The 46,369-nt window shown below is 29.3% G+C and carries 44 protein-coding genes and 1 other annotated feature; of the genes, 10 read left to right on the top strand and 34 right to left on the bottom strand.

What is annotated here, in order from left to right:
* Positions 1-406 precede the first annotated feature (406 nt).
* Together rplK and rplA are read left to right on the top strand one after the other, a co-directional pair.
* Entirely contained in the window at positions 407-832 is a 426-nt protein-coding gene (gene rplK, locus RYK99_RS04090) for a 50S ribosomal protein L11 (protein ID WP_003145837.1), read from the top strand.
* A gap of 13 nt (positions 833-845) precedes the next feature.
* Positions 846-1,538, top strand: a complete 693-nt coding sequence (rplA, locus tag RYK99_RS04085) for a 50S ribosomal protein L1 (protein WP_003145836.1) — start codon at positions 846-848, stop codon at positions 1,536-1,538.
* 144 nt (positions 1,539-1,682) lie between these two features.
* Here the strand turns inward: rplA and RYK99_RS04080 are convergent, their stop codons facing one another.
* The 4 genes from RYK99_RS04080 to RYK99_RS04065 form a co-directional block, all read right to left on the bottom strand.
* Complete coding sequence (locus RYK99_RS04080) at positions 1,683-2,495, bottom strand: hypothetical protein (protein ID WP_314990366.1); 813 nt, start codon at positions 2,493-2,495, stop codon at positions 1,683-1,685.
* Complete coding sequence (locus tag RYK99_RS04075; RefSeq protein WP_314990364.1) at positions 2,488-2,709, bottom strand: hypothetical protein; 222 nt, start codon at positions 2,707-2,709, stop codon at positions 2,488-2,490. The genes RYK99_RS04080 and RYK99_RS04075 overlap by 8 nt, the downstream gene beginning before the upstream one ends.
* Before the next feature lie 171 nt (positions 2,710-2,880).
* Positions 2,881-3,201 (bottom strand): ATP-binding cassette domain-containing protein, encoded by a 321-nt coding sequence (locus tag RYK99_RS04070; RefSeq protein WP_314990363.1) that lies wholly within the window; start codon positions 3,199-3,201, stop codon positions 2,881-2,883.
* The gene (locus tag RYK99_RS04065; RefSeq protein WP_314990361.1) at positions 3,185-3,577 is read right to left on the bottom strand and encodes a GntR family transcriptional regulator; all 393 of its coding nucleotides are present in this window, start codon (positions 3,575-3,577) and stop codon (positions 3,185-3,187) included. The genes RYK99_RS04070 and RYK99_RS04065 overlap by 17 nt, the downstream gene beginning before the upstream one ends.
* Before the next feature lie 237 nt (positions 3,578-3,814).
* On the opposite strand from RYK99_RS04065, the gene RYK99_RS04060 reads away from it, so the two are divergent.
* From RYK99_RS04060 to arsS, 3 genes are all read left to right on the top strand, one after another.
* Positions 3,815-4,498, top strand: coding sequence for a TIGR04283 family arsenosugar biosynthesis glycosyltransferase (locus tag RYK99_RS04060; protein ID WP_314990359.1), 684 nt, complete (start codon positions 3,815-3,817; stop codon positions 4,496-4,498).
* Between the two features lie 297 nt (positions 4,499-4,795).
* On the top strand, positions 4,796-5,134 hold the full coding sequence (locus tag RYK99_RS04055; protein WP_003145829.1) for an arsenosugar biosynthesis-associated peroxidase-like protein: 339 nt from the start codon (positions 4,796-4,798) through the stop codon (positions 5,132-5,134).
* A 7-nt stretch (positions 5,135-5,141) separates the two neighbouring features.
* Positions 5,142-6,086 (top strand): arsenosugar biosynthesis radical SAM (seleno)protein ArsS, encoded by a 945-nt coding sequence (gene arsS, locus RYK99_RS04050; RefSeq protein ID WP_314990356.1) that lies wholly within the window; start codon positions 5,142-5,144, stop codon positions 6,084-6,086.
* An 81-nt stretch (positions 6,087-6,167) separates the two neighbouring features.
* On the opposite strand, the gene RYK99_RS04045 is transcribed toward arsS, so the two are convergent.
* From RYK99_RS04045 to RYK99_RS04020, 6 genes are all read right to left on the bottom strand, one after another.
* The gene (locus RYK99_RS04045) at positions 6,168-6,485 is read right to left on the bottom strand and encodes an acetyl-CoA carboxylase (protein WP_314990354.1); all 318 of its coding nucleotides are present in this window, start codon (positions 6,483-6,485) and stop codon (positions 6,168-6,170) included.
* Between the two features lie 151 nt (positions 6,486-6,636).
* Complete coding sequence (gene secD, locus RYK99_RS04040; RefSeq protein WP_314990352.1) at positions 6,637-8,931, bottom strand: protein translocase subunit SecD; 2,295 nt, start codon at positions 8,929-8,931, stop codon at positions 6,637-6,639.
* A gap of 137 nt (positions 8,932-9,068) precedes the next feature.
* The gene (locus RYK99_RS04035; protein ID WP_314990350.1) at positions 9,069-9,902 is read right to left on the bottom strand and encodes a Cof-type HAD-IIB family hydrolase; all 834 of its coding nucleotides are present in this window, start codon (positions 9,900-9,902) and stop codon (positions 9,069-9,071) included.
* The gene (locus tag RYK99_RS04030) at positions 9,902-10,336 is read right to left on the bottom strand and encodes a GtrA family protein (protein ID WP_314990349.1); all 435 of its coding nucleotides are present in this window, start codon (positions 10,334-10,336) and stop codon (positions 9,902-9,904) included. The genes RYK99_RS04035 and RYK99_RS04030 overlap by 1 nt, the downstream gene beginning before the upstream one ends.
* Positions 10,337-10,670: 334 nt before the next feature.
* Entirely contained in the window at positions 10,671-12,236 is a 1,566-nt protein-coding gene (locus RYK99_RS04025) for a peptide chain release factor 3 (protein ID WP_314990347.1), read from the bottom strand.
* Between the two features lie 20 nt (positions 12,237-12,256).
* The gene (locus RYK99_RS04020) at positions 12,257-13,753 is read right to left on the bottom strand and encodes a UDP-N-acetylmuramoyl-L-alanyl-D-glutamate--2,6-diaminopimelate ligase (RefSeq protein ID WP_314990345.1); all 1,497 of its coding nucleotides are present in this window, start codon (positions 13,751-13,753) and stop codon (positions 12,257-12,259) included.
* 236 nt (positions 13,754-13,989) lie between these two features.
* Between RYK99_RS04020 and RYK99_RS04015 the strand changes: the two genes are divergently transcribed.
* Positions 13,990-15,153, top strand: a complete 1,164-nt coding sequence (locus tag RYK99_RS04015; protein WP_314990344.1) for an SAM-dependent methyltransferase — start codon at positions 13,990-13,992, stop codon at positions 15,151-15,153.
* 52 nt (positions 15,154-15,205) lie between these two features.
* Here the strand turns inward: RYK99_RS04015 and brnQ are convergent, their stop codons facing one another.
* The 12 genes from brnQ to RYK99_RS03955 all read right to left on the bottom strand — a co-directional run bounded on the left by brnQ (position 15,206) and on the right by RYK99_RS03955 (position 28,562).
* A complete protein-coding gene (gene brnQ, locus RYK99_RS04010; protein ID WP_314990342.1) occupies positions 15,206-16,537 on the bottom strand; it encodes a branched-chain amino acid transport system II carrier protein in 1,332 nt (443 codons plus the stop codon).
* 161 nt (positions 16,538-16,698) lie between these two features.
* Positions 16,699-18,000 (bottom strand): NCS2 family permease, encoded by a 1,302-nt coding sequence (locus RYK99_RS04005; protein WP_003145806.1) that lies wholly within the window; start codon positions 17,998-18,000, stop codon positions 16,699-16,701.
* 306 nt (positions 18,001-18,306) lie between these two features.
* Positions 18,307-18,576: a hypothetical protein gene (locus tag RYK99_RS04000; protein ID WP_314990339.1), complete on the bottom strand. Its 270-nt coding sequence runs from the start codon at positions 18,574-18,576 to the stop codon at positions 18,307-18,309.
* A gap of 180 nt (positions 18,577-18,756) precedes the next feature.
* Positions 18,757-19,476, bottom strand: coding sequence for an amino acid ABC transporter ATP-binding protein (locus tag RYK99_RS03995; protein WP_314990337.1), 720 nt, complete (start codon positions 19,474-19,476; stop codon positions 18,757-18,759).
* 9 nt (positions 19,477-19,485) lie between these two features.
* A complete protein-coding gene (locus tag RYK99_RS03990) occupies positions 19,486-20,127 on the bottom strand; it encodes an amino acid ABC transporter permease (RefSeq protein WP_314990335.1) in 642 nt (213 codons plus the stop codon).
* 19 nt (positions 20,128-20,146) lie between these two features.
* Positions 20,147-20,968, bottom strand: coding sequence for a transporter substrate-binding domain-containing protein (locus RYK99_RS03985; protein WP_314990333.1), 822 nt, complete (start codon positions 20,966-20,968; stop codon positions 20,147-20,149).
* A 216-nt stretch (positions 20,969-21,184) separates the two neighbouring features.
* Positions 21,185-21,380: a binding site (T-box leader), on the bottom strand.
* A gap of 158 nt (positions 21,381-21,538) precedes the next feature.
* Positions 21,539-22,963 carry a leucyl aminopeptidase gene (locus RYK99_RS03980; protein ID WP_314990331.1) on the bottom strand — a complete coding sequence of 475 codons (1,425 nt, stop codon included), beginning with the start codon at positions 22,961-22,963 and terminating at the stop codon, positions 21,539-21,541.
* 33 nt (positions 22,964-22,996) lie between these two features.
* On the bottom strand, positions 22,997-24,394 hold the full coding sequence (locus RYK99_RS03975; protein WP_314990327.1) for an FAD-dependent oxidoreductase: 1,398 nt from the start codon (positions 24,392-24,394) through the stop codon (positions 22,997-22,999).
* An 11-nt stretch (positions 24,395-24,405) separates the two neighbouring features.
* On the bottom strand, positions 24,406-25,644 hold the full coding sequence (locus tag RYK99_RS03970) for an ABC transporter permease (protein WP_314990325.1): 1,239 nt from the start codon (positions 25,642-25,644) through the stop codon (positions 24,406-24,408).
* Positions 25,637-26,380 (bottom strand): ABC transporter ATP-binding protein, encoded by a 744-nt coding sequence (locus RYK99_RS03965; protein WP_314990324.1) that lies wholly within the window; start codon positions 26,378-26,380, stop codon positions 25,637-25,639. Before RYK99_RS03965 ends, RYK99_RS03970 begins: the two co-directional genes overlap by 8 nt.
* Positions 26,358-26,969 (bottom strand): dephospho-CoA kinase, encoded by a 612-nt coding sequence (gene coaE, locus RYK99_RS03960; RefSeq protein WP_314990322.1) that lies wholly within the window; start codon positions 26,967-26,969, stop codon positions 26,358-26,360. Before coaE ends, RYK99_RS03965 begins: the two co-directional genes overlap by 23 nt.
* A 150-nt stretch (positions 26,970-27,119) precedes the next feature.
* Positions 27,120-28,562, bottom strand: coding sequence for an amino acid permease (locus RYK99_RS03955; RefSeq protein ID WP_314990320.1), 1,443 nt, complete (start codon positions 28,560-28,562; stop codon positions 27,120-27,122).
* A 373-nt stretch (positions 28,563-28,935) separates the two neighbouring features.
* Between RYK99_RS03955 and RYK99_RS03950 the strand changes: the two genes are divergently transcribed.
* The 4 genes from RYK99_RS03950 (at position 28,936) to RYK99_RS03935 (ending at position 32,764) form a co-directional block, all read left to right on the top strand.
* Positions 28,936-30,063 (top strand): acyl-CoA dehydrogenase family protein, encoded by a 1,128-nt coding sequence (locus RYK99_RS03950; protein WP_314990318.1) that lies wholly within the window; start codon positions 28,936-28,938, stop codon positions 30,061-30,063.
* 241 nt (positions 30,064-30,304) lie between these two features.
* On the top strand, positions 30,305-31,129 hold the full coding sequence (locus RYK99_RS03945) for a PhnD/SsuA/transferrin family substrate-binding protein (RefSeq protein WP_314990315.1): 825 nt from the start codon (positions 30,305-30,307) through the stop codon (positions 31,127-31,129).
* Between the two features lie 2 nt (positions 31,130-31,131).
* Positions 31,132-32,307 carry a cobalamin-independent methionine synthase II family protein gene (locus RYK99_RS03940; protein WP_314990313.1) on the top strand — a complete coding sequence of 392 codons (1,176 nt, stop codon included), beginning with the start codon at positions 31,132-31,134 and terminating at the stop codon, positions 32,305-32,307.
* Positions 32,300-32,764 carry an OsmC family protein gene (locus RYK99_RS03935; RefSeq protein WP_314990311.1) on the top strand — a complete coding sequence of 155 codons (465 nt, stop codon included), beginning with the start codon at positions 32,300-32,302 and terminating at the stop codon, positions 32,762-32,764. The genes RYK99_RS03940 and RYK99_RS03935 overlap by 8 nt, the downstream gene beginning before the upstream one ends.
* A 127-nt stretch (positions 32,765-32,891) precedes the next feature.
* Here the strand turns inward: RYK99_RS03935 and ftsZ are convergent, their stop codons facing one another.
* The 12 genes from ftsZ to RYK99_RS03875 all read right to left on the bottom strand — a co-directional run bounded on the left by ftsZ (position 32,892) and on the right by RYK99_RS03875 (position 46,234).
* Complete coding sequence (gene ftsZ / locus RYK99_RS03930; RefSeq protein ID WP_314990309.1) at positions 32,892-33,983, bottom strand: cell division protein FtsZ; 1,092 nt, start codon at positions 33,981-33,983, stop codon at positions 32,892-32,894.
* 20 nt (positions 33,984-34,003) lie between these two features.
* Complete coding sequence (gene ftsA / locus RYK99_RS03925) at positions 34,004-35,377, bottom strand: cell division protein FtsA (RefSeq protein ID WP_314990307.1); 1,374 nt, start codon at positions 35,375-35,377, stop codon at positions 34,004-34,006.
* Positions 35,378-35,608: 231 nt separating this feature from the next.
* Positions 35,609-36,574 carry an FtsQ-type POTRA domain-containing protein gene (locus RYK99_RS03920; protein WP_314990305.1) on the bottom strand — a complete coding sequence of 322 codons (966 nt, stop codon included), beginning with the start codon at positions 36,572-36,574 and terminating at the stop codon, positions 35,609-35,611.
* 6 nt (positions 36,575-36,580) lie between these two features.
* Positions 36,581-37,921 carry a UDP-N-acetylmuramoyl-L-alanine--D-glutamate ligase gene (murD, locus tag RYK99_RS03915; protein ID WP_314990304.1) on the bottom strand — a complete coding sequence of 447 codons (1,341 nt, stop codon included), beginning with the start codon at positions 37,919-37,921 and terminating at the stop codon, positions 36,581-36,583.
* A gap of 1 nt (position 37,922) precedes the next feature.
* Complete coding sequence (gene mraY / locus RYK99_RS03910) at positions 37,923-38,906, bottom strand: phospho-N-acetylmuramoyl-pentapeptide-transferase (RefSeq protein ID WP_314990302.1); 984 nt, start codon at positions 38,904-38,906, stop codon at positions 37,923-37,925.
* A gap of 9 nt (positions 38,907-38,915) precedes the next feature.
* Entirely contained in the window at positions 38,916-41,075 is a 2,160-nt protein-coding gene (locus tag RYK99_RS03905) for a penicillin-binding transpeptidase domain-containing protein (protein ID WP_314990300.1), read from the bottom strand.
* A gap of 39 nt (positions 41,076-41,114) precedes the next feature.
* Positions 41,115-41,441 carry a cell division protein FtsL gene (locus tag RYK99_RS03900; protein WP_003145776.1) on the bottom strand — a complete coding sequence of 109 codons (327 nt, stop codon included), beginning with the start codon at positions 41,439-41,441 and terminating at the stop codon, positions 41,115-41,117.
* 16 nt (positions 41,442-41,457) lie between these two features.
* Positions 41,458-42,393 (bottom strand): 16S rRNA (cytosine(1402)-N(4))-methyltransferase RsmH, encoded by a 936-nt coding sequence (rsmH, locus tag RYK99_RS03895; RefSeq protein WP_314990298.1) that lies wholly within the window; start codon positions 42,391-42,393, stop codon positions 41,458-41,460.
* 11 nt (positions 42,394-42,404) lie between these two features.
* Positions 42,405-42,836: a division/cell wall cluster transcriptional repressor MraZ gene (gene mraZ / locus RYK99_RS03890; protein ID WP_003145774.1), complete on the bottom strand. Its 432-nt coding sequence runs from the start codon at positions 42,834-42,836 to the stop codon at positions 42,405-42,407.
* Positions 42,837-42,985: 149 nt separating this feature from the next.
* A complete protein-coding gene (gene dnaI / locus RYK99_RS03885) occupies positions 42,986-43,870 on the bottom strand; it encodes a primosomal protein DnaI (protein ID WP_314990295.1) in 885 nt (294 codons plus the stop codon).
* On the bottom strand, positions 43,870-45,246 hold the full coding sequence (locus RYK99_RS03880) for a DnaD domain protein (RefSeq protein WP_314990293.1): 1,377 nt from the start codon (positions 45,244-45,246) through the stop codon (positions 43,870-43,872). Before RYK99_RS03880 ends, dnaI begins: the two co-directional genes overlap by 1 nt.
* On the bottom strand, positions 45,239-46,234 hold the full coding sequence (locus tag RYK99_RS03875) for a hypothetical protein (RefSeq protein ID WP_314990291.1): 996 nt from the start codon (positions 46,232-46,234) through the stop codon (positions 45,239-45,241). Before RYK99_RS03875 ends, RYK99_RS03880 begins: the two co-directional genes overlap by 8 nt.
* Between the last annotated feature and the right edge of the window lie 135 nt (positions 46,235-46,369).

Below are 46,369 nucleotides of genomic sequence, written 5' to 3'. Positions count from 1 at the left end.
ATATCAGGTATTTATTTTTAACTTTTTTTGTCTCACATCATTTACAAATGTACATCACTCAGGGAAAATCTAGTTACTATAATCTTTTTCTTCTATATTATAACTTAATTACCTACTTAATTTGTTACGAATTTTCTTTAATTATTTTATAGAAATTACTTGATAAAATTTTGACTTAGTTGTATTATTTTACTATCTACTCAATAACTAAGTAGAAATATTTTTGCTCTAGATTATAAAAATTGAATTTTTTTTAAAAAAAACTCAATAAAATACTTGCAATTCCATATTTGCTATGGTATTATAATCAAGTATGTAAAAATACAAAACTTGATTGAGTGGGAGAACGAAAAATTTCAAGTCGTTCAAATGACCACATCACGAAAAATATATAGGAGGTTTTATCGTGGCTAAAAAAGTTATAAAAGTTGTTAAATTACAAGTACCAGCAGGTAAAGCTAACCCAGCTCCACCAGTTGGTCCAGCGTTAGGTCAAGCTGGTGTAAATATCATGGGATTCTGTAAAGAATTCAATGCTCGTACACAAGACCAAGCAGGATTAATCATTCCAGTAGTAATCTCAGTATATGAAGACCGTTCATTTACTTTCATTACTAAAACACCACCTGCACCAGTATTACTTAAAAAAGCAGCTAAAATTGAAAAAGCATCTTCTGTACCTAACCGTGACAAAGTTGCTACAGTTTCAAAAGCTCAAGTTCAAGAAATCGCTGAACTTAAAATGGCTGACTTAAACGCAGCTTCTGTAGAAGCAGCTATGCGTATGATCGAAGGTACTGCAAGAAGTATGGGTATCTTAGTAGGAGAATAGGAGGATAATTATAATGGCAAAAAAAGGTAAAAAATATCTTGAAGCAGCTAAATTAGTAGATTCTTCTAGTCTATACTCTGTAGTAGAAGCAATCGAATTAGCTAAAAAAACAAGTACAGTAAAATTTGACGCAACTGTAGAAGTTGCATTCCGTTTAGGAGTTGACACTCGTAAAAACGATCAACAAGTTCGTGGTGCAGTAGTTCTTCCTAAAGGAACTGGTAAAACTGCAAAAGTTTTAGTTTTTGCTAAAGGTGATAAAGCAGCAGAAGCTGAAGCAGCAGGAGCTGACTACGTAGGACAAGGTGAATACATCACTAAAATCCAACAAGGTTGGTTTGATTTTGACGTAATCGTAGCTACTCCAGACATGATGGGAGAAGTTGGTAAAATCGGTCGTGTATTAGGACCTAAAGGATTAATGCCAAACCCTAAAACTGGTACTGTAACTATGGACGTTACTAAAGCAGTTAATGAAATCAAAGCTGGTAAAGTTGAATACCGTGCTGAAAAAGCTGGTGTTGTTCACACTCCAATCGGTAAAGTTTCATTCTCAACTGAAGACTTAGTTGAAAACTTCAACGCTGTTCAAGACGCTTTAGCTAAAGCTAAACCAGCTGCTGCTAAAGGAACTTACTTCAAATCTGTAGCTGTAACTACAACTATGGGTCCTGGAGTTCGCGTTAACACTGCAGAATTCAAATAAGAATTATTAATACAAAGAAGATTTGGTTAGCCAAGTCTTCTTTTTTTATCCCCTCTTCTCTTCAGAACAAAAGACAGAGCCTCTATAACTTATTTAAAAAGGCACTGTCTATTTTAGTATTCTGTTTTCTTATTTTACGTTCTTTTACTTTTTCATTGAATTATCGTATATTGTTACTATACCAGTTTTTGATGCTTCTTTTACTCCTTCTACAAAACCTTTACTAGCATCTTTATAAAATTTATATCCACTTGAACTTAACAACAACAAAATTAATATAAGTTTTATTCTATCCTTTTTACTTACTTTAGTATCCCTTTTACTGTTGCTTATAATATTTACACTCACAAAGTGATAAACTATTGTAATTACTATTAACAATAATAATTTTATAATATTAAATTGTGCAATATCATATTTTGGTCCTGTAAATCCACTATAAACTCCAAGTAATGAAAATCTAAATATGCTTACTATTAATTGGTAAATTAAAATATCTCCTAAAATAAAGTATATAAATGATTTTTTAGTATATATCATCTGTATTATCGCTAAATTAGATAAAGCTATAACTACAACTATAGCATAACTGTACTCAATCGAATTGACTCTACGATACAGAAAATCAAGCACAAATGCAACCAGTCCTCCTACAAATAGACTTATATATGTAATATAATAAATGTATCTTGCTTTATTATTAAATGAAATAGGAAGATATTCAATAAACTGTTGCTCAGGATCATCATATTTTCTTCCATTTATGACTATGATTAATGAGCTAATCAGAGCTAATATTATACATGTTTTATCAAATAATAATTCTAGTATAGTAGTTATTGTAACAAAGTAATATAATATATATAATCCTTTGTAAAATAATGGCATACTATAGTTTCTACTTGATATTAAATTCCAAATTGCTCCAAATTTTGTTTCATATTGTTGTTTAATCATTTTCATTCTCTCCCTTCAATAGTGAAAGTAATATTCTCTCTATATCATTAGTCTCAAATCGTTCTTGTAATTCTACCACATCTTCCTTACTAGTAACTTGACCATTTTCAAATACAATAATATAGTCGGCCAGGTTTTGTATTACATATGGTTCTTCGGTTACTATAATGATTGTTTTATCTTCATCCATATATTCTCTAAGAAGTGCTATCATTTCTTTTCTAGCTATTAAACCAACACCAGAAAATGGATTATCTAAAACTAATAGTTTAGATTTTGTATAAAATCCTATAGAAAATAATAGTATTTTCCTCTCTCCTTGAGATAGTTCATAAATTTTCTTATGACGATATACTTTATGTTTACTCAGAAATTCGAAACATTTCTATAAATTAAATCTTTCATCTAATTTATATATTTTATATAGCACCTCAGCTACTCGTAAAGAATCTGAAAACAAAGGTTTATCAGCTACATATGAGTAAAGATATTTAATGTCTACTTCATTTTCATGAAAATTTAGATTATCGTAAGTAATCATATTTTTCTCTGAAGATAAACCTCCTAAAAGTGTTTGAAGAAATAATGTTTTACCACTTCCACTGTTACCTGTAATTGCATAGACATACCCTTCTTCTAACTCCAAATCAATTGGACCAAGTTGAAATGTTCTTTTATTAATCAATAATTTATTCACTTTTATCATTACTCTTCTCCTCCAATACTTTATCAACTATATCCTTAATATCTTCTATATTAAGTCCATCATTAATAGCCTTATCAATTATACTCTTAAGTTCGTCTAAGTACTCTTCTTTTTTTATCGTTAAGACAGTATCTAAATCAATGTCATTTACGAAATATCCAACAGCCCCTTTTGAATAAATTAGGTCTTCTTGTAGCAATACCTCATATGATTTTTTTACGGTTATTATACCTACTTCTAACTCCTTAGCTAAACTCCTAATAGAAGGTAATTGATCATTATTTTTTAAGCTACCATTTAGAATGTTACTTTTAATTTGTGTCGCCACCTGCTGATATATCGGAACAGATGACAAATTAGAAATTTTTATTTCCATCATACTCCTCCTAATTAATCTGTTTTAATATAATTTAAATGGTTCAATTAGATAATAAAACGTTTTTGTATCTACTGTGATTATACAATAGATACAGTTTATTTGTCAATATATATTTTATTGAATTATATTTTTTATAAAACGTTAGTTAAACTAAGTAATTTAAACATATATTTTATTTGGAAAAAATTTTTTACATGGTATAATTGTATTAACTATTATTTTAGGAGTGTATTTATGATAACTATTATTGTGCCAATTTATAACGAAGAAAGAACAATACGTGATTTCGTTTATAATCTATATTGTTTGCATAATATTAAAGAACACGAAGTACTTTTCATTGATGGTGGTTCTACAGATAAAACAAAAGAAATATTAGATGAACTCTCTTATTTCGGTTTTTCATACCACTTATCAGATAAAAAAGGACGAGCAAATCAGATGAATTATGGGGCTAAAATCGCAAAAGGAGACATATTATGGTTTGTACATTGCGATAGTGTTCTTCAGAAAGATGTTATTGAAAAAGTACTTGCTTGCCCTACTGAGGTTGGTTGTCTGAAGATTAGATTTTATCCAAATAGTTTTCCTATGTGGGTTAATTCATTAGTTTCTAATATGCGAGCAAGTATTACTAACCTAGCATTTGGAGATCAAGCAATATTCATAAAAAAACAAGTATTTGAAGAAATTGGTGGGTATAAAGATATGCCTTTAATGGAAGACTACAAACTTTCTGAAGATTTAAGTGCACGAAGTTACAAAATTACAGTAATAGACTCCCCTATCACATCATCAACAAGAAGATATAAAAATCATACAGTAAAAACTATGTGGCAAATGCAAAAATTCCAAAAAATGTATCGACGTGGCGTTCCTGTCGAAAAACTAGCTAAAATGTATAAAGATGTGAGATGATTTATATAGTTCTAAGAAAAATATTCTAAATAATATAAAAGCTTATATGAAAACCAATAGGAATATAATTTATTTATATCTAAATTCGCTTTATATAAGCTTTTTAGATATCTAATAAACTTTGAGAGCTGACTCGACAAATTCAAATTCTTCGAAATTCCGATTTTTAAGTAGCTCTTGTTTTTAGTTTAAAATTATGTATTTATTTACACATTATATATAGTTCAATTTCATTGATTATTTATGGAAACTAACTTATAATTAATTTATATACAAATTTTAGAGGAGAGAATAAATATGGCAGAATATTTTAAAAAGAAACATTTAATAGAATTTGGTGAAGGAAAATTTGGTGAAGATGCACCTGAGTATTGGAAAAATTTCATGAATTACTACGGTAATGTAATGGCTGAAGGTGAATTAACAACACGTGAGAAAGCTCTTATTGCACTTGCTGTAGCTCACGCTGAAGCATGCCCTTATTGTATCGATGCATACACTAGTACATGTCTTGAAGAAGGCTGCGATCAAGATCAAATCGCAGAAGCTATTCATGTTGCTGCTGCAATGAAAGCTGGTATTACCCTAGTGCACGGTCTTCAAAGTAAAGAACTATCTGATAAATTAACAAACTAAATTTATTATGACTGAATTAAATATACCCAAATTTTTTGAGCAAGTAGAGGAAAAACAATATTTACTAACCGAAGAATTTCCAGAAGTTATGCAAATTAACGTAGGTAGTTTATGTAATATTACATGTAGTCATTGTCACGTTGATGGTGGACCTACAAGAAAAAATAACATGATCCGAGAAACTTTTGAACAAATAATCGAAGCATTTAAGGTTGGTAAATATAAAACTATGGATATTACAGGCGGCGCTCCTGAGATGAACCCAAACTTTAGATGGTTTTTAAAAGAAATCTCACAGTATGCCAAAACTGTAATCGTAAGAACAAATCTTATTATCCTAGACGTTCCTGCTTATAGAGACATACCAGAACTATATCGTAATTTGAAAGTTCAAGTAGTAGCCTCATTACCCTACTATAACGAAAAAGTCGTAGCTAAGCAACGTGGTAAAGGTGTTTTTCCTAAGTCAATAGAGGTACTGAGAAGACTTAATGAACTAGGTTATGGTAAAGAAGAAGATTTAGTATTAAACCTAGTTTATAATCCAAATGGAGCGTTTTTACCTCCTAAACAAGAAGCACTAGAAAAAACTTATAAGAAAAAACTATATGACAATTTCGAAATTGTCTTTAATAACTTATTCGCAATAACAAATAATCCAATCGGTAGATTCTCTGAATTTCTCCATAGAGAAGATCTTTACGAAGGTTATATGAATAAACTATATAAAGCATATAATCCTGCAACACTACCAGGCCTAATGTGTAGAAATATGATTTCTGTTGGTCCGGATGGATCTTTATATGATTGCGACTTTAATTATATTGAAAAACTAAAAATCTCAGGAGAAATCAACCATGTGAGTCAGCTTGTAGATAATCATACAGGTGTACGTAGAATTGTTACAGGTATGCATTGTTACGGGTGTACAGCAGGAGCTGGTTCATCTTGAGGTGGAGAAACTTGCTAGCATAGGTTATGCTAATAATATACAAAAAGAAGCCATAAATTTTGGCTTCTTATTTTTTATATACTATTTTTTTATTAATGTATTTATAATATTCCCGGCAATATTGCTAATTCCGTCGTTACTTGTAAGTTTAAATAATTCATTCATATCATTACTTAATGAATTATCCATAGAATATGATTCTAATACTTTATTAATCATTGGTGCCACAAGCGCTGAGCCTGCACCTTGATTCAGTTGTTCTAATGCCTTATTTAAAATTTCAGTAACAAATGATGGTGCTTGATTTCCACCGATAATATTATTAATTAATTCTTTAATTTTGTCACCAGATTCATTACTTCCTGAAGATAAAACATTATCTAATATATTTTTTAACATATTACACCTCTCAAATTTAATAGTATTATTCTATCAAATGAAACATAAATGTACTATAGATATGTTCAAATTTCTAAAATTAAAATCCAGGGTTGGAATTTTTCCATACCCCGGATTTATTATACACCCCTTAATTTTTAGGCTATAATTTCTATACTAAAACTTTATCGTTTTCTTTTCTCTCTCTAGGAGATTGACGAACACTTACTTCGATTTTTCCTTTTTTGTTTAATTCTCGTACTTTTAATACTGCCCATAGTTGAGCTGCGATAAATAGTGATGAATATAAACCAAAGACTAAACCGATAAGTAATGCCACGTTGAATGAGTAGATTGAACTACTTCCTAGTAATAACATAACTACTACTGTGATTATTACTGTTAATACCGTATTGATAGAACGAGTTAAAGTTTGTCTTAATGATACGTCTACAAGTTTGTAAATTTGTTCTTTTGATTTCAATACTTTTTCATGACGCATATGTTCACGAATACGGTCGAATGTAACGATAGTATCGTTGATTGAGTAACCTACAATCGTTAATACCGCTGCGATGAATGTAATATCTACTTCTAGTCTTAATAAACTTGTTATGAAGATAATTATACATACGTCGTGTAGTAAGGCGATAACACTTGTAAGTCCCATACGCCATTCGAATCTGAATGCTACATAGATAATGATACCTATTGATGCATACATTAATGCGAATAATGCATTCTTAGCTAATTCTTTACCTATTACTGGAGATACAACACTTAAGTTTGCATCTTTTTCATATTTTTTAGCAAAGTATTCTTTTATTTCTATTGATTTTTCTTGTCCAAAACTCTCTTTAGAGTGAACTGTCGCTTGTTTTCTATCTGGTGATAAAACTATTTTTTCATCTTTTACTTTTAGATTGTTTAAATCTTCTTGAACTTTATCTACTGATAGCTCAGTATTTGCTGCTACGTCAATACGAGTACCACTAGAGAAGTCAATTCCTAGGTTAAGTTTATTCATTCCTAGAGAAATAGATCCTGCAATCATAATTGCAATACTTAAAGCGAAGAATTTCTTCATGTGCTTAGTAAAGCTTAACCATTCAAATTTCGTACTTAAATTAAGTGAGTTAATACCAAACTTAGTTTCATGGATACTCTTCTTACTTACACCAAAATATCCTGGTCGACTGTTAAAGATATTAGAATTTACTAATAAACTTAATAATAATCTAGTACCAAATACCGCAGTTATAAAGCTGACAAGAATTGATAGTAATAACATTGTCGCAAAACCTTTAACACTACTTGTACCAAAAATGAATAGTACTACTGCAGCGATAACTGTTGTGAATTGTGAGTCAAAGATTGTCCATAATGATTGTTTAGCACCGTCTAAGTATGCTTTTTTCAGCGGATATCCAGCACGTACTTCTTCTTTAATTCTTTCGTACATGATGATATTGGCATCGACCGCCATACCAACCCCAAGAATTAAGGCTGCGATACCAGGAAGTGTTAGCACTCCTGAAATCATGTTGAAGAATACTACTGTGATATATACGTATGCAACCATCATCACACTCGCTACAAATCCAGGTACACGATAAACAACTAACATGAATAAACAGATAATAGCTAATGCGATAGCACCTGCATATACTGTTTGATTTAACGCATCGGCACCGAATTGAGCACCTACTGAGTTAGAGTAAATTTCTGTTAATTTAACTGGTAAAGCACCTGAGTTTAATAAAGCTGCCATTTCTTTAGCTTCTTTTACAGTAAAGTTACCAGTGATTTGAACATCTTTAGAGTTAATAGTTTGTGCTACTTGTGGTGCAGAAACATATTTAGGTTTCTCTTTAGCAGCTTCAGCTTTGAATGAGTCCCCTTCATTGAAATCCATCCAAATAACCATTAAGTTTTGACCTTGACCACGTTTACTGATTTCTGAAGTTATATTACCGAATTTATCAGCATCTTTTAACTTCAAGTTAACATCTGGCTTGTTGTTTTGATCAAATCCTTGAGAAGCACCATTTTCTTGTAAATCAGAACCATCTAAAAGTACCTTATCTTCAATATCACGAATAGTAAGGTTCGCTTGTGTTGATAATACTTTACGAGCTGATTCTTGATCTTTTACACCTGCAAGCTCAACACGAATTCTATTTCCTGATTCAACAGTAATAACCGGTTCACTTACTCCAAGAATGTTAATACGTCTACTAATAGTGTCCGCAGTTGCCTTAACAGCCGCTTCATCTATAGTTTGACCTTCTTTAAGAGGTTCTACTTGGTATAGCACCTCAAATCCTCCTTGAAGATCCAGTCCAAGATTTACTTTTTCTGCATTAGATTTTGAAGTTAATCCTATAGAAGTAAGGATAATAACTACTAATGACAAGAAGGCAAGTATTCTACTGAACTTTTTCTTCTCATTTCTTCTTCCTCTCATGAAAGTTCTCCTTTATTTTATTTTTCATTGTACAATTTATAGTAATCAAATATAAAATTATTTATATGTAAATTGCTATATAGGTAATTAATACGCTACCTTCTAATTTATCAAATTTTCGCTAAGTTATCAAGTATTTATTTAATTTTTTTATAATAATCTTCTACATATTTAATGACAGAAAAATCATTATTGTTTCCGATAACTTCATCGCACATATTTTGAATTTCTTCCTTTGCATTACTTGGACAGACACTCCATCCTGCTACATCGAACATTTCTTTGTCATTAAAATTATCACCAAATACCACACAATCTTCAATCGGAGATTTGTAATATTCGGCTAGTTTTTCAATTGCAGTACCTTTGTTACATCCTTTCGGCATGATATCGAAGAAATTAGTCGCTGAAAATGTTCCATCAACTTCTAACACTTCACTAACCTTGTTAAAGAAATTCACCACTTTATCATGATCTTTTGCAATCATCATAATTTTTTGGCAATCTTCATTGTTTTTCTTAAGTTCACCAATGATATCTTCATGAATATACATCGGTGTTTTTAATTCCTCAGGCATATCCGCTTCTATACGTTTTATACGTGCCATGCTAAATGATAAATGTGTACAGTATATATAGTTTAACGTATAAACATGAAATTCTATCTCATCATCGTTTAATTCTTTAAACATACTATATATTTTTTCTATTTCTTCAATTTTAAAGCTTTTTTGATATACTATTTCACCCGTTAATAGATTTCTAATTAAACTTCCATTGTTAGAAATAACTACATCGTTCATTCCTAAGTTGTGATAATAATGTTTTACAGCAATATCAGGTCTTCCTGTGGCAATTATAAATTTACTTCCTTTATCTTGCAGTTTGACAATCACATCTTTTGCATTTGGTGCAACTTCTTTTTTATCATTCAAGAACGTTCCATCCATATCAGTAATAAACCATTTCATTAGTTATTTTTCTCCTTTGTGAAAACTAAAAATTTACTAATTACATAATTAGCAACAAGTACTACGAATTGAATAATAAATTTACTTAAATATGCATTCATTCCTAAGTAAATGAATAACTCAACTCCGAATACTTCTATAACAAGTGTAGATAATCTAGCTGTGAAGAATTTTGTAAGTTCATATAGAACTTTCTTAAATCCAGCAGCCTTAGAGTTAAATACGTATTTAGCATTAACAAAATATGCGAATAAAATAGATAATGTTATAGATATTAAATTCGCTGGTCTAACTTCCATCCCATAGTAATACAAAATAAAGTATGTAACTACATTTACAAGTGTCGTACAAACTCCAAAGAATATGTAATTTACTATACTCTTGTATTTAGGTTCTTTGTAAAAATCCAGCATTTTCTTTATTAAATTTCTCATGCTATCCTCTTTATATTAAAATTTTGCCAACACTTAATTATATACCTATAAGAAGTTTTTTTCAAATTTTTACATGTTAATTTCTAATTCAAGTTAGAATTACATTTTATATTCCTTTGAAATTCAATCACATTTCATTTTCAATGACTAAATGTAAAAAAAGAGAGGTTTTCAACCCCTCTTCCATCTTTAAACTTTCACCTTTGGTATATAGGTAGTGAAACACCTTCTTTATATTCTCAGTATATCAATTAATCTATTAGCTGTCAATAAAATTAACTAGTTTTAAATAAATTTGAAACTTCTAATTTATACACAACTTATTTTATTTAACCTACAGTTTACTGAAAAGCTTAACTTCCGGATATTTGTCACTAAACCAGTTCATCGCGAAGTCATTTTCGAATAAGAATACGTAGTTATCATATAAGTCTTTAACTAGGATACTTCTTGAACTTGACATGTTCTCATTGATTGAATCTTCATTTTCAATCCATCGAGTTGTTTTTTGTCCAATACGCTCCATTATAACTTCTGTATTATATTCATTTTTCATACGGTGCTCAAACACTTCAAATTGTAGTTGACCTACTGCTCCTAAAATGATTTGGTTTGTATGTAGAGTTTTATAGTATTGAATTGCTCCTTCTTGTACTAATTGCTCTACACCTTTGTGGAAATGTTTTTGTTTCAGCACGTTTTTAGCTGAAACTTTTACGAAAATTTCTGGTGTAAATGAAGGAAGCGCTTCGAATTCAACTTTTTTATTTTGATATAGTGTATCTCCTATTTGATAATTTCCACTATCGTAAAGACCAATAATATCTCCCGCATAAGCTACATCAACTGTAGCTTTATCATCTGCCATGAAGTTAGTTGAACGTGAAATTTTTAATTTTTTCCCAGTTCTTGCTAAGTTTACATCCATACCACGGTTGAATTCACCTGAACATACACGTAAGAATGCAATTCTATCACGGTGTTTAGGATCCATATTAGCTTGAATTTTAAAGATGAATCCTGAGAAGTCCTCTCCTGTTGGTTGAATATCCTCTTCATTAACTCCTCTACGACCCTTTGGTGTTGGAGCATTGTCCACATAATAATTTAAGAAACTTTCTACTCCAAATGATGATAATGCTGATCCGAAGAATACTGGAGTTTGTTCTCCTTTTAGTTGTTTTTCATAATCATAATCAACACCTGCTTCAGTAATAAGAATCATGTCTTCTACACATTTTTGATACATAGTATCTTGAGCAAGTGGATTATCATCTAGAATATTATACTCTTCATCTAATTCTACGAAATCACTATCTTCATTGAATGGTTCAATAAAATGATTTTTCCTATCCATAATTCCGAAGAAGTTTTGTCCCATACCTACTGGCAGGTTCATCGGATATGTTTCAATTTCTAATTTATCTTCAATCTCAGCTAATAATTCTAGTGGATCTTTAATTTCACGGTCAACTTTGTTGATGAATGTGAAAATTGGAATTCCACGCATACGACAAACTTTGAAAAGTTTTAATGTCTGTGCTTCAATACCTTTTGCTCCATCGATTACCATCACTGCACTGTCAACAGCCATAAGTGTACGATATGTATCTTCTGAGAAATCTTCGTGACCTGGAGTATCTAAAATATTAATAATTTTGTTATCATAGTCAAGTTGCATTACTGAAGATGTTACAGAGATACCACGTTGTTTCTCTATATCCATCCAGTCACTTTTTGCATATTTTCCTGTTTTCTTACCTTTTACCGTCCCTGCTTCACGAATTGCTCCACCGAATAAAAGTAATTTTTCTGTTAATGTAGTTTTACCAGCATCGGGGTGAGAGATAATGGCAAACGTTCTTCTTTTTTCTACTTGTTCTCTAATTTTTTCTACCACGTTATTTTCCTTTCAATTTTTTATTTTATATTAAATTTCTTTTTCGCTTCTTCTACAGCAACGATTGGATCTGAATGCCAAACTTTTTTACCACCTTGAAGAATTTCATAATCTTCACGCCCTTTTGAAGCTAAGATTACTACGTCTCCTGGTTCTGATAATTCAATTATGCGTTTAACCGCATCTGTTCTAAACCATACTTTTTCATAATTTTTATGAGTCATACCTTTTTCAATTGAACCCATAAGAACTTCTACATCTTCATCACGTGGGCTATCTGTAGTAATAACGACATAATCCGCTTCTGAGATAATTTCTCCAATTAATGGCCCTTTCGAAATATCTCGTCCACCACCCATTCCTGTTACCAGAAGGGTACGTTTTCCTTTTCTTATTTCTCTAGTTGCTTCTAATAATTTTTCATATCCATCTGGAGTATGAGCAAAGTCACTGATTATATCTATTGGTAAATCATCACCTAAAATTTCCATACGACCGTATAAAGCTCCTAGTTTTGGTAATATATTAACTAGTTGCTCTACACTATATCCTTTTACCCAAACAGCACTAAGTGCAGCAAGGACATTACTTACCATAAAGTCTCCTATATAATTAGTAGTACATTCAAAAGTACCTTCTGGAGATTTTAGTGTGAAACTTGTTTTATAGATTTTATCTTCTTTATATTGTTTAATATTATATGCATAAAAATCAGCAGTTTCATCTTTGATAGAATAATTAATTTCTTGTTGATATAAGCATTTAGAAATAATTTTATAATAACTATCATCTTTGTTCAACACACCAAACTTCGCTTCTGATAGGTTATTTCCTAATGTTGAGAATAGTAAACTCTTATCATAGGCATAAGTTTGCATATCTCCATGAAAATCTAGGTGTTCGTGTGTTAAGTTCGTAAATATTGCTACATCTATATCCACATTATAAATACGCCCTAAAGCCATTGCATGCGATGATGCTTCAAAAGCAAGATTCTTGATATTTTCATGACGTAACTCTCCGATTTGATTATGTAATGTTACTACATCAGGAGTTGTATTACCAAAATAAATCGGTTCATCATCATTTTTACCAAAACCATTAGTTCCAATATAAGCGCTACTTTCTCCTAGATTTCGTAGCATATTATGAACTAATGTAGAAATACTCGTCTTACCGTTTGTTCCTGTTACTGCAACTGTGTGAATATCAGCACCTTCATTAATCTTTTTAGCTATCATACTAGCAATTTTTTCAATTTCATGCTCTCTAACAACAAGAACAGCACAATTTTCTACATTATAATTTTCATAACGACTAGCTATTACTAAAGCCGCCCCTTGTTCAATAACTTTTTCTATAAAGTTGTGACCATCTACAGTATAACCTTTAATAGCGACAAATACATCCCCTTTTCCAATTTTTCGTGAATCTTGAGAAATGCTGTTAACACTATCTGGTAATTTTCCATAAATAGTTTTTATTTTTATATTATCAATAATATCTAAAATATTCATACTATCTACCTTTTTCTTATTTTCTAACTACTAAATTATACCACGCATACTAGTAATACTCAACCAACAACGGTAATTATTTTATTTTCACTAGTAATATTGATAATCTTTTTTTCTTTATTATTTAACGAATTTCTGTCGACGATCGACTTTATATTTCAGTTATGTTGATAATTAATAAAATCTAGTGTAATATATATAAGAAATCATTATTAAAGAAACTTTAAGGAGCAACGATGGAACACGAAATTATTTCCGAAATATTAGATCATATAGCTAATAACAATATTAATAAGATTACTTTTTCAAATATTCGTAATAAAGAATTAGAACTTGATAAAGTCATTGGTAAATTAGTTAATATTAAAAACTGTATTAATCTACAATTAGAATATCGTTATAAAAGAATAATAAAACATACGAACCTTGTTACCACTGATTCTGAAAGTATCGGAAAAGTCATTATTGAACTTTTCGAATTAGCAAAAGACATAAATATAGTTACTGTTGATGAAAATATAAATATTAAAGTATCTAAAAAGTTCAAAGTTAGTGTGAATAGAAAGAAAACGACTGCAAAAGCTGTCTCATTCGATCACAATAAGAAAAAAGAATATTTCCTAGACGAAAAACAAAAATATGACTTTTTAATCGAACTAGGTATACAAAATAAAGATGGTAAAGTTGTTAAAAGTAAATACAATAAATTTAAACAAATAAACAAATACCTTGAATTTATTAAACAAGCTACTGCTCAATTAGATTCTAATAAACAGATTACAATTTTAGATTTTGGTAGTGGTAAGAGTTACTTAACTTTTTCTACCTATTACTATTTAACTGAAGTTTTAAAAATGAATGTTAAAATCATTGGAATTGATCTAAAAAAAGAGGTCATTGAACACTGTAATAATATCGCTGAGAAACTTAATTTCAAAAATCTTAGTTTCATTTACGGTGATGTTATTGATTACGAAAATAAAGATGAGATAGATATGGTTATTAGTCTGCATGCATGTAATACTGCAACTGATATAGCTATACTAAAAGCTCTGGGTTGGAAGGCGAAAGTATTCTTCGCTGTACCATGTTGTCAAAAAGAAGTTAACGGACAACTTAACTCTGATTTCCTTCCATTCATGCTAAAACATGGAATTGTTAAAGAAAAATTCTCTACTCTCCTTACTGATTCAGTACGTAGTGAAGTTCTAGAAGCATTTGGATATAAATCTGATATAGTCGAGTTTATTTCAGCAGAAAATACACCAAAAAATCAACTTATCCGTGCTTATAAAATATCGGATAATATTAATAAAGATAAAATAGTTAATCTTGAAAAATTCACTTCATCATTAAATGTGAAGATGTTCTTACTAAAAGAAGTAAACAAACTTATATAAAAATAAAGCATTAGCTCTTGATTTCGAGCTAATGCTTTTAATATTCCTAAAATTACAGTTCACTAAAGTCGTAAACTTTACCTTTTTGTCTATTTGGTAATACCGCTGCAATTACTAAACAAATTAATGCAGGTACTAGCCATTCTAAACTTTGTGCTGCTAAAGGCAGTTTTGCGATTAAGTTACTGAATGAAGCAACTTTTAATTGACTTCCAATTACAGAAACAATAGAGATTAATGTCACTACTGCCATAGTTAGTTGCATTCCTAATTTTGATAGTGCAACGTATTTGTTAACAATAACGATTAATACTAAAGCTATTGTAATTGGGTATAAGAATAATAGCATTGGTACTGAGAATTGAATAACACTTTGTAATCCTACATTTGCAATTGCAAAACCTACAATTGTGAAGATAACAGCATAAACTTTGTATGAAAGTTGTGGGAATTTTTCGTTAAAGAATTCTGAAGTCGCAACGATCAATCCTACTGTTGTAGTGAAACATGTAAGAATTACCATAATTCCTAAGAAGACACTTCCATATGTTCCAAAAATTAAACGAGCTGATTCAGATAGTACGTATGCCCCTTTGTTAACTTTAGCATTAGCTAATACTTCTGCAGGTACTGCAAATCTATTACCTAATAATCCAAGTCCAACATATAGAATACTAAATCCAATTCCTGTTGCAATACCAGCGATCCATACACTAGATAAAAATTCTTTTTTATCTTTGAACCCTAATTGTTTTAATGCACTCATCGCGATGATACAGAACGCTACTGAAGCTAGAGCGTCAAGAGTATTATAACCTTCGATAAATCCAGTACCGAATGCTAATCCACTAGTTGCATATGTTTTAGCTGCTTCTCCTGTTGAATTAAATTTAGATACACCAAGAATTACTAAAACTACAATTAATAAAGCAAAGATAGGTGTTAAAACTTTCCCTACACTATTTAAAATCTTAGTTGGATTTACTGCTAATAAAAACGCACATAAGAAATAAATTACCGTAAAAATTAATAACCATGGTAACTTACTTTCAGCTACAACTGGAGCTACACCAATATCAAACGCAGTAGCTGCAGTTCTTGGAATCGCAAAAAGCGGTCCAATTGATAAATAAAGTAAAACTAAATATGTTGTTGAGAATAGCGGAGAAATTTTTTCATCCATTTCTGCCCCATAACCATTCGGATTAAGTGCACCTACGATAAGTGTAACGATAGCGATACCTACTCCAGATACAACAAATCCTAAAATTGCTGGCCAAAAATTTCCTCCTGCACTTACTCCAAGTGTTGGTGGAAAGATTAGGTTTCCAGCACCAAAAAAGATACCAAATAATAACAATCCAGTTAATAAACCTTTTTTCATATAAAATATTTTCCTTTCTTAAATTTATAATAGTATTATTATAATACTATACCTTTTAAAAAAAGGCAAATACTTTTTAAATAATAATATAACGTTTTCAGATAATAATGCGTATAAATTTGAAAACGGATTCGAAATTGAATTTCAAATCCGTTTTTTTATTATATATGTAACCAAAGAAGTTGGATAACAAATAATACTGCAAAAAGATACATTAATGGGTGAATATCTTTCCATTGCTTTTTAGAAAGTTTTAATACTACATAGAATATAAATCCAAATGCGATACCATCATTAATAGATCCAGTTAAAGGAATACCAATAATTGTAACAAATGCTGGGAATGCTTCTGTTATATCATTCCATTCTATCTTCGCAATACTTTCCATCATAAATGATCCAATGATAATTAACGCTGGAGAAGTAATCGCTGGAACTGCTGCTAAGCTACTTGCAAGCGGGAATAAGAAAATTGATATTACTACAAAGAAACTAGTAGATAATGCAGTAAGACCTGTACGACCTCCATTTGCTACCCCTGCTGATGATTCAATATAAGCTGAAGTTGGTGTACTACCAAATAACGATGCAGCTAATGTCGCGAATGAATCAGCTAATAATGCTTCTTTTGCTCTTTCCATTCTTCCATTTTTTACTAATCCTGCTTGTGTTGTTACTGCTACCATTGTTCCTGTAGTATCAAATAATGTAACCATTAGGAATGTAAATACTATTCCATATAATCCTAATTGTAAAGCATTAATACTTTCAGTAGCTGGATTATAAAGAAGACTTAAATCCATGTGAGGAATACCAAATACTTTTTCTACTTTTAACATTCCTGTAAAGTAAGAAATAATAGCAATAATTGCCATACCAATGAATATTGCTCCTTTAATCTCTAGAGCTAGAAGCACTAAAATAATAAATATACCTAAAATTGTCATATACGCCACTGGATTTTTTAAATCACCTAGTGAAAGGATTGTATGTGGGTTTGCAACAATTAAAGCTGAGTTTTTCAGTCCTAAAAATGCGATAAATAGACCAATCGCGGCTGAAATACCGTATTTTAAATTATTCGGAATAGAATCAATTAAACTCTCACGAAACTTAGTTGCTGATAAAATTACAAAAATTACAGCTCCCATAAAACATGTTGCTAATAATGTTTTATAATTATATCCTGATGTAGCTGCTAATGTTGCAAAATATGAGTTAATTCCCATACCTGGTGCTACTACTATAGGATAGTTCGCTGCTAATGCCATAATCAGAGTACCTACTAAAATTGCAATGATAGTAGCTGTAAATACTCTATCTAATGGAATACCTGCTGCTGATAAAACAGCTGGATTTACTACTAAAATATAACTCATAGAGAAAAATGTTATTAAACCAGATACAACTTCAGTTCTAGCATTCGTATTATTTTCTCTTAATTTAAAAAGACGTTCTAACATATTTAGAAAATTCTCCTTAGTTTTTATTAATGCCGAAGCACATAAATAATAATATATGTTTTAAAAATAAAAGTCAAGAGTTTTTTCGATATAAAGTTCATATTCTATAGTTTATTTTATATTTCAATCGTTTCAATTAACGGAATAATTATTTCTAAAACATAAAATTAATTTGTTTACATAAATTTATTTAAATAAATACGAACATTGACTTTTTTTAATCTATTAATGATTCGAGTTTAAAAAAATAAAATTCTTTAAACATAATACTTAGAGACACAGCATTTTGTTTAAAGAACTATATTTTTATTCTTCATTTTCAGGGATAACTCCCATTAATTTCAATAATTTATCCCATTCTAATAATAACTGTAGGGCATATAGCATTAAAAATAGATATATCATCTTTGTAATTGGGAAATCTTGATAATCTAAAAAGAAAAATCTCAGAAAAATTACAAATATTAATGACACCGTACATATTTTAAAATGTTTTTCCCCTGGTACTTTTACATTAAAAAATATAAGGAATATAGGAGTTAAGCTCCAGCTTATAAAACTTTCTAACACAGTCATAATTTCTCCTCCTTTAAAATAATTATCCTTAATAATTTAGAATAAATATATATACGTATTATATCATAGAGTTAACATAATTTAAAACGTTATCATGCTATTGAATACAAATCTAATCGAATTTTAGCTATTAAAATATCACTAAGAAATGCTTTTAATTTCTTAGTGATATTGTCTACATTATAATATTTTCGAGAAGAATTCTTTCGTTCTTTCTTCTTTTGGATTATCAAATATTTCTGATGGAGTTCCTTCTTCTAAAACTACTCCTCCATCCATAAATATTACTTTATCAGCAACTTCTTTTGCGAAGTTCATCTCATGAGTAACTATTAACATAGTTAATCCTTCTTCTGATAACTCCTTAATAACATCAAGTACTTCTTTTACCATTTCTGGATCTAACGCACTTGTTGGTTCGTCAAATAGTAACACTTCTGGTGAGTTGGCTAAGGCACGTGCAATTGCAACACGTTGTTTTTGTCCACCCGAAAGGCTATTTGGATAAACATCTTTTTTATCTTCTAAACCAACTCTTTTTAATAACTCAATTGCTTTTTTCTCAATATTTTCAGCAGTGTCATCACCGAATGTTTTTGGTGCAAGTGTAATATTTTCAAGTACACTCATATTCGGGAACAGGTTAAAGTTTTGAAATACCATTCCTACTTTTTTTCTATATTTATTAATATTTTGTTTAGTGATATCTTCACCATCATATAAAATTTGTCCACTCGTTGGAATTTCTAATAAGTTTACACAACGTAATGCTGTACTTTTTCCACTCCCACTTGAACCTAGAATTACAATTTTCTCCCCTTTTTCAACGTTGATATTTACACCTTTTAATACTTCTAATTTTCCGAATTTTTTATGTAAATCTTTTATTTGTAATAACAATTTTTTCACCTACTTCGTTAATTTTTTCTCTAAACGTTTTACTAATAATGATAATATTGATGTAATAATAAAGTATATTGCAGCTGCTACTAAGTATGGTCCAAATGTTTGGTATGTAGCATTTTTTACAGTGTTTGCTGTAAACATAATATCCGCTACCCCTACAAAGTAAACTATTGAAGATTCTTTAACTAATGAAATAAACTCATTACCTAAGGCTGGTAAACTATTTTTTAAAGCCTGTGGTAAAATAATTAATTTCATAGTTTGGAAATAACTAAGTCCTAATGAACGACCTGCTTCCATTTGACCTTTGTCGATTGCTAAGATTCCAGAACGGAATATTTCACTAACATATGCTCCTGAGTTAATTGAAAGAGCAATTATCGCTGACATAAATGGTGTAAATGAAATCCCAATTTCCGGTAATGCAAAATAGATAATCATAATTTGCACTAAAATTGGAGTATTTCTAATTACTTCTACATAAATTGCTGCTATTATATTAAGTACTTTAAACGTACTAATTTTTGCTAAACATATTACAATACCAAGTATTAATCCTACTAGTAAAGCTATAAGTGAAACTTTTAAAGTTGTTACCGTAGCTTCTAAATACGTTGTGTAATAATTTGGAAGAAAATCAAACATTCTATTTTATACCTCTCTTTTATTCGCTTTGTGCAGCAATTTTAGCATATTTATCAAGTTCTTTTTCAAATGCTTTTTGATCTTGAATTTCTTTAATTACTGCATTTACTTGTTCTAATAATTCTTTATTACTATCATTTTTTCCTTTTTTGAATGCTATTGCCATACCAGTTGCTTCTGGATCGTTATCAGCAGTAAATGTACTAATTTTGATATCTGTATATTTATTCATTGCGATTTTCGCTACATCATCTGGAATTAATACTGCATCAATTTTTTTGTTTTTAAGATCTTGAAGTAAACTTGGTACGTCAGTTAAAGCTTGGATATTTTTATCATCCATTTTCAGTTGTTCTTTAGCATAAGTTTCATAAGTTGAACCTTTTTGAACACCGATTTTTTTGTTTTTAAGATCATCTACTGATTTAATTTCTTCGCTATCTTTATTTACTACAAAAATACCTTTACTTGTGTAATAAACATCTGAGAAATCAACTGCTTTTTTTCTTTCCTCAGTTGGGTTAACACCTGAAATTACCATATCAACTTTGTTTGCATTTAAAGCAGCGATTAATGAATCGAAAGCCATTTGTTGAATTTCAACTTGAACACCTAATTTTTTAGAAACTTGTTCTGCTAAGTAAATATCAGCACCTACTACTTTTTTATTTCCATTTTCTGTTGTTAGAAATTCATATGGTGGATAGTCAGGTGATACTCCCAGTACTATTTTATTTTTTTCTTTAACTTCTTGTAATTTATTTTTTGTACTGCTGTTTGAGCATGCTGTTAATGTTATGACTGTTATGATTGATGTAATGAATAATAATAATTTTTTCATTGTCTTGTCTCCTTTTTCTTTATTATATTATATTTTTTAGAAAAGAACTAATTATAAATAAAAAATCTCTTTGTAGCCAGTTATCTAGCTACAAAGAGACGAATTTTCGCGGTGCCACTCTTTTTGGTATATGAATACTAAGAAAATACAGTCCATGGTCAGTATTATGGTACGAAGATAAATAAAAAAGTCTTTTTATAATTTCCTAAGAAACTATAAAAAGACGAAATCATTTCCGCGTTGCCACTTTTCTTGGTATTTAGTATACCCACTCAATCTCTTTAAGGCAGAGTTACCAATTATTTAATAATTGCCTAAAAAGTGCGTTCATCTAGAAAAATTACTAACCTCACACCAACGTTAGCTCGCTAAAAATTTTTTACCAAATTACTATTCTTTTCTAAGGTTTTGTTTTATTGTTAATTATTTTACACCTTTAGTATTTTCTTGTCAAGTAAAAATTTAAATTTTTAATATTATTTTTCTAATTTCTTTATCTATATCTCTTTTAGAAAAAGAAAGAACTCAAAGAATAGTTCCTTTCTTGAGTTCTTTCCAAATATCATTTAATTATTTATTTAATAAGTTATACAATGTTTTAACATGTACTCCTGTAGCACCTTTTGGAAGGTATTTTTCCGCTTTTGATAAATATGCTGTTCCAGCAATATCTAGGTGAATCCATGGAACATTATTCGCTACGAAGTTTTCTATGAATAATCCTGCAGTTATTGTTCCTCCAAGTCTTCCTCCTGTGTTTTTCACATCAGCTACAGAAGATTTATTTAATTCTCTGAAGCTATCATCAGCTGGCATTTGCCATACTCTTTCTCCAGCTTCTTTCGCAGCTTTATTTAGTTCGTTATAAAATTCTTGGTTGTTCGTTACTGCTCCTGTGTAGAATTCTGCCAACGCAACTAAACATGCACCTGTAAGTGTTGCCAAATCTATAACTTTATTTACTTTAAGTTTTTCAGTTGCATAATATACTGAATCAGCAAGAGTAATACGTCCTTCAGCATCTGTATTAGCTACTTCTACTGTTTTTCCTGATAGAGTAGAAATAACATCACCTGGTTTATATGATCCACCTGAAATCATATTTTCACAAGCTCCTACAATAGCAATAACATTTGTTTTTAATTTTCTTGTAGCAATTAGCTTCATTGTTCCAATTACTGTTCCTGCTCCACCCATGTCACAGTGCATAATGTCCATACTATTTGCTGTTTGTTTAATTGAATAACCACCTGTGTCATAAGTCACACCTTTACCAACTAAACCAACTACTTCATTTTCTTCTGGGTTATTTAAATACTTCATAACGATAAATCTTGGTTTTTTATCTGAAGCGCGCCCTACAGCTAACAATCCTTTTAGTCCTAATTCTTCACATTGTTTTTCATCGTATACTTCTACTTCAACACCTAAAGCTGTTAATTCCTTACTTGCAATATTAGCAAGTGTTTCAGGGTATAGATATTCTGCTCTTTCGTTAACTAAATCACGAGCAAAAAATACACCGCCAATTATATCACATGCTTCACTAACTACTTCTTCTATATTTTCTAACTGTTCTTCAGTAGTTAAATTAATAGTAATTTCTGGGAAGTCTTTTCTATCAGATTTATACTTATCAAATTTATATGTTGCGTGTAAAGATCCTTCTACTGCTGCATTCACTAAATTTTTAGTAGGTATATTTTCTACTTTTGGTAAAGTAACTTGAACTTCAAATTCTTTATTTTTGGCTAAAACTTTAACTAGTTTAAAAAATGCCTCACGCACTTGATCTTCTTTTAATTCATCACGTTTTCCTAAACCTATTAATATTTCTTTTTCTCCATTATATGGTAAATTTACAAATATTTCATTAAGTTTTCCTTTAAATAATTCTTTCCCTTTTGTATATTCTAAAAGTTCGTTATTATAATTTTCATCTTCAAATATTGGTGTTACAATTACACCTTCTAATTTATTAGTATTAAATTTCATCTTAATTTACCTCGTACTTTGTACGGCCCTTCTTTATATTCTTTCTAATATTTCTTTTGCTATTTCTTTAGCTTCTAATACTGTGTTTTCTAAAGTTGTTCCTTTTTTTGATTTACCTATAATAAAAACATTTGAATATTCTTTTTTCATATATTCATTGAATTCATTAATGTTTTTATTATAATTTTTACAACAAAAACGATAGTTATCTTTTACTTTACTAACATAGTACTTATTTACATTTCCTACTACACCATGAACTTTAATTATTTCTTTTTCAACAATTTCTTTAATTTCACTATCGCTTTTTTCTATAAGTTTTTTTACCGCTTCTTCTCTACTGATATATGCTCTAACAATTTGAATTCCGCTCATTTTTATATCAATCCATTTATTACTTACGTATTCTAGCTTCGTAACATATTCACTTTCATTTTTCGGAAAAATTATTTCTCCAATTTCACGATTTATGTGTAAGTCATCTCTCTTATAAATAAGCGTAACTACTATATTAGAAACATATTTCATATCAGAATAAAATTCAATTATTTTCTCGTCATCATTAAACCACGGTAGGAAATTTTTTTGATTCAATGTTAATATTATATAGTCATAGTAGTAAATACTACCATTTGAATGAACTAAATATTTATCTCCTCTTTTTTCAATTTTTTCGACTTTTCTATTTAGTTCTAGAAATACTTTGTCTGAAAAATTTGATTCTAGAGTTTCTATAAATGATTTCAATGTGAATTTCAAGCGATATTCTGCTCCTACAGTAATATTATCAATTACATTTCTATCATACATCTCTTCAAGTACTTTGTTGATATCTTCTTTTTGAATCGTTAAAAATGATAATTCCGGCATCAAACTTACCATACTTTGTTTAGAAATATCACTAGCATAATAACTTGTCAATAGTGGTTCTATTAGTTTAACATAGATTTTTTCATTAACTATAGCTCTAAAAAACTCTTCAACTGTTAACTCTTTAATATCCTCGTCTTCTAAAGTATTATACATATTATATAAAATAGATAACTTTTCTTTAAAAGTAAATAAATCAGACATTAACAATTCTCTTTTATCAAGTGGAAGACCATATAGCATTTTTTCTGGTAAATACTTTATTCCCTCTTTTGTAAAAAATACCTTTTTTGTTGCTCCACTCTTTATTAAATATCTATGTAAACCTAATTCTATCATTAAATAAAACAAAACTCCTTGTTCACTAATAGAATTGTGCCATCCATTATCATAAATCTCTTGTCCAAGCTGAAACTTTCCGAATCTATCATTTGCAAATTCTAAATCTCTCTCGATTAGATCAATATTAAACTTTTTTGAGTTTACTCCTGAGAGTTTATCAAGAAAATAAGCACAACTTACTCCTGATAAGTCTCCTCCTATTATTGCTATATTTTTCATAATCTATCCTTCTACTTCACTTTTCCAATAAATATTTTAGATATTATATTAGCTATAACTACTGAACCAATTATTACTAAGATGTTCATTGTGCTAAAACTAGATAATAATATAGATACTACCGCTAATAACAATGTAGTTACTATCATGACACTAGTTAATAATTGTTTATAGCTTTTTATTTTAATATCTTCACTTACTGGTAAAATACTATGCCAAATATTATTACTCATTTGCTTGTACAATGGAACTAGCTGAATTATTGTTAAATAACTGTATGAAATTATTGCTAAACCACTAACATATGTATTTTTAAAACTAAAAATAACTAGAGCGGCTAAGAGCATTAGTCTTAACGCTAGATAGACTGTATTTTCTTGTCTTAAAAATACTCTATAGTAATAATATTTAAAACTATTTTCTTTTTTGAAATTATCTTTTGTTAATTTTGGTAATAGTATATCAAAATACTTTCTTCTAGCAACTTTTACACCACTTAATGGAACATCAACAAACATATTTACAAACTTTAAATAGCTTTCCATACGATGTTTGTCATAATCTGCTGCTTGATTCCAATTCACAACATATTTTTCTTGATCTCTAGCATCTAGTTTATTCCCAGCATTTTTCATAATATAATATGTAAATACTGCTAATACAATTATACTTATTAAGTAAATAATACGAATAACAATGTTATCAAAAAACACTACTAACAACTGGATAAAGATTACAATGAACATTAATAATTTAGTCCAAATTATCTCTTTATAGTGAATGACTTGGAAGTATTTTAATAAATTGTTCCAAATTAATACTATTAATAACATACAAATACTTAGTCTATCTATATTACCGATAAGATTAGTAATTGGTTTGGTAACAAAATAAAATATCACACTAGCTATTATATGGATTACTGTACTATTTATTACAGTTTTTAATCCTACTTTTCTATAATATTTTTCTAATGGTAATAAAAATACCGCATCCGCTTCTTTAATATGAGTTTTAATTTTTGAACTTACTAAATAATAACTAAAGGCAACAGTCGCTGCTATGTAAACTGAGTATAATTCTACTTTACTTGCAATAGCAATCCATTTCGAATAATTTATAAGTGCTGCTCCTAAAACTATAATAAGAAACATTATAAGGTGCGAATTAAAAATGTACTTACTATAGGTTAACTTTAACTCTTGCTCTTTCTTTCGTCTGTCAGAAAAAATATTTTCTATATTACTCATTATTTCCTCGCACTGTTAATGATAAATATATTTCATCTAAAGACGCACCTGCCATATTAAATTCTGCTCTTAATTGTTCTAAATTACCATTTGCTAAAATTTTTCCTTCGTGAATTATTACAAAGTTATCACAATATTTTTCTGCTGTTGCAAGAATATGCGTAGACATTAAAATACTTGCTCCAGCATCCCTTCTTTCACACATCAAGTTAATTAAATCATTTATTGCAATAGGATCTAATCCTAAAAAAGGTTCATCAATTATGTATAGATTTGGTTCTACTAGAAAAGCACAAATTATCATAACTTTTTGTTTCATACCTTTTGAAAAATGAACAGGGAAGAACTTTTTCTTATCTTTTAATTTAAATAGTTCTAATAATTTTTCAGCTCTTTTCCATGTTTCTTCCAAATTCAATCCATAAGCCATTGCTGTAAGATTAATATGTTCTTCTAAGGTAAGTTCTTCATATAAAACGGGTGATTCTGGTATATAACTGATACTTTTTCTATATTTTTCATTATTTCCAGTAATTGTTATTCCATTAACTTTTATTTCACCTTCCATAGGTCTAAGTAAACCTAAAATATGTTTAATTGTTGTACTCTTACCAGCCCCATTAAGACCTATTAATGCTGTTATGCTTCCCTTAGGTATTTGGATATTAACATTATCTATTATTTTTCTTCTATTATACCCTCCACCTAAGTTACTAATTTCTAATACATTCGTCATTTTTTATTACTCCTCTCTCTAACTCGTCTAATATCAAATCTATTTGTCCATATGTTTCTTCTTTAGTGTTACTATTATTAATTACATAGTCACCCAGCTTTGATTTATCTTTTGAGCTCATTTGGCTTTTTATTCTACTCATCGCTGAATCAAGAGAAAGTGAATTTCGATTCATCAATCTTGTTAATTGTTCTTTTTCATTTATATGAACCACTAATATCTTTTCAACTAAATCTTCAAATCCAGCTTCAAACAAGAGTGCTATATCTAAAAAAACTAATCGTTCATCGCTATGTTTTTCTTGTAATTGTAAAATTTGTTTTCTTATATAAGGATGCACAATACTATTAAGTATTTTTAAATTTTCCTCATTACCAAAGACTAATTTCCCTAATTTTTCACGGCTTATCTCATTGTTCTCAATAATCCTTAAACCAAAACTTTTCTCAAGTTTTTCTCTTACTTCATCACTAGTTAATGCAGTATGACCTAATTTATCAGCATCAATTATAGTATATCCTTTATCCTTCAGATAATTTGATACTGTACTTTTTCCACATGCAATACTACCTGTAATTCCTATATTCAAAATATCAACTCCATTAAGTTTCTTATGTACAATTTTATCATAAACCGTAATCATTTACCACATTTTACGAATCAATAAAAAAATATAACACATAAAAATTACTCTCTCTACCATTGTTTAATCCTTAGATAGAGAGAGTAAATATTAATATTATTTTTCTTTATATGGATGAATATCCATTTCCTCAAGTTTTACAAATTTTCGTTTTGTAACTACTTTAAATGTTAAATACATTAGTACACCGATCGCTGGACAAACTAAGTTATACGACATTTTTACAAAACCACCAGTTGCATAATCTGAAACTAATTGAAGTAAAATTATTGTTGCAAATGATATTAACGCAATGTAAGAACCTACAATTCCTGTTTTTGATGTATATGGTAATACATCCTCAGCTTTTTTTCCTTGTTTAGCAATTGCCTTACGTAGACGAATTTGCGAAATTAATGAGACCATCCAAATAATCATTACTATAATTCCTACCATTGATAATAACATATAGTAACCACTTGGATTAAGTTTTTCAAAAATGAAACAAAGAATCATAAATAGTGCCGATACTGTTAAAGCAAATACAGGAATTGAATTACTATTTAATTTCTTAAATACTTTTGGTCCGTAATCATGTGAACTTAATGAGAATAATTGTCTACTTGAAACATACATACCTGAGTTTGCAGCTGATAATACTGATGTTAAGATTACGGCATTCATAATTACTGCCGCTATTTCTAATCCAATATTTTGAAAAACAATTGTAAATGGAGAAGCCGTTACATTGTTTGTATCTAATAACCTTGGATCATTTGCTGAAACTATTGAAGATATAATTATCATCGTAGCTATGTAGAATATTAAAATTCTCCAAAACACTTGTCTTACTGCTTTTGGCATTGTTTCTTTTGGATTTGGAGATTCACCAGCTGTAACAGCTACTACCTCAGTTCCTCCAAATGAAAATGCTGCTGTAGATAATACCCCAAATAAACCTAAAGCTCCTGCACTACTTGTTTTTTCTCCATTTTGGATGAATGTATGAATACCAGCTTCACTATTTCCAGTAGCACCAAAAATAATTGCAGCACCAACTAATAAGAATGCAACAACAGTCATTACTTTGATTATTGTTATCCAATATTCAACTTCTCCGAAAACTTTAACACTTACTAAGTTTAATAAATATAATAATACTAAAAATACAATACAAATAGAAAATGTTGAAAACTGTCTGAAGAATTCCCAATAATGTAGTATTTTTGATAATGTGATAATATCTACACTAGCTACTAAAATCCATAGAATCCAGAATAACCAACCTACTCCAAAACCTACCCCTGGATCAATAAAACGCGTTGCATAGGCTCCAAAAGAACCAGAAACAGGATAAAATGTCGCTAATTCTCCTATAGAAGCCATTAAAAAGTAGATAATAACTCCAATCAATGCATAAGTAATAACCGCTCCATAAGAACCTGCTTTACTTACAACTGCTCCACTTGCCATAAATAATCCTGTACCTATACATCCGCCTATAGCAATCATACTAATATGACGAGCTTGTAATTTTCTTTCCATTTTAGAATCTGTCATTTTCTTCATCCTTTCTTATAATATATTATAACTATATAAGTAATGATTATACTAGAATATTTATATTTTGTAAATAATTTTCTGAAATTTTATTATTATTTTTTAAAAATTTAAGAGAACATTCCAATTAACTTCGATTAATTGATAACGGATATCATTTAATAGAATTTTATTTTATATTCTAGAATATAATATTTTTGTTGAAATGTTTACAGTTTATATCGCCAATTTTCACAATAATTCAATTTATTTTTAAAAAAGTATTTGATTACAGTTATTATTATATCAAAAGTTAAAGCATTTACAGACTTTCACTTTAGCTATATAATTTTTTGTAGAAAGCACTATTCTATTAATATTAGGAGGCATTATTATGACAACATTTTATAACGAAGCTAGGGAATTTGCAAAAAAATATATTGACCCTATTGCTAAAGAAATTGATGAACAAGAAAGATTTCCAGAAGAAGTTTTTAGAGAATTAGGTAAAGCTGGATATTTCAAACTTATGATTCCAAGAGAACTTGGTGGACTAGGAAAAGATATGCAAGAACATGCAGATACTTGTCGTGCATTTGCTAAATCTAGTGCGACAGTTGGTCTATGTTACATGATGCATAACGTTGCTTTAAATTGTGTACTTTCATATGCTGATGATAATCTTAAATCAAAAATTTGTAAAGATATTGTAGAAAATGAAAAATTTATGGCTCTTGCATACAGTGAATTAGGAACTGGAACTCACTTCTACATTTCTGATGTTAAAACTGAATTCAAAGATAGTTCTGTAATTTTTAATGGACTAAAAAGTATGGTTACTTCTGCTGAATTTGCTTCTTACTACTTAGTACTTACTCCTTCTAATGTTGAAGGTGGTATTGATAACTGGGTATTCCCATTAGATTCTAAAGGTCTAGAATTCAAACCTTCTACTTGGCATGGTTTAGGTATGCGTGGAAATGTTTCATGTCAAATGGCAATTAATGATGTTGAATTAGATAAAGAACTACGTATAGGTAAAGCCGGCTCTGGAGTTGATCAAGTATTCACGATTGTTGCCACATACTTCATTACAGGACTTGCTGCCGTTTATAGTGGATTGTGTGAAGCTATTCTAGATGAAGCAGTAGCTCATACTACAAACAGAAAATATCCTGATGGAAAATCATTAAGTGAGATTGAAACTGTTCAAATTCATCTAGCAAAAATTTACAGTCAAACAAATGCTGCTGTTTTAGGAACAAATGAAGCAGCTCGTAGTTTCTTAGCTAAAGAAAGTGACATGTTAGCAAAAATTTTATCAGCTAGAATTTTCGCTAGTGAAGCTGCTATTGAATTAGCTCGTCTTGGTATGCGTGTTGGTGGTGGTAAAGCTTATAACCGTGTTGGAAATATGGAACGTTACTTAAGAGATGCTTTCGCAAGTCATATTATGGCACCGAGTGTTGACGTACTTACAATTTGGTTAGGAAAAGCAATTACTGGGCAACAATTACCATAATAATTACTAATGAAATCAAATTTTTAAGGGATTAACCCAAAAGTCTTAGATTTTAAAAAAAGTTTATAAGAATACTTATAGACGAAGTGGTTTATTAATATCTAAATTCGCTTTATAAAAGCTTTTTAGATATTTAATAAACTTTGCGGGGTGACTCGTCAAAATCGATTTCTACGAAATCACGATTTTTGAGTCACTCCCTTTATTTAAAAATTACAAATAAGAAAAGAGGAATAATATTATGTCAAAATTAAAAGTTGGAGCTGTAATCTATGATCCAAAAGTAACTGTAATTTGGGGAATTATTGCAAAATTCTTTGAGGATGAAAACTTTCCTATTGAACCCGTTTATTATAAAGACTATAAAACACAAGTAGACGGTCTTTTATCTCGAGAAATTGATGTTGCATGGAATTCACCATTAGCTTGGTTAGATACTTATCTACGTACTAATGGGACTTCTCTTAATGGCTCTATGCGTGATACCGATCGTGATCGCAGTTCTTATTTAGTAGTAAAATCAAACAAAAATATTGAATCAATTAACGATTTAAAAGGTAAAACAATTGGATTTGGTGCTATCGATTCACCACAAGCAAGATTAATTCCAATCAATCATCTTCACAAAAATGGATTAGAATTTGAAAAAGATTATATAGAAAAACGTTTTGATATTGGAGTTGGTCTTCATGGAGATCATGTTGGTGGAGAACTCGATTCTGCTATTGCTTTAAAAAATGATGAGGTTGATGCTACATGGATGTTAGATTTAAACTACAAAGCTTGGATAGCTGATGGAACTTTAGATGAAAATCAAGTTAATATTCTCTCAAAAACTGATTTCTTTGATCATTGTATATTCTCTGGACATCCTGAATTAGAAGTAACTATATTCGAAAAATTCATAGAAGTATTACATAAAATGGACTATAATAACCCATCTCACAAAGAGATGATGGATATGGAAGGATTAAAAGAATGGATTTCAGGTCGTACATCTGGATTTAAACAACTTACTGAAGCAAATGAGTATTTAAACTTTTTTAGAGAGTTCCATGGAGAATAATTATGACTATTTCATCTTTCTCAATTTCTCTTCTAGGTAGTATGCCTAGAAGTAAAAAACTATTAACTGCGAAGAGAAAATTAAATAAAGGTAAGCTTGATATTTCTTTATACAAAGAAATTTTAGATGAAGAAACAAAATACTTAATAAATCTACAAGAAAATAATAATATTGATATTATAACTAATGGTGAATTAAGTCGTGATAATTACGTTTCATTTATAGCTGAAAAACTTAACGGTGTTACTATGATGAGTATGGCTGATATGTTTGACTACATTGAGGATAAGCAAGGCTTTGAGCAAATATTAGAAATATTAGATGTACCTGCTATTAGTATCAAAAATGCAATTTGTACTGGTAAAGTTGAATATAATAAACCTCTGGTAGCAGATGAAATGATTGAATTAAAAAAATTAACATCAAAAAAAATTAAAGCTACATTGCCAGGGCCATATTTAATAACTCGTTCTATGTGGCTACCTACTCTTTCAAAAAAATACTATGAAAGTAAGGATACACTTGGAGAAGATGTAATAAAAGTTTTAAAACAAGAAATTGATGCTTTAGTCGACATAGGCGTTGATGTAGTTCAATTTGACGAACCTGTATTAACTGAAGTAGTATTTTCTGAGGGAAAAACAAGATCTTTCATGTGTGCAGCACTTTCTGAAAAAAAAGATCCTACTGAAGAATTAAAATTTGCTACAAAATTGATAAAATCTATCATCTCCTATGCTAAAGAGAAAGGCATATTAGCATCTCTACATGTATGTCGTGGAAATTGGAGTCGGGATGAAAGCATACTTCTTACCGGTCCTTATACTCCACTCTTACCATTATTTGAAGAAGCTTTGCCTAATATATTAACACTTGAATTCTCAACACCTCGAGCGGGAGAAATTTCATCTTTATTTAGTAGTAAGATAATTAGAGAAAATTGTATACTTGGCCTTGGTGTAATGAACCCTAGAACTGATACTATTAAGCCATTGGAAGATATTCTTACAAGAGTTGAAGAAGTTTTACAATTTATTCCAAAAGAAAGAATTTGGTTAAATCCTGACTGTGGTTTTGCAACCTTCGCTAATAGACCCGTTAGCACTATGGACATAATAAATAAAAAATTATCTCGTCTAAATGAAGCTAAAATCATATTGAGGAAACTATATGAGTAATCTATACGAATCTAATAATTATGATTTAACTTTTAGAGGAATTTTATCAAATAATATATTTAAGATGTACACTAATAATGATATTATAAATATATCTAGTGAAATTAGTTTTGATATTAATGCTGATTATGCAAGCAGTATTAATTATTTTGCAGCTTCTATCTTAGGCGGAATTTCCCATAGTATTGTATCACAAAGCAAACAACATAATATTGATATTGAAGAACTTGAAGGAAAAATACATCTTAATTTAAAAAATCCACTTTCTCTAATCGGTGTTAAAGGATACAACGAAGAACCTAAAATAGAATCTTGTGATATTACATATTATTTATATGCTGATTTTGATGAACATGGTTTACTAAAATTTTGTAATACTTCTCTTAATAAATCATTTATATACAACACACTAAAACATGTAATCAACTTTGATATAAAATTTATTTTAATAGAATAAACTGTTAAAACATCCTGATAAAATTTTTTATCAGGATGTTTTAATTAAATATTATAAAATATATATTCCTAAAATGAAATACATAAAAAAGAAAATCAGATATTTATCCGATTTTCTTTCTTTTTTATTAGATTTCTCTTCTAGTTCTTCTTCTTGGACGTGGGTACATTTCTTGTTCTACTTCGTTTTTACCGTAACCACTTGTAAATGAGCTAGCTTCTGGTTGAGCCGGACGTTGTGCTAAGATATCTCTTTCAACACTCACTCCATCTTCTTCAAATCCAGTAGCGATTACTGTAACGACGATTTCATCAGTTTTTTCTAACTCTTCATTAAATACTGTACCGAAAATCATATTTACTTCATCATCACTAGCTTCTTGAACGATACTTGCAGCTGCTTGAGCTTCAAATAAACTTAATGATGGACCACCAGTAATGTTTAATAACACACCTTTAGCTCCAACGATTGAAGTTTCAAGTAATGGAGATGAAATAGCTTTTTTAGCTGCTTCAATAGCTCTGTTTTCACCTGAAGCTACCCCGATACCCATTAATGCAGAACCTTGGTCAGCCATAATTGCTTTAACATCTGCAAAGTCAAGGTTAACTGTACCTGATACGTTAATTAAATCAGAGATACCTTGAACCCCTTGACGTAACACATTATCAGCTTCAACGAATGCTTGCATCATTGGAGTAGATTTATCTACGATATCTAATAATCTATCGTTAGGAATAACGATAAGTGTATCTACTGCACCTTTAAGTGAGTTAATTCCTGCAGTTGATTGTACTTGACGTTTTTTACCTTCAAAATTGAATGGACGAGTAACAACACCTACAGTTAAAGCACCTAATTCTTTTGCAATTCCTGCTACGATAGGAGCGGCACCAGTACCAGTTCCTCCACCCATACCAGAAGTAACGAATACCATGTCTGCTCCTTCTAGTGCTTCTTCAATTTTATCTTTAGTTTCTTCAGCAGCTTTACGCCCTACTTCAGGGTTAGCACCTGCTCCAAGACCTTTAGTTAATTTTTCTCCGATTTGAATTCTAACGTCTGCTTTAGAGCGTTTTAAAGCTTGAGCATCTGTATTAACTGCGATAAACTCAACGTTTTGAATTCCACTTTCTACCATTCGGTCAACGGCGTTACCACCACCGCCACCAACACCTACTACTTTAATTACTGCTGATTGATCAAATTCTTCAAACATTCTTTATTTCCTCCTGATTGTTATTCAAAAAACGAATTATACATTTTAGTTATTTTGTCGAAAAAGTTTTTATCTTCTTCTTTTTTCTCTTCTTCATAATAAGTTTCTTCTTCATGAACATCTTCATGAGTTTCACTTACCACTGGCGCTTCAACTTTTGAATTGTTTACTGTAATTTCTTCTACTGCAGAAACATTTTCAAATGTTGAATTTGTATTTTTTATTGTTGGTACTTCATCAGTTACTTGATATCCAAACAATGATTCAATTTTGTAACTACTTGTTAATGTACCTACAACAACAGATAATTCTGGCGAGTTAGCTCCTATGATTTTTGGTGAACCAATTCTTACATTCATTTTTCTTAGCATATCTTTTGCCAAGTCAAGAACACCAGGCATAAGTGTTGTTCCACCTGTTAACACTACGTTACCTTTAACTCTATTTATACCAGCTTTTCTTAGTACATCGAATGAACGTAAAATAATCTCTTCTACAATTTCTTCAATGTAATCCGCTAGTTCTTTTTGTGTATATGGTTCTTCATCTGGTTCTAAATTATCTAAGTCAATAATTACTTGTGGTGATGCTAAGTCATAAAAAGCATGCCCTTGAGTAACTTTTATCTCTTCTGCACGTTTTAATGGGACATTTAAAACATCTGATATTGTACGTGTAATATCTTCACCAGCTAACTCGATTGATTGTGATAATTGAAGAATACCATCTTCAAAATAACTCACAGTCGTAAGTCCTGCTCCAATATCAATAATCACTGACCCATAATCTTTTTCTTCGTCATTTAATAGTAATTCACCTAATGAATGAGATGTACAAAATGTTTCGTTACAATCTAATCTTAAGTTTTCAATACTTTTATATATTGTGTGAAGATGAGTTTTAGATGTTAAAACTCTATTCCCTGTTACTTCAAATGAATTATGAACAGTCATTCCTTTTGGTTTTCTAATATTTTCAATATCATCAAGACGATAGTAATCTGGAATTACTTGTACCACTTCTCTTTCTCGTGGTAATGGTAGTATTTTTGCTTCTTCAATTACTTCTTCGATATCTCTACCATCAATATCGTGTTTTGTATCAAATTTAATTTCCGCTACACTTTTTTTAATATGAGTGTGTATACTTGGAACTGCTACATATAATGATCTTATGTCCTTATTAGCTTCACTTTTCGCAATATCTATTGCTTTTTGAATATCTCTAGAGGCAGATTCTACATCAATAATGTTCCCTCGTTTAATAGATGTTGTTTTTACAACACCAACACCGAGTATATTCAATTTTTCATATACTACATCTGCTATTATCACTTTTATACTAGATGATCCTAGATCTATTGAAGTATACAATTGTGAACTCAAGTCAAACACTCCTTCCTTTTAAACTTTGTTATTATAATAAAATTGTAAATACACACATATTTTATTTACACATACTAAATTATAACATAAAATTAGAAAAAAAAATATGAAAAACATCAAAAAAAATTAAATTTTATTAAAATATTTTCAATTTGTAATATAACGAATAAGTTTTTTTCTTTTATATAATTTTTCAATAAAAAAAGCATCCAAAATACAAAATTTAGGATGCTTTTTTAACTATTCATTTTTCTTATTACGTGTTGATTGTTGTTTGCTATTATTGTTCTTGTTAGAAGAATTGCTTTGATTATTTGTAGTAGAATTTTCAGATTTATTACTTTGTTGTACTTTTTCTTCTTTTTCTACACTTTCATTATCTTTATTTGATTTCTCATCATCATTTAATCCCTGTCTTGATAGTAGTTTCTTAATACTATCATTTCTAACTTTTTCTGTTTTTGGTGTTTCAAGATATGCACCGTTTATTAAATTTAAAGTAGTATTATTTTTATCTTCAATATATTTAGATATTTCTTCATAGTAATTCAACTTATCTGCAAAGCTAGCTCTTAATGCTTTAACTTTTTGACCATCTTTCATATAAATAATTACTCTATCATTTTCATCATTGATTATTTCAGATATTTGTAATCGTACTTCCTGTTTAAGTTTATTTAAATTTTTGTAAACTTCTTCAAGTTTATTACTATCATCATTGAAATTTTCTATAATAGGTAAATTATAATTGTTTCTAATTTTTCCAGAATATGGTTTCCCATTTTCCATTATTATCTCTAAACTACCATCTTCTTTTTTGTTTTGTGCAATAAAACTATACTCTTCTACATGCACCTTTATAGAGGAAGGCAATTTAGATTTTACTGTTACTGATTTAAATATATCAAATCTTGATTTTATATTATTTTGAATTTCATCATCTTTTATTGACCATGTTCGAAGATCATTGTTAATATTCCCAGCCTCGAGTATTTCTTCTTTAGTAATTTGATTGTTACCTTCAACTTCTATTGTTTTTAATTTTAAATAGCTACTGAATAAAAGTACAAATACTCCTATTACAATTAAAAATAAAGTTACTATGTAAAATACTTCACGTCTTTTTTTTCTTTTAATTTTTTCCAATGAACTGCGACGATTGTCTTTGTTCATTCTTTCAAGTAACTTCCTATTCTTCTTGTTCATAGTTTTTTAATCCTCTTGAATAATCTTCTTAAATGTTGCTATAAATTCATCTCCACGATCTTCAAAACACTTATATTGATCCCATGATGCACATGCTGGAGATAATAATATTGTGTCTCCATGCTCCGCAAGTGAACTTGCTAAAATAGTAGCATCATCAATTTTAATTGCTTTATGACAATCAACATTATTATCAATAGCTAAGTTATATAATATCTCTTTACTTTCACCTACTACTACCATAGATTTTACTCTTGGTAGATATTGAATTAATTCTTTGAAATCTATTCCTCTATCTTGTCCACCACAAACAAGTATTATATTTTTTTCAAATCCTGATAGTGCTCTAGTTGTTGCAACTGGATTTGTAGCTTTTGAATCATTATAGAATTTTACTCCTTTATGCTCTCCTACAAACTGTAATCTATGTTTTACTCCACTAAAAGTATAAAGAACATTTTGAATCGATTCTTTGTCAGCACCTTTTATAAATGATATTACAGCAGCATTTATTGCATTTTCCACATTATGCATACCCGGAAGTGAAAGTTTAGTTATATCAAATAATTCCACACCCTCAAAAATAACCATATTATCTCTTACATAGATATCTGCTTCTATATTTTCTTTTGTATCATAGAATAGCACTGTAGAATTTATTTTTTCTATATCATATTTATCTTTTTCAGCAATATTCAATATTAAGATATCATTTTTGTCTTGATTTTTATAAATATTTCTTTTAGCATCTCGATAATTTTCAACACTACCATGATAATCTAAATGCCCAACACCAAGATTAGTAATTACAGCTATCGATGGTTTGAAATATTTTGTTCCTTGTAATTGAAATGATGAAACTTCAGTAACTAATAATGAATTTGGATGGTTGTATGCAATTTCAATTGAAGGATATCCAATATTACCAGCTAAAAATACATCTTTTTTTGCAGCTTTCAGAATATCGAAAGTCATCTGTGTAGTAGTTGTTTTACCATTTGTTCCAGTAATAGCTACCATATCAATATTAAACAATGTATTTGCTAACTCAATCTCAGTTATTATATCAATTTTCTTGTCAATTGCTTTTTGTAAAAATTCAATTTGATATTTAATTCCTGGATTTTTTACTATTAAATCAATATTTTCTAAAAGTTCTAATGGATGTCCCCCATCAATTACTTTAACGCCGAATTCCCTCAACTCAGCTGCTTTTTCATCGGTACTTAAATCATCATATGCATTTAAAGTAACATCATATCCAAGTTTGTTTAAGATTTTTGCAGTTGAATAACCGCTTCTTGCAAATCCTAACACTAATATTTTCTTGTCTTTTAAATTAATCATTTTAAATAACCCCTATAAAGTAACCTATAGCAGATGATATCACAGCTATAATTACAAAAATATAAACAGTTTTTACTTCACCATACCCAGATAATTCGAAATGATGATGTAAAGGTGACATTTTGAAAATTCTTTTTCCTGTTTTTTTGAAGTAAGCCACCTGAATTATTACAGATAAAGTCTCAAGTATATATACTAAACCTATAAATAAGAATGCTATTTCTTTATGCAAGATTACTGAAATCGCGGCTAAAATTCCACCTAAAGCTAAAGATCCAGTATCCCCCATAAAGATTTTTGCCGGATTTTTATTAAATAATAAAAATCCTAAAAGTGCTCCAACTATTGTCAGACAGAAAACTAATACAGGAAAATTATTTTCCTTATATGCTAATAAAGCAAATGTACCAGTGGTAATAATTGTAACACTTGTTGCTAGACCGTCTAATCCATCAGTTAAATTAACCGCATTAGAAAATCCTGTTTGCCAAAATACTAAGAAGATTAGATATAAATATGAAATATTAAGATTATAATCTAAACCTGGAATATGTATATAATTTATATCCTTATAAATAAATGTAACTAAGATATAAAATATTACAGAAAATAGTATTTGTAGCATTAATTTTTTTCTTGGAGCAAGTCCATCATTTTTCTTCTTAACTACGATAAGCATATCATCTATATAACCAATAATTGAAAATGAGATAGTTGTGTAAATGAATAAAATATAATATTGAATGTTTTCACTATCCAAGATCATTGCAACAATAAGTGAAATTACTATTGAAGCTATAAAAGATATTCCTCCCATTGTTGGAGTACCTTTTTTATGCATATGACTTTGTGGACCTTCTTCTCTAATTGCTTGTCCAAATTTTAGAACATGTAAATATTTGATTAATCTTGTTAGCATTAGCACTGTCAGAAAATATGCTACCAATAATAACGATATAGCAAATACTGTATCTGAATTACTCATTTCGTTCTCCTAACTAAATTTTATTTTTATCTTGTCCCCTTTTTTTATAAATCTCTGCGCAGGAATTGATTGTTGTTTTGCAAATCCATTACCTTCAGTTTCAATATCTAAGCCGGCTAATTTAGCATAATTTATGACATCAATCTTAGACCATCCTATGAAATTAGGTAATACTATATTATCATCCGAAACTAATAGAAATACTCTTTCATCTTGTTTTATTACATTATCAGCCGAAGGATATTGTCCAATTATATTATTACCAGAGCCAATTGTTATGATATTTTTTGTTTTTTGTTGTAATTTTAGTACTGTTGAATTAACGCTCTCACCTACAACATTTTCCATTTGATAACTTTTTATAGTGTCGTTATCATTAGATTTTTTTACATTTAAATAATTTAATGTATTTTCCATAATTGGTTTGAAAATCTCAGAGGCTCCGTATGCACCACTAGCTCCAAGCTCTTTTGTCGGTAATTTCATACCAACATACAAAATAACCTGTGGATCTTCACTTGGTGCATAACCAATAAATGAGTGCAATACTTTAAATGGACTCTTATAATATGTCCCTGTCTTAGGATCTACTACCTCTGCAGTTCCAGTTTTTCCTGATGTACTGTAGTTATCTATAGCATATCTCTTACCACCTTGAGCCCAAGTACCATTAACTACCCCGTATAGTTCTTCTTTCATTATATCTGCTGTTTGTTTTGATATTGGATTCCCAACTACTGTTTTCTTTCCTATATTAACATCTTTATCCAATGTTTTATCATGAACTCGCTGTAAGAAATACGGTGCTAGCATTTGACCATCATTCAAAATTGCTGTCTCTGCTTGAACCATCTGCATTGCAGTAACTGTACTACCTTGACCAAATACGGTAGTCGAAGCAGATACTTTATTATTAAATACTAAATCTCCTGTTGCTTCATTTCCATAAAGTGAATTCGTACTTCTACCAAATCCAAAACTTTCTAAACCGCTTTTTAGTTTTTCAGTTCCTAATTCATTTAAAAGTGTTAACATCAAAGTATTAGATGATTGTTGGAATCCATGACGTTGGGTTATTGTACCCCATCCTGTTTTATTCCAGTCAAAAATAGTAGCATCTTCCACTTTGTATGAACCAGATCTATAGTAACCTTCTGGTTTATAAATATTATTTTCAACCATTAGTGACATAGTAAAAGTTTTTAAAGTAGAACCAGGTTCATAGGCTGAATTATAAAAAATATTCGACCAAGCGCTTGAAAGATTTTCTTGAGTATTTGGATTGAAAGCTGGAGTTTGTCCTAATCCTAATATTTCGCCTGTTTTTGGGCTGATTGCTATTGCAAAGGCACTTTCTGGTTCATATTTGTCATGGATATCTTTTAATGTATTATCAATAAATCCTTGAATATTTTTATCAATCGTTAAATAGATATCTGCTCCATCAACAGGTTTGATTTCTACTTTTGGTATGTTAGAGACTACTTTACCCCAAGCATCTTTAGCATAAGTAATATGCCCTTCTTTACCTCTTAAATAGTAATCAAATGTCTTTTCAACCCCTAATCGACCAGTAATCAAATCACTATCAGGTGAATTTTGTGCGAATCCTAAAAAGTTCCCTAGCATACTTCCATTAGGATAATATCTTTTTGTTGTTGCTATAAACTCAATTCCAGGAAGTTTTAACTCTTCTATTTTTTTCTTATCTTCTACACTTATATCCTTACCAGCTGTACCAAATTCTACTTGATAAACACCTTTTTTATTAAGTATTTCTTTTATCTTACTTCTATCTAATTTAATAAATTTAGATAATTCATCTGCAGTTTTATCGACATCAATAACATGACGAGGATTTGTGTCATCCTCAGTCGCTTTATCAGAAACTACTGCAACTATCTTATAAGATTCAATATTATCTGCTAATATATTCCCATTTCTATCGAAGATTTTCCCACGATTTGGTTGTAGACTACTGTCAATTTTATATTTTTTATCTGCTAATTCTGTTAAATTATGGCCCCTAACAGTCCCTATTAGCATCATTTGTCCAATATTTAATATTAATATCCATACAAAGAAAAAAACAAAAATTAGAAAAAATACAATTTTTGTTCTTTCTCGAGAGATATAATCTTTTCTTTCTAAACTTTTTCTATCTTCCAAAAACTTTAAAGTTAATATTTTCTTAAAAAGTTTTATCAATTATCTCACTACCTTTATACTATCTTTTTGAGTTTTCATTCCTACTGTCTCAGCAATTTTTTTAACTCTTTCGTAAGATGACAGATTGTTTATCATAACTTTTTGTTCGTTATTATTTTTTTGTTTTTCAGATATAACAATATCATTTTTTTGTTGAGCACTTCGTAGCGAATAAATCTCTCCCTTATAGTTTAACATAACTACGTTAGCAAGTAAAATAACTCCTACAAAAACTCCATAAGCAGTTTTTTCTAAAAAATTAAATTTCACTTTTTCTTGTACTTTACGTACTCCATATTCTCTACTATATACCTTTAGTGTAGCCATAAATCTTTCCTCCCCTCTAATTTGTCTGTACTTCTGCCACCCTTAGTTTGGCACTTCTTGATCTATTATTCTCTTCTAATTCGATATCACTAGGATATATAGGCTTTCTCGTAATTACTTTTAATTTAGATAAACTTTCTTCAGGCATAATTGGTAGATTTTTTGGAATATCTTTTGCCTTCGCGTATGAATTGAATATTTGTTTACAAATTCTATCTTCTAAAGAGTGGAAAGTAATAACAGAAATTCTTCCTCCCACTTTAACGATATCAATTGCTTGTTCAAGTGAATCTTCAAATACCGATAATTCATTGTTCACCGCAATACGAATAGCTTGGAATACTCTTTTAGCTGGATGTCCTCCAGTTCTTCTTTTGGCAGCAGGGATGGAATCTTTAATAATTTCTACTAATTCAAAAGTAGTTTCAATAGGTTTTTGTTCACGTTTTTTCTCAATATTCCTTGCTATTTGTTTCGAAAAATTCTCTTCTCCATAGCGGTAAAATATTTTAACTAATTCATGATAACTATATTCATTAACAACTTCATAAGCACTAATTTTTGCATCAGTATCCATTCTCATATCTAACTTAGTATCATAGTTGTAACTAAAACCTCTTTCTGGTGTATCTAATTGCGGTGATGATACTCCTAAATCATATAAAACCCCATCAACCTCATGAACACCATGTTCGGCTAACTTTTCTTTTAAATTAACAAAATTCGATTTAATAAAGACAACTTTATCACTGTATTCAGCTAATTTATTTTTGGCATTTTCTAAAGCTACATTGTCTTGATCAAAAGCATATAGTTTTCCATTTTTTAATTGTTTTAAAATTTCTAAACTATGTCCTGCTCCACCTAAGGTACAATCGACATATATACCATCTTCTTTTATATTTAAGCCTTCTACAGCTTCATTTAATAATACACTATAATGTTTAAACATTTTCATCCATCCTAAAAATCAAAATCTTCTAATTCTTCTGCTATTTCTTCTACGCTAGCTTCACTTTCAACGAGTAAATCTTCCCAGCGATTTTTATCCCAAATCTCTATCCTATTTGACAAACCATTAACAACACAATCTTTATCTAAAAAAGCATGTTCTATTAATGCGTTTGGAATATTAATTCTTCCTTGTTTATCTATTTCAACTTCAGTGGCTCCAGAAAAGAAGAAACGTTGGAAAGTACGAGCATTTTTCTTAGTAATAGGCAGTGATTTTATCTTACTTTCCACCTTTTGCCACTCTTGTAGTGAATAGCCAAATAAACAAGAGTCTAAACCTCTTGTAATAATAAATTTTTCACCTAGTTCATCTCTGAACTTTATTGGAATACTAAGCCTTCCTTTGGCATCCATTTTATTATTATATTGACCAATAAACACTACTTCTCACCACCTTACTTTTATAATTTACCACATTTCCCCACTTTTTTCCACTAATTTCTAAAAAAAAATGAATTTTTTTGAATTTTTTACCAAAAAAAAATAACCAAGTATATATAAACGTAAAATTTATAAATACTTGGTTTATTTTAATTATAATATTCTCTTTCATTTTCACCATCAAGAAAATGTGATGAACATAAAGAATGTATTCTTTCAACTATTCTTAACGCCTTTGTTCTATCTACTGTTGTTCTACCATTCGATAATAACTCAGCCAAATCATCTATACTTAGATTAGATGAGAAGAATGTTGGCAACTTTTCTGCTTCTCGATGATTAATAATTGGTCCTAACACTTCATCACGTATAAATTCTGTAATATTTTCAGCACCAATATCATCAATTATAAGTATCTCTTCACCTCTAACTAGATCTATATATAAATCATAACTATTATCACTTATTTTAGATTTTATCTTTCTAATAAATTCTGGATAATATAATATAGTTGGTTCTTTTCCATTTTGTTTAAAATAGTTGTATATAGAACCCATTAAATACGTTTTACCAGTACCCGTTGGTCCATATACATACACACCTCTTGAAGATTGACCATTTAATATACTTCTGCAAATTTTAATAATTTCTGTCGCTAACATACCCTTTTCTCTATTCCTAGATAGATTTTCAAAAGTGTATGTCAAAACTCTTTTTGGTATAAACTCTGTCTTCACCTTATTAGAGGTCTTCATACTTGCTACTTTTTGCTTGTACTCTTCAGTCTCTTCGTATAAAATACTAACTTCTTCATTACTAAAAACTAACCTAGGTTTATGCTCTATATTAAGTAGTTTATCTTTCGAAATATAAAATTGATAAAACTTTTCAATATTATTTTCTATATCTATTTTGGTAAAATTATTGTCACGAATAAACTTAACAATTTCAGGATCATTAAGAACTTTTTCCGATATAAATCTCTTAAACGAATCTTGAGTATTGCTAGCAACTATATTTGATAATTTTTTCACTACATATCCCTCTTATTATTTAATTCTTGCATCATCTTATTGTATGCATCTTCATCTTCTTTAGTAACAACACGATCCTCTTTTTTCTTAGAAACGTTAAAATTACTTTGACGATTTTGAAGATACTCAGGAAACGGTGCATAATTTCCTTTCTTATTATTCACATAATTCTTTTGTTGCTTAGAAGTCTTTTTATTTGATGTATCGATATTTTTCTTATAATTTCTATTATTTCTAACAAAATCAATTGCATCCTTTGCACCTAAAAGTTTTTGTGCACTCCAAGAACTAGCTATCTTATCAATATAATTGATATGAGGTATAGAATTATTTCCTGTCTGATTAATAGAATATTCTAATAAAATATTTAAAACTCCTGTAGGAAAATTATACTTACTTTGTAATTCACCGATATTCTTTGCGTCAATATTAGAAACTACTATACCTTTTTGTTTATTAAGGAATGTGATAAAGTTTGTATTATCTACTTCTTTAATGAACAATTCTTCCTCAGTAAGTTTCTCTTCCTCGATATTAGTTAGATTTTTATTTACCATACGTTCTAATGTCGGTACTTCTTGTTTTCTTACATTAACATTTAATTGAACAATGTAATCTGTTAATACTTTAAGATTAATTTCACTTGCTCCATTAGTAATTTCAACAGATTTTTCTATTGCTTTTGCCATATCTTCAGAATCCATTTTATAAATATGTGCCAAACCTAAAATCTTGTTCTTTACTTCATCATTTGAGATAACTTCAGTTAGATAACTATTTGCTAAATAATAATTTAATTTATCGAAATCAAAATAATACTCATCAAAATTAGGCCCAGAAGTAACTTTATTTTCCAAATAATCAAAACCAAAATCATTTAAGTTTTCTAAATGGAAGACATCTGAAAACTTAGAAGTTATTTCTTCAAAACTTCTAAAACTTACTTTATCTAGGGAATAATAATTACTTAATTCCTTATATTCAATAGTGCCTATAGTGTTTTCTAATAATTGAGCCAAAACAGGTGTTCCAAAGAATTGAGAAAAATTTAAAGCTTGCTTAATCTTATAAACAAATTGACCTACTCCGTTGTTATCAATATAAAAAGTTTGAAGAAGACCAATTGCTTCCAATTTCTTTCTTGCGACAATGAACTTATGATTAGATAAAGCTAAATTATCTAATATATCATAGTGTAAATAATTCTTTGAAAGATTTTTATCACTAAGCATTTTACTTCCTAAAAAATTATATAAACTTATAGCATCATTACCTAATAATGGTAGATATAGTAAGTTTAACTCTTTAGAGTATTCTGAAATATCATAGTCATTATAAACACAATAAAAATCCTTAACAGAAAAAATATTATTCATGTTTTTCATCCATTACTTCTATTATTATTTGCGTATATTCTAAAGCATAGATGAAATCTTGATTATAATCATATTTAATCTTATCATCGTTTCTCAATGGTGCAAAGAAAGATTTTACTAAAATTGGATATATATTAGATAAAAGCAATTTTGCATTATCATTTTCATAAAGTGCTCTTAAGAAATTAAATACTTTGTACACACATTCTAGAAATTCCTCTTTAGTTGGTGTATTTATATTAGTATAACTTTCAATTTTTGTTGAAAAACTAAGTATATTTTTTTTATCATTTTTAGCCACAAAAGTTCTCAAATCATCTATTAATTCATACATATAATTAAAAAATGATTCGAAATCTTCTAGATACTCATTATTAATGATTTGAGATTCATTTTTTAATAACAATTTATTAATATTATAATCAGTTACAAAAAGATAAATCTTATAAAGATCTGAGTATTCAACATCACTTAATTTTTGATAATCTTGAACTATATCATTTAAACTCTTACCATCTTTGTAAATATTATACAATGTATTTAACCATATAAATTCATCAAGTTTCTTATTATTGATTAAAGTTACTAGATAATTATTGAAACTATACTCTTTTTCATCTTCAAAAAGAATAGAAGTCCTACTTTCAATTCTAGATAAAATTGTATTGAATTCTTTTACTGAATCTTCATCAACAATTACTTCATCAAAGTTAGGTTTTAAATCAGCTTTAATACGTCTAAATTCATCTGCACTATTATCAAGGTTATCTAATCTCTCCTGATAAACTTCATTATATCCAGGCTTTTGTGAATGATAATATGTTTCTATTGCTTTATTAAATACTAGAACTTTCTCTAAAATTTTTATATATGCAACTTTAATACTTTTATTATCTGAAATTTTATTAATCAATTTTAATGCGTTCAATATGTCTTTTTTATTCTCACTAGTAAGTACTAATGTTTTTTCATCTTCTAAATAAAACATGCTCAAACCTCCAATTATATATTACTATACTATGATACTCTATTTTTGAAAGAAAATCAAAATATATGAAATTAAAATAAAAAGGTTCTTTGTCAAATTCGGTTGATTTAGAAAATTAGGAGAAAGCTATGCTAT

Source organism: uncultured Gemella sp., assembly GCF_963537375.1.
Classification (GTDB): Bacteria; Bacillota; Bacilli; order Staphylococcales; family Gemellaceae; genus Gemella.
Note: the sequence above shows the minus strand (reverse complement) of the source record. Positions and strands in the feature narration are given on the sequence as shown.

Bases quoted from the DNA above. Each gene is read 5' to 3' on its own strand.
- rplA (WP_003145836.1), top strand. From the start codon at position 846: ATGGCAAAAAAAGGTAAAAAATATCTTGAAGCAGCTAAATTAGTAGAT.
- RYK99_RS04080 (WP_314990366.1), bottom strand. From the start codon at position 2,495: ATGATTAAACAACAATATGAAACAAAATTTGGAGCAATTTGGAATTTA.
- RYK99_RS04075 (WP_314990364.1), bottom strand. From the start codon at position 2,709: ATGATAGCACTTCTTAGAGAATATATGGATGAAGATAAAACAATCATT.
- RYK99_RS04070 (WP_314990363.1), bottom strand. From the start codon at position 3,201: ATGATAAAAGTGAATAAATTATTGATTAATAAAAGAACATTTCAACTT.
- RYK99_RS04065 (WP_314990361.1), bottom strand. From the start codon at position 3,577: ATGGAAATAAAAATTTCTAATTTGTCATCTGTTCCGATATATCAGCAG.
- RYK99_RS04060 (WP_314990359.1), top strand. From the start codon at position 3,815: ATGATAACTATTATTGTGCCAATTTATAACGAAGAAAGAACAATACGT.
- RYK99_RS04055 (WP_003145829.1), top strand. From the start codon at position 4,796: ATGGCAGAATATTTTAAAAAGAAACATTTAATAGAATTTGGTGAAGGA.
- arsS (WP_314990356.1), top strand. From the start codon at position 5,142: ATGACTGAATTAAATATACCCAAATTTTTTGAGCAAGTAGAGGAAAAA.
- RYK99_RS04045 (WP_314990354.1), bottom strand. From the start codon at position 6,485: ATGTTAAAAAATATATTAGATAATGTTTTATCTTCAGGAAGTAATGAA.
- secD (WP_314990352.1), bottom strand. From the start codon at position 8,931: ATGAGAGGAAGAAGAAATGAGAAGAAAAAGTTCAGTAGAATACTTGCC.
- RYK99_RS04035 (WP_314990350.1), bottom strand. From the start codon at position 9,902: ATGAAATGGTTTATTACTGATATGGATGGAACGTTCTTGAATGATAAA.
- RYK99_RS04030 (WP_314990349.1), bottom strand. From the start codon at position 10,336: ATGAGAAATTTAATAAAGAAAATGCTGGATTTTTACAAAGAACCTAAA.
- RYK99_RS04020 (WP_314990345.1), bottom strand. From the start codon at position 13,753: ATGAATATTTTAGATATTATTGATAATATAAAAATAAAAACTATTTAT.
- RYK99_RS04015 (WP_314990344.1), top strand. From the start codon at position 13,990: ATGGAACACGAAATTATTTCCGAAATATTAGATCATATAGCTAATAAC.
- brnQ (WP_314990342.1), bottom strand. From the start codon at position 16,537: ATGAAAAAAGGTTTATTAACTGGATTGTTATTATTTGGTATCTTTTTT.
- RYK99_RS04005 (WP_003145806.1), bottom strand. From the start codon at position 18,000: ATGTTAGAACGTCTTTTTAAATTAAGAGAAAATAATACGAATGCTAGA.
- RYK99_RS04000 (WP_314990339.1), bottom strand. From the start codon at position 18,576: ATGACTGTGTTAGAAAGTTTTATAAGCTGGAGCTTAACTCCTATATTC.
- RYK99_RS03990 (WP_314990335.1), bottom strand. From the start codon at position 20,127: ATGTTTGATTTTCTTCCAAATTATTACACAACGTATTTAGAAGCTACG.
- RYK99_RS03985 (WP_314990333.1), bottom strand. From the start codon at position 20,968: ATGAAAAAATTATTATTATTCATTACATCAATCATAACAGTCATAACA.
- RYK99_RS03980 (WP_314990331.1), bottom strand. From the start codon at position 22,963: ATGAAATTTAATACTAATAAATTAGAAGGTGTAATTGTAACACCAATA.
- RYK99_RS03975 (WP_314990327.1), bottom strand. From the start codon at position 24,394: ATGAAAAATATAGCAATAATAGGAGGAGACTTATCAGGAGTAAGTTGT.
- RYK99_RS03970 (WP_314990325.1), bottom strand. From the start codon at position 25,644: ATGAGTAATATAGAAAATATTTTTTCTGACAGACGAAAGAAAGAGCAA.
- RYK99_RS03965 (WP_314990324.1), bottom strand. From the start codon at position 26,380: ATGACGAATGTATTAGAAATTAGTAACTTAGGTGGAGGGTATAATAGA.
- RYK99_RS03955 (WP_314990320.1), bottom strand. From the start codon at position 28,562: ATGACAGATTCTAAAATGGAAAGAAAATTACAAGCTCGTCATATTAGT.
- RYK99_RS03950 (WP_314990318.1), top strand. From the start codon at position 28,936: ATGACAACATTTTATAACGAAGCTAGGGAATTTGCAAAAAAATATATT.
- RYK99_RS03945 (WP_314990315.1), top strand. From the start codon at position 30,305: ATGTCAAAATTAAAAGTTGGAGCTGTAATCTATGATCCAAAAGTAACT.
- RYK99_RS03940 (WP_314990313.1), top strand. From the start codon at position 31,132: ATGACTATTTCATCTTTCTCAATTTCTCTTCTAGGTAGTATGCCTAGA.
- RYK99_RS03935 (WP_314990311.1), top strand. From the start codon at position 32,300: ATGAGTAATCTATACGAATCTAATAATTATGATTTAACTTTTAGAGGA.
- ftsZ (WP_314990309.1), bottom strand. From the start codon at position 33,983: ATGTTTGAAGAATTTGATCAATCAGCAGTAATTAAAGTAGTAGGTGTT.
- RYK99_RS03920 (WP_314990305.1), bottom strand. From the start codon at position 36,574: ATGAACAAGAAGAATAGGAAGTTACTTGAAAGAATGAACAAAGACAAT.
- murD (WP_314990304.1), bottom strand. From the start codon at position 37,921: ATGATTAATTTAAAAGACAAGAAAATATTAGTGTTAGGATTTGCAAGA.
- mraY (WP_314990302.1), bottom strand. From the start codon at position 38,906: ATGAGTAATTCAGATACAGTATTTGCTATATCGTTATTATTGGTAGCA.
- RYK99_RS03900 (WP_003145776.1), bottom strand. From the start codon at position 41,441: ATGGCTACACTAAAGGTATATAGTAGAGAATATGGAGTACGTAAAGTA.
- rsmH (WP_314990298.1), bottom strand. From the start codon at position 42,393: ATGTTTAAACATTATAGTGTATTATTAAATGAAGCTGTAGAAGGCTTA.
- RYK99_RS03880 (WP_314990293.1), bottom strand. From the start codon at position 45,246: ATGAATAATATTTTTTCTGTTAAGGATTTTTATTGTGTTTATAATGAC.
- RYK99_RS03875 (WP_314990291.1), bottom strand. From the start codon at position 46,234: ATGTTTTATTTAGAAGATGAAAAAACATTAGTACTTACTAGTGAGAAT.